The organism is Yoonia ponticola (assembly GCF_014199395.1).
GTDB lineage: Bacteria > Pseudomonadota > Alphaproteobacteria > Rhodobacterales > Rhodobacteraceae > Yoonia > Yoonia ponticola.
Map to the genome: position 1 here is coordinate 227052 of NZ_JACIJM010000001.1, position 57671 is coordinate 284722.

The following is a 57671-nucleotide window of genomic DNA, read 5'->3' on the forward strand; positions in this document are numbered from 1 at the left end:
TGCCGCTTGTTCAAATCAATCGCGCCAGCGATCCGTTGAAAAGCAACGGGTCCAGCCTGTTCATCGGACAAAGCGGCGGCAGTCTATTTGCGCCCTATCCGACCCGCCACAAAGCACCGATTGGCGGAATTTTGGGCCAATACGCATCGTCAGAAGCCCGATTATTGCAACTGATCGCATCGGCCGAAGCAGGGCCAGACGGCTACGATGCGGTGCAGCACGGGGCTTCAAAACGACCGGCAAAGCGACCAACGGACATGACTATCGGCGAGATATACGATTGGATTGTCGCGACCCCAGGCCAACCTCATGCCATAGGCCGTTATCAATTCATTCCTGATACGTTGCGCCGTTTGGTCGGGCAGGCGGGGTACACACGGCAAACGCAATTCACGCCCGCCGTGCAGGATCAACTTGCGGAAATTCTGCTAAATGACGCGGGGTTGGCCGTATTTCGGGCAGGTAGCATAAACCGTCATGCGTTTATGAACAATTTGGCAAAAATCTGGGCAGGACTGCCGACGTCCTCGGGGAAATCGTTCTACCACGGCTACGCAGGCAATCACGCCACAATGACATGGGCCCGCTACGACGCCGAGATGAGCCAGATTTACCCCGGATAATTGGCGCTTACGGCAGTGATGCAATCCGTTCCATCACGAGATCAACCGCCCATTTCGCGTCGACACTCATCGCCACGTCAACAAGGGGACGGGTGTCATCGGCAACTGTCTGACCCATTTGATCGCCACTTAGAACGACCCGCAAGCCAGATTGCTTCATCTCAAAGCGTTCGGGCGCGATGCAAGCGAGCAAAGCTGTCGAATCGTGCATCGGACATCCGTCGAACACGCCAACGGACCGGTAAAAACCGAGATAGAAGTCAGAAATATCGCGAATAAATCCACCAACCTTTGGTGATGTTTCACCCATCACAACAAAGTGTTCGGGCGCCAAAAGCGTAAGCATCGTCGCATTCAGGCCAACCATGACGGTGTGCATGTCAGTCGAGAATACAACGTCAGCCGCTGCGGGATCGTGATAAATATTCGCTTCGGCATAGGGCGAGATATTGCCAGCGCACTCAAACGCGCCGCCCATAATCACAAGGCTTTTGATGTTCTTCGCAAAATCGGGATCCAGCTTGATCGCGTCGGCAATATTAGTCAGTGGACCAATAGCACAAACGACCAGTTCGCCGGCATTTTCCTGGGCCATGCGCACCAGAAATGTGGCGGCATTTTCGTCTTCATTTTGACCTATCTCAGGAATGTCAGCGATAGCGCCAAAACCTTCATCACCGTGAACATTCGCAGACGGTTGATAATCTGTCGCACCAAAGGGAAGTGCTGCACCTTCAGCGACCGGACATTTCGTGCCAAGAAAATCAAGTAGATACCGCGCGTTACGACTGGATTGGTGGACAAACGTATTGCCAAAAATAGTGGTCAGCCCAAGCAGCTCGACATCAGGCAAAGCTGCAGCCAATGCTATCGCTAGCGCATCATCCACGCCCGGATCTGTATCAATTATTAATTTCATATCAAATGCCACCAATTGCGGAGGGGATCAAAGCCCTACCATCTTCAAATTACAAACCTGTCTGATACTTTGCGCCTGATTAACCGCCAGTTTCGGCAGCGATTTGCGCCTTGGATTTGCGACCTCGTTCGGTTTCCGACTTCAACTGCCCGCAGGCGGCCATGATATCTTCGCCGCGCGGCCGGCGTACGGGCGACGAATAGCCAGCGTCATGGATAATGTCCGCAAACTTGCGAATCCGGTTGTTAGACGACCGCTTATAAGGCGCACCGGGCCATTCGTTGAAGGGAATAAGGTTGATCTTGGCCGGAATCCCTTCGATCAGTTTAACCAAACGGTAAGCGTCTTCATCACTGTCATTCACGCCGTCCAGCATCACGTATTCAAAGGTGATACGTTCGGAATTGGATACCTTTGGATACGACCGCAGCGCCTCCAACAGATCAGCCAAAGGCCAGCGTTTGTTGATCGGAACCAGCTTGTCACGCACTTCATCAGTGGTCGCATGAAAGGAAATTGCCAGCTGACAACCGATCTCTTGAGCTGTTCGTGCGATTTCTGGCACGACACCAGACGTCGAGAGCGTAATCCGACGACGCGACAATTGAATGCCGTCAGGGTCCATCGCAATTTTCATCGCATCGCGCACGTTTTCAAAATTATAAAGCGGCTCGCCCATGCCCATTAAAACAATGTTCGACAGCAGGCGAGGGCCGTCAGTACGGGTGCCGTGATCCGGCCATTCATCCAGATCATCGCGAGCAACCAACACTTGTCCGATGATTTCGGCAGATGTCAGGTTGCGAACAAGTTTCTGTGTACCTGTATGGCAGAAGGAACAGGTTAATGTGCAGCCAACTTGGGACGACACGCAAAGTGTGCCACGATCGGTTTCGGGAATATAAACGATCTCAACTTCATGGCCGCCAGCAATGCGAACGAGATACTTGCGCGTGCCATCTTCGGACACCTGCCGCGTCACGACCTCGGGTACGGCGACGACAAAAGTCTCGGTCAGCATCGCACGGTAGTCTTTGGAAAGATTGGTCATTTCCGCGAAGTCACGGACCCCCCAATGGTAAATCCATTGCCAAATCTGGCCCACACGCATCTTCGCTTGTTTCTCAGAGGTGCCAGCTTCGATCAACGCCGTACGCATCTGATCACGCGTCATGCCAACGAGATTCGGCAAACCACCACCGACGTCTTTGCGCGGAATGGTTAACATATCAGGGGTGACGGGGGCCGTAGCGTTCATAATAGAATCTCCAACATTCACGCCCCATATAAACAATAAGCGTCGGTTTCCAATGAAAACCGACGCTTTGTTTCTGTGACGTGTGGTATATCATGTAGATTTAGCAGCAGGGACCGCCCAAATTTTCTCGAAAATTTGTACGATTTTTCGAGAAAAATCGATTACCCCGCGCAGCGACGTTCGGCTTCTTCCACTGCGGCGGTGAAGCCGAGCAGCGAAAACGAGTCGCGTGTGACCGTGCCTCGACCGGAGCGTGCAGTCAGTACAGCGCCTGATCCGCGTTTCATCGCGGCCACGATTTTTGCGTCATCTTCTGGCGTGGCCGGCCACGCCCATTCGCCTTCGGTGAACAATTCAAAGGTTGTTCCGCTGATATCCATAGACGCCGTCGAGCCGCTCGCGAAAGGATAGCCGCCTGTGAATGCAACTTGACCTTGGACTGCCGCACCGGGGCGGTAGAAGACGAACAGCAGAATGTCGCCGCGGCGCACTTCGACAGTGCTGCCATCGCGGCTGTTTACTGTTTCTTTAGGCGCGGACACGCCCCAGCATTCATTTGGGTTATCTTCGACAAACACGCTCCAATCGGTGTTTGCGGCAACCCGATTTGACGATTCCTGTGCGCCGGCCAATGTGCCCGATGCGATCAGGGCTGTTGCCGTCAGGGCGCGTGCGAAATTCTTAAACATAGTGACAGCCTCCAAGCTGTGATTGCCTCTGGATGCCCATCTGGCCGCCAGTACATCTTGGGTGTACCTTTTCGGCTAGCGGGTCGTGTTTCAACTCGATAGGCATAGGGTTAGCAAAAAATCGCCCAGTTGTGAAAGCCTAAAAGGCGACGATGCGGGGCTGTAACACGAGGGACGCAGATGGGTAAGCCAGTTGATTTGATCGAAGTTTGGCGGGGCGACCTGTTAGAATGCATGCACCAAGGCCATGCGGTCGTTTGTGACGAGGCAGGTCAGATCACGCATGCGTGGGGTGATCCCGAAACTGTGATCTATTCGCGGTCGTCATGTAAGATGATCCAAGCGTTGCCGCTTGTCGAAAGCGGTGCTGCCGATGCTTATGGTCTGACCGAAAAACAGTTGGCATTGTCTTGCGCCTCGCACAATGGGTCGGCAATTCACGTCGATGCGGTCAACGCCTGGATGAAAGACATCGGTCTAGGTGAAAGCGATTTCCGTTGTGGGCCGCAGGTGCCGGGCGACGTGGATGTGCGCGATGCGTTGATCCGTGCTGACGAAAAGCCGTGCCGGATTCATAACAATTGTTCAGGAAAACACTCCGGCTTTCTGACGCTGACACAGCACCTCAAGGCTGGTCCAGACTATACACATATCGACCATCCTGTGCAGATCGCCTGCAAAGCCGCGTTCGAAGAAACAACCCAAGAAACGTCCCCGACTTACGGTATCGACGGGTGTTCGGCCCCGAATTTCGCAGGGACGGTTCACGGCCTTGCGCGGTCGATGGCGTTTTATGCCTCGGCCCATACGCGCAGCGACACGCGCTCTAAAGCCGCTGCACGGCTGGCATCCGCGATGATGGCTTATCCTGAGATGGTCGCGGGGGAAACGCGGGCCTGTACGAATTTGATGCGAGCCATGAATGGCAAAGTTGCGGTGAAAACTGGCGCTGAAGGCGTGTTTATCGCAATTATCCCTGAAAAACGCATCGGCGTTGCCCTGAAAATCACCGACGGTGCGACCCGTGCAAGTGAAGCTGCAATTGCCGCGATCCTCGTAAAGCTGGGTGTGCTCGATGCTGCGCACCCCACGGCCAAGTCGTTGATGGCCCCCGATATTCGCAACTGGGACGGCCTTGTCATCGGTCGTATTAACCCTGTTTCTGCCCTGATCTAAGGATTCCCAATGCCGTTCACACTTGCCACTTGGAACATTAACTCTGTCCGCCTACGCGAAGAAATCGTGCTGCGCCTGATGCGTGAACAGGCCCCTGACGTGCTGTGCTTGCAGGAATGCAAAAGCCCGGTCGATAAAATTCCATTGGAGGGGTTTCAGGCGCTTGGCTACACGCACATGGTCGCGCGCGGCCAAAAAGGGTACAATGGCGTAGCAATTCTGTCGAAAATCCCGATGGAGGATGTTTCGGGTTATGATTACGCCGAACTCGGCCACGCCCGTCATGTCGCTGGCAAACTGGCGAACGGCGTGACGATCCACAACTTTTACGTGCCTGCGGGTGGTGACAAACCTGATCGCACAATCAACGAGAAATTTGGCCAAAAACTGGATTATCTGCGGGATATGCAAGCAGGATTTTTGGCTGAAAAACCCGAGCGGGCCATTCTTGTGGGCGACCTGAACATCGCACCACGCGAAGACGATGTCTGGGACCACAAAAAACTGCTCAAGGTGGTCAGCCATACGCCAATTGAGGTCGAAGCGCTTGCTGCGGTGCAAGCCGCTGGCGATTGGGTCGATGTGACGCGGGCGGATATCCCCGAAGGCAAGCTTTATAGCTGGTGGTCATATCGGTCGCCCGATTGGGACACTGCGGATAAAGGGCGCCGCCTAGATCACGTTTGGGCAACGCCGGATATTGCGGGCCTCGCATCGGGCAGCCGCGTTGTGCGTGACGTGCGCGGATGGGAAAAACCTAGCGACCACGCCCCAGTTTTTGCAACGTTCGACGTGTAGCGCGGGGCGAATTTTCGCGAAAATTCGGGTTGGGGGCCAGCCCCCAATCCCCGGGATTTAGAGAAAGCCAAAGAAACACGGCAAATGGCCTGTTTATGATTGTCGCGATTGCCCCTTGGTCTTTGCGCACAAGCCTCCATATATAGTCCAATCGATCCATAGGAGAACCCGATGCTAGAGCTTGGCACGACACCAACCGCCGCCCCCGCTGCTGATTTGATTATTGATGGCACCGATGCGACCTTTATGCAGGACGTGATTGAGGCGTCGCAAACGGTTCCGGTGATCGTGGATTTCTGGGCAACTTGGTGCGGACCATGCAAAACCCTCGGGCCTGCGATTGAAGCAGCTGTTACGGCTGCTGGCGGGCGCGTGAAACTGGTTAAAATTGATGTGGACGCGAACCCTGGCTACGCGGGCCAGTTGCGGGTTCAATCGATCCCGACAGTATTTGCGTTTCATGAAGGCCAGCCCGTTGATGGATTTCAAGGTGCATTGCCACCGTCGGAGATACAGGCATTTGTTGATAAAGTCGCGGCATTAGGCGGTGAACCGGACAATGGGCTTGCTGATGCAGTTGAAGCTGCAGAGCAAATGTTGGCGGATGGTGACGCCGCTGATGCTGCCGAAACATTCGCAGCGATCTTGCAAGAAGACCCGGCACACGGGGGCGCTTATGCGGGCTTGGTCAGGTCCCATCTTGCGCTTGGCGATGTTGATCAAGCAGAGGCCGTGCTGAACGGCGCACCTGCAGAGATTTCGACGGATGTGCAGCTAGAAGCAGCGCACGCCCAAGTGGTTCTTGCCCGCGAGGCAGAAAATGCGGGCCCCGTTGCGGAATTGGCAGAAGCTGTAGAGGCTAATCCTGACGATCATCAGGCCCGGTTTGACCTCGCTGTTGCGCAACATGCCAATGGTGATGCCGAGGCCGCAGTTGCGACCCTGTTAGAGTTATTTCGCAGGGACCGAGAATGGAATGATGGTGCTGCCCGCACGCAATTGTTCAAGTTATTTGATGCCCTGCCAGCAAACGATCCCGTCGTTCTGAACGGGCGTCGGAAATTGTCGTCTTTAATATTTGCTTGATCCGGTATTCGACCTACTTTGGTGATAATGAATAAACATGACCTTCCCGACACCATTCCGGTGTTCCCTTTGCCCGGTGCGCTTTTGCTGCCGCGATCCCGTTTGCCGTTACATTTGTTTGAACCACGTTATCTAGCAATGATGGATGATGTGTTAAAAACGGAAAATCGTTTAATCGGGATGGTGCAACCCCTTGAAGTGTCCGGAGAAATGGATGCAGCGAAACCTGTTCCGCTGCACCGGATTGGCTGCGCTGGACGCTTGACCTCGTTTTCTGAGACCGAAGACGGGCGTTACATGGTGACATTGTCAGGCGTGTCTCGGTTCCGTATTTCCGAAGAAGTCGACGGGTTCGCCCCATATCGTCGCTGTCGCGTGACGTGGGACGAGTTTGACCGAGATTTGGGGTCGACAGAAATGGACGAAGGCTTTGATCGCGCTGCGTTTTTATCGTCATTGGGGCGGTTCTTTGATGATCAGGGCCTCAAAACCGATTGGGAATCTTTGAGCGAAGCAGAGGATGAATTGTTGATCAATTCTCTGTCGATGTTGTGCCCTTTTGAACCCGAGGATAAACAGGCCTTGCTTGAGGCGCCGACGCTCAAAACCCGTAGAGAAACGTTAACCACGTTGATTGAATTCGCACTGCGCGGCGGATCAGTAGAGGAAAGAATGCAATGATGGCTGGTCAGTTTGATCCGAAAATGCTCGAGGCGTTGGTATGTCCCGAGACGCGCAACACCTTGAAATATGATGCAGACAAGCAGGAATTGATTTCAGAGAATGCTGGTCTTGCCTTTCCTATTCGCGGCGGCATCCCGGTAATGTTGGTCGACGAGGCGCGCATTTTAGCGGATTAGCCCGCGTTTACGAAATATTTCTGTTTTTAGCGTCTCTTAGGTTGAGTTGCCAAAGGGGATTCGAAATGAGAAATATGCATCCGGCTGATGAATTGGCCGTGATCCGCACCGATATACGCAAGCTTCGCGAACGCGAGGATTTCTTGTGCAAGGGGTTCGTATCGCTGCGGTTTTCGACGCAAGGTGTTGATACGCTCGCGACAACGAAAATCGTAAAAGAGCGGCGTTTGCGTCAGGAACTGCTTCCTAAAAATCTGCTCAAAGATCCGGAGTTGTGGGAGACTAAGGTCACACGTCACGTGCACCTGAACACGTTGAGGTGTGGTCGCACACCGCTACCTGCCTGCAATATGGACGCGACATATGACGTGATCGAGCAGTTCTAATTTTTCATCAATTTCGGCAGTTCACCGGTCAATCCGGCGGCCTCGCGTATAAAGCTGCGGCGCAAGGCGGGCGCTTTGTTGATCAATCCCATGCCGATATCGCGTGCCGTGCGCAGTAAAGGGTTATCGTTCGAAAACAATTTGTTGAACGTATCTGTGGCAACGGCGAGCGTCGCGGTATCGAACCTGCGCCATTGTTGATAGCGGGACAGTGGCTGGGCGCCGCCGATATCTTCGCCACGTGCGCGCGCTTCCGTTAGAACTTGGGCAAGGGCCGCCACATCACGCAATCCGGCATTCAGACCCTGACCTGCGATAGGATGCACACCGTGCGCTGCATCACCAACCAACGCGATACGATCCGCAATGAAGCGATCGGCAAGCGATAATCCAAGGGGGTAGGTAAATCGTTGCCCGACAAGTGAAATATCACCAAGGAAATCCCCGAATGCAGGTCGCAACGCATCAAGAAAACCAGCGTCATCGGCAGCCATAATCGCGGCAGCGCGTTCCGTCGTTTCTGACCAGACAATAGACGACCGATTACCCGTCAGAGGCAAAATAGCTAGCGGCCCGCCGGGCATAAAGAACTGATGCGCAATACCATTGTGCGGCTTCGCATGAGCAACAGCGCATACGATAGCGGTCTGATCATAACCCCATGCGGTCCGTTTAATCCCAGCGCGTTCAGCTGTCCCACTACGACGTCCATCGGAACCAACCAGCACGCGACCCGCGACATGTTTCCCGCTCGCCAAGGTTACATCGACACCAGCTGCGGTCACATTCTGTCCCACAACGGTTTCACCCGAAAGCTGTGTAATCAGAGGTTGATCCGCCATCGCGTCCAAAAACGCATGCCGCAGATACCTATCCTCGACCATGTAACCCATTGGGCCTTCTTCGATTTCCGCGTGATCAAAGTGCATCATCCAAGGCGAAGGCCCTTCGCCCGCGCGTCCATCTGAGACCTTGATTTCCAACATGGGTTGGGCGCTATCCACAATCGCATCCCACACGCCTATCTTGCGCAGAAGCCGCATTGAGGTCAGGGCCAGCGCATAGGATCGGCCGTCAAAATCCCGTTCTTTGCGCGTGTCTTCGGGCAGTGTATCGATGATCGTGACCGAAAACCCCGCCTTCGCTGCCGCCAACGCCAAGGCCGGTCCGTTCAATCCGCCGCCCACGATAATCAGATCATTTTCCATGCCTTTCAATATGATGCTCGTGTCGGGATTGTCCATGCGCCGTGTGGTCGCTACCGTTGCGAAAACGCAAGGGAGAACGGCGATGCAAGATTGGCTTTGGATGACGGCTGCGGACTTGGGGCGTGGTATTGCGGCTGAAGCGATTGATCCGGTTGAGCTAACCGAAACCTACCTTGCGGCCATTGATGCACACCCGATGCGCGACCGGATTTATGCGCGTGTCACACATGATCGTGCGCGTGGCGAAGCGAAAGCCGCGAGCAAACGGGTCGCGTCAGGCGCACGCCGTTCACCGCTCGACGGGGTGCCCGTGTCGTGGAAGGACCTGTTCGATACGGCGGGCACTGCGACCGAAGCGGGCACTAAACTGATGGAAGGTCGCGTGCCTGATGCCGACGCCGAGGTCTTGCAAAACGCGACCGCTGCGGGACTTGTTTGCTTGGGTAAAACCCACATGTCCGAAATCGCGTTTTCCGGGCTTGGACTAAACCCGATGACCGCTACACCACCTTGCAAGAACGACGCAGAAGCCGTGCCCGGCGGGTCGTCCAGTGGCGCGGCGGCGTCGGTTGCATTCGGGCTTGCGGCCGCTGGGATCGGGTCCGACACGGGCGGATCGGTGCGCATTCCGTCCGCTTGGAACGACCTTATTGGGCTAAAAACCAGCCATGGTTTGCTTAGCCTTCGTGGAACTGTTCCGCTGTGCCAAACCTTTGACACCGTAGGGCCGCTGTGCCGCTCTGTCGAGGATGCAAATTTGTTGTTCGCATGTCTTGGCGGGACTAAACCTGTTGATCTGACACAGACATCGCTTGATGGCATGCGCTTTGCAATTCTCGACACAATCGCGATGCAAGACCTGCGCGATACTCCGAAAGCCGCATTTGAAAGCGCGGTATCTGACCTGCAAGCGGCGGGGGCTACGATCACGTATCACACCTTCCCGATGTTGACCCAAGCCTTTGATGTCGCAGGAACCCTATATGCGGGTGATAGCTACGGTTGGTGGCGCGAAAAGGTCGAAGCCGCGCCAGAAAAGATGTTCCCGCAGATTTTGGAGCGTGTGCGCGGCGGCAAGTCGGTCTTGGCGTCCGAATACCTTGCTGGTTGGAATGTGCTGCGCGATATCCGGGCCGCTTTCCAGACCGCGTTTGCTGGATTTGATGCTGTGATTATGCCGACGGCGCCCAATTTGCCGCCAAACGCTAACCGACTTTTAACGGATGATGCTTATTACAAAACGGAAAATCTGCTTGCTTTGCGTAACACACGGATCGCTAACTTACTTGACCTGACGTCGCTGACTTTACCAACAAAAACGCCGTCCTGCGGGCTGTTACTCAACACGCCAAAGCATTGCGAGGCCCGTTTATTGCGGATCGGCACGGCGGTTGAGGCGGCGCTCGCTTAGGGCAGGACCCAAAAGACACAATTGCGATGCACCATGCCATAATTTGCCCAAGCTATTCTGGACACAACCCCAACCCTGCGGCTACGTTGGACAAAAGCGGGGCGCAATGATCCCGCGCATGAGGCAATAATGGTATACCCAGAGCGGTTTTCTTCCCTTCCGGAAGCGACGTGGCCCCGTTTGCGCGGGCTACTCGATCACCGGACGCCGGGCGGCGAGGTCATTAACATGACTATCGGCGAACCGCAGCATGATTTCCCCAGCTTTGTGGGCCCTCTGTTGACGCAGCATATGGGCGATTTCCGCAAGTATCCCAACAATAACGGGACCGTAGCGTTACTTGATGCGATCACGCAGTGGCTTGATCGACGCTATAGAGTGACGGTGAAGCCTGAAAATATCTTAACGCTAAACGGCACTCGTGAAGGTTTGTTTAACGCGGCTCTTGCGCTTGGACCCGAAACAAAAAATGGCAAACAGCCCGTCATTTTGTCGCCAAACCCGTTTTATCCGGCCTATTCTGCCGCTGCGAATGCAATTGGAGCAGAGGCAATTTTCGTTCCCGCGACTGATGAAACTGGCCACCTGCCGGATTACGCAGCCATGCCAGAGGATATCTTGGAACGGACGACGATCGCCTACATCTGCTCGCCTGCAAACCCACAAGGTGCAGTTGCCGACCCGGCATATTGGACGCAACTGATTGGTTTGGCCGAGAAATACGACTTCAAAATTTTCGCGGACGAATGCTATTCCGAGATTTACCGCGACACCCCGCCAACGGGTGCGTTGGAAATGGCGCAACGCTTGGGCTGTGATCCGGACCGCGTGATGATTTTTCATTCGCTGTCGAAACGATCAAATCTTGCAGGCCTGCGGTCTGGTTTTTGTGCTGGCGGGTTGGAAAGCATTCGCCGGATGCGTCAGTTGCGTGCCTATGCAGGTGCGCCGCAGCCAGAACCGTTGCAAGCCGTCGCTGCCGCCGCGTGGCTGGACGAGGCGCATGTGATTGAGAACCGCGCACTGTACCAACAAAAGTATAAAATTGCAGACCAGATCATGGGCGACGTGCCGGGATATATGTCTCCTGCCGCTGGATTTTTTCTGTGGCTACCAGTGCAAAACGGTGAAGAAGCAGCCGTGAAGCTGTGGGAAGAAACAGGCGTCCGCACCTTGCCGGGTGCGTATTTGGCGCGCGATTTCAACGGTGTAAATCCAGCTGATCAATTTTTACGGGTCGCCATGGTGGCCCCAACACAAGAAGTGCAGCGCGGTCTAACGGCCCTCCGCGACTGTCTCTACGACTGAGGGAATAACGATGGCATCTTATCAGGCACGCAAACGCGACCCACTTTTGGATAGCGACACGCAGGCAGTGATCGAAAAACGCAGCAAGGAATTGCTAGGTTTTGCGTTGATCGCTGTAGGATTGCTGTGCGCGGCAATGATCTGGAGCTTCTCTCCGAGTGATCCATCATGGATTTCCGCCACCGACGCGCCCGTGCAAAACTGGTTGGGCCAATCTGGTGCATCAATTGCTGCGCCGTTGATGATGATCGTGGGCAAAGGCGCTTGGATGATCCCGCTCGCATTGATCGCGTGGGGCCTGCGCTTTGCGTTGCACTACGGCCACGACCGCGCAATGGGCCGCGCCGTTTTCGTCCCAATCGCCGTGGCTGTTGGGTCGCTCTACGCCGCGACTTTGGTGCCGAGCGCAAACTGGCCGCCGAACTTTGGCCTTGGTGGCCTGTTTGGTGACACCGTGTTGGGCGTGACGTTGCAAATCCTGATCCCGCTGGGCGCACCTTTCGCGCTCAAGTTATTGTCATTGATTTTGGCTATTTGCCTGATTGCGATGACGGCGTTTACCTTAGGCTTCGTGAAAGAAGAAATCCGCACCGGCATTCGTTTCATGTTCTTGGGCGTCGTGATGGCTTACGCGCTATTGCTGCGGGCAGTGGGGCAGGGGGCCGCCGTGTCCGCGAAAGCTGCAAGCGGTGTTGGGTCCACCATTGCCGCCAAACGCGAAGCGTCGCGTGCGCATCGCGAAGCGATGGCATTAGCCGCCGCTGAAGAAGCCGAAGCCGCTGCATTGATCCCCGTTCCGATTATGCCAATCGCCGCCGGCGAGATGACAAAACGCCCGACGTCTGTGGTCCGTGCGACCACGCCGATGCCGACAGACACAGCCCGCAAAATGCCACCAATGCCGGGCAGCCATGTGGCCGAACCGCCAATGGCGGCACCTGTTGCCGCTGCCGTGGCTGAGCCGAAACTGGCCGCACCTGTCCGCGACGCGGCACCGCAACCCACTGGTTTTCTTGCCGGATTGCTGAAGCGCAATGCGCCAGAACCTGCTGTGGAAGACGCACCAGCAGCCCCAGAAGACCGTGTGTCCGCACGTATTGCCGACGCTGTACGCTCACGCAAAGGCCCTGCGCCGATTACCGAATTGGGTACGCGGATCGAGCCGTCATTAACCAAGGGTCGCGGCCCACAGCCGATGATCTTGAACACCGCCCCGCGCACATTGCCGCCCCTCCCAGAAGACGTACCGATGGTCGAGGCGGGTTTTATGGACGCGCCTGTCGATGACCCCGTGATTGAACAGTACATCGAACCCGCAGAGGCAGCGCAGCCCGTTCGTCCGGTTCTGCAACGCAACTTTGCACCTGTTCAGGACCCGATTGAGGAACCCGCGATCAAGCGCGTTGAAGTTCCTGCGCAGGAAGCCAAAAAGGTCGTACAGCACCCGTTGAAGCGCGACAGCTTGCCGTCCAAGCAAGCACTGCGCGAAAGCCAGCCCGCATTGGCGCTGGAAGAGAACAAATACGCGGGCTTCGAGATGCCGCCACTCAGCTTATTGCGCGGGCCCGAAACAATTGAACGTTATGTTTTATCCGACGAGGCGCTGGAAGAAAACGCGCGTATGCTTGAATCCGTGCTGGATGACTACGGCGTCAAAGGTGAAATCGTATCAGTCCGTCCGGGTCCGGTTGTGACGATGTACGAACTTGAACCGGCCGCCGGCCTGAAAGCGTCGCGCGTGATCGGCTTAGCCGACGATATCGCGCGGTCAATGTCTGCGCTGTCCGCGCGCGTTTCGACGATCCCCGGTCGATCTGTTATTGGCATCGAATTGCCGAACGAAAAGCGCGAAATGGTTGTGCTGCGCGAAATGCTGTCAGCGCGCGATTTTGGCGATAGCAGCATGAAGCTGCCGCTCGCGCTTGGGAAAGATATCGGTGGCGAGCCGATCATCGCGAACCTTGCGAAGATGCCACACCTCTTGATTGCGGGCACGACCGGTTCCGGTAAATCTGTCGCGATCAACACGATGATCTTGTCGTTGCTTTACAAGCTGTCGCCGGAAGATTGCCGGATGATCATGATCGATCCCAAAATGCTCGAATTGTCCGTCTATGACGGTATCCCGCACCTGCTGTCCCCCGTTGTGACTGACCCGAAAAAAGCGGTCGTTGCCCTGAAATGGGTCGTGGGCGAGATGGAAGAACGCTACCGCAAGATGTCCAAAATGGGCGTGCGGAACATCGACGGCTATAACGGTCGCGTGCGCGAGGCATTGGGCAAGGACGAAATGTTCAGCCGTACCGTGCAAACTGGTTTCGACGATGAAACTGGCGATCCGGTTTTTGAGACAGAAGAATTCAAGCCCGAAGTGCTGCCATATATCGTCGTCGTCGTCGACGAGATGGCCGACCTGATGATGGTCGCTGGTAAAGAAATCGAAGCTTGCATCCAGCGGCTTGCGCAGATGGCGCGTGCCTCGGGCATCCACTTGATCATGGCGACACAGCGTCCATCCGTGGACGTTATTACTGGAACGATCAAAGCCAACTTCCCAACGCGAATTTCTTTCCAAGTGACCTCGAAGATCGACAGTCGCACCATTCTTGGTGAAATGGGCGCGGAACAACTGCTGGGTATGGGCGATATGCTTTATATGGCTGGCGGCGGCAAAATCAGCCGTATCCACGGACCGTTCTGTTCGGATGAAGAAGTCGAAGAAATCGTGAACCATCTCAAAGGGTTCGGTCCACCAGAATATATGTCTGGCGTGATCGAAGGCCCAGAAGACGGCAAAAGCAGCGACATCGACATGGTTCTGGGGCTGGGTGACGGGTCAGATAGCGAAAATGCACTATACGACACGGCTGTGGCGATTGTGATTAAAGACCGTAAATGCTCGACCTCATACATCCAGCGCAAACTGGCGATTGGCTATAACAAAGCCGCGAGGCTTGTAGAGCAAATGGAAGACGAAGGGGTCGTATCCTCGGCGAACCATGTGGGCAAACGCGAGATTTTGGTGCCTGAACAGCACTAAGAATGAGTTGTTATGGCGAAATGAAGATAGGGCGGGGCGCGTAATGCGTCCCGTTTTTCTTTGTTTTAAAGGGTGTTACGGCAGATCAACGGCGTGTTATCGCTTATCATCTGGCGCGAAGCCATTGTTGTTCTTATGTCCTTGGGTGAAACAGTGCCCGACAACAGATAGGTAGCTTTATGAAACGACGTGATTTTCTGACCATTGGTGTCGCAGCGCTTGCCACACCTGCATTGGTGACATCAGCAAGTGCGCAACAATTGTCACTGGGCGAAGTGTCCGGATATCTGAACCAACTGGTGACGGCCCAAGGTGGTTTTACGCAGATCAATGGCGACGGTACATTGTCCACAGGCCAGATTTACATCAAACGGCCGGGTCGTATTCGGTTCGAGTATAACGCGCCTGACAATTCGCTGATGGTTGCTGGTGGCGGGCAGGTCGCGATCTTTGATCCGCGTTCGAATACGGCGCCGGACCGGTATCCGCTGAACCAGACACCGTTGAGCATTATTCTGGAAAGTAATGTCGATTTGGCGCAGCGCCGGATGGTGACGGGCCACACATCAGACGGGACCACGACGACCATCACTGCGCAAGACCCGGATCATCCGGAGTACGGCAACATCCAACTGGTGTTCACAGCGAACCCAGTTGAGCTGCGCCAGTGGGTTGTGACTGATGATACGGGTGGGCAGACCACGGTGATCTTGAACGACGTTGTGCCGGGGGCTTCGATTGGTGAAGCCAAGTTCAATATTGTGGGTGAGATGCGCAGTCGCGGGTTTGAATAACCCATCCAGACTATAGGCAATAAAAAGCCCGCGCATATGACGCGGGCTTTTTTGTTATAACTTGCCGCAGGCGTGAAGCTGGGCGTTGTAAGTGACCGCCCGCTGTTCGACTTCGCCAGCGATCCGGATCAGCCACGGTTTCGCCCGCCATGTGCCACGCATGTAACCGCTGCGCCCGTCGTGATAGGCCAAATACTGGTTGCGCGTGTCGCCCAAAGGAACACCCGTTTCGCGCACGGTCGCAGTCATATACCAGCCCATAAAGTCGGTGGCGTCATGAATGCTTTCGCGGCTGGACCTGCGCCCGCCTTCTTGGTCTTGGTATTCGTCCCAAGTACCATCCAGCGCTTGAGAATAACCCAGCGCGGAGGATTGCCGCCCAATCGGGATCACACCCAGCGCATATTGATGCGGTGGTCGGTTGTTCGAGATGAATTTACTCTCTTGGTAAATCATCGCCATAATTGTCGGTACGGGAACACCCCACTTGCGTTGGGTTGCTTTGAAGGCCCGCAAATATTCGGGTCGTTCGTTCACAATGGCACATGCGTTGTCTAGCTCGCGCGGGGCTGAACCGTATCCACCAGCGGAACAGCTGCCTAACAGAGCTAAAAGAACCATTGCGCGGAAGAAACTGCTCATTGCCTCACGCCTATCTTTTGTTTTTTTCTAACCTAGCGCAATGTGGGCAGCCTGTGAACGGTCAATTCACAGGATTTAGATCACAAATGCCAAGATAAGCGGTAAAGTGACCACAGATAACACCGTCGAGGCCACGACAAGTCCGGCGACGGGTTGCGCCTCCGCGCCGTATTTTACCGCCAACATGTAAGAGGTCACCGCCACCGGCGTGGAGATTTGCAGGATCAGAACAGCGGCCGCCACAGGTTCCAGCCCGAACCAGACCGCCGCCCACCATCCTGCTGCGGCACAGACCACGGCTTTGGCGATAGAGAGGACAATCGCGAGGTTCATTGCTTTGGTTTCAAGGCGGGCGACGGCCACGCCGAGCGTGATCAACATCATCGGGATCGCCATTTGGCCGATCAGTTCCAGCGCGTTTGTCATAAAGACGGGCGTTTCCCAGCCGTGCCATAAGAACAAGCCGCCCAATAACGTGGCGGCAACCAGCGGCTCTTGGATTACCTTGGTTAACGAGCCACCGCCAGACACCAGCCAAATCCCGATTGTAAACGACAAGATCGCCATGACAGCAAACACGACGACCGCGTAGCCAAGTCCGATCTCACCAAAGGCGAACATAGCAAGCGGTAAGCCAAGATTGCCCGTGTTGCCGAAAACCAACGGCGCGAGGAACGTCTGAATGTCGAGTTTGAACAGCTTAATAATGACCAAAAATACAATGGCAACAAGGGTGTAGGCGACTAGGCTGGCAAGAGTCAGGGCCGCCAAGGCCTCTGGGTCGATCTGGGTTTTCATCAACGCCACAAAGATCAAACAAGGGACAGCCAGCGTCATGCAAATGCGGGTTACAAATTCGACACGGTACTCGAACCCCAACTTGACCCACGCAAAGCCAACAGCGGCCAAAATGAAAACAGGGGCAGAGATATTTAGGACTGTCAGTGCAAGGTTCACAGACTGTTTCCTCTTTTTAAGGGTGTTTGCCGTGGACTTTGGCAGGGTTCCACGGCTAGTAAAAGGGTGGGGGACGATAGTTATGTTTAAGACACGTGCAAAATATCACTTGGGCCAAGTTGTCCGTCATCGCAAACATCCGTTTCGCGGTGTAGTCTTTGACGTGGACGCAATGTTCTCGAATACCGACGCGTGGTACGAAGCGATCCCGGAAGAAAGTCGCCCAGAAAAAGGGCAACCGTTCTATCATTTACTCGCTGAGAATGACCAAAGTTATTATGTAGCCTACGTGTCCGAGCAAAATCTGGTTGCCGATTATTCGGGGCAACCGGTTGAACACCCTGATCTCGACGACCTATTTGGACCGTTCGAAGATGGGCATTACCCGCTCCAAGTGCAAATGAATTAAGGGGTTCGCGTGTCTTTTGACCGCTGATACCTTCTACATGTTGTACCTTATCACGACTTGAAAAATCCCGCGTTTACACGCGCGTTTCGCGCGTCGTGAACGAAAATTTCGTGCCATGACGTGAACTTAGCAAACCCATCCTTATGGGTAGGTTTGCATTTCTAACTCGACACACGGTCAAAGGTGCCACTACGATATATAGATATTCAGTGCGTTGCTCGCTCCTGATTTTCGATCTGCTGCTAATTGAAAGATAACTATTTTGGAACTCTTTGAAACTTACGTAGACATTCTACGCGCCGCTCATCTTTTCTGTTTTGCAATGGGCATGGGGACCGCCCTTTACTTCGACTTCCGATCTTTCCAATCGCTCTCCGACCCAATCGGCAAAGTCGATATCGAAGACCTGGAACACATTCACTTCTGGATCTCCGGTGCCTTTATCGGTCTCTGGATCACCGGTATCACGCTGATTTACATCCGCACCGGATTTCAGCTTGAAGCGTTTTCACCCAAATTATGGACCAAAGTTGCGATCATGGTCGTGATGACGCTGAACTCGTTCATGGTTGGTGCATTTATCCGGCCAATGATGCGCAGCAACATGATGCGCCCGATGATCTCACTGCCGCCGCTGCAATTCGCCATCGCAACCCAAGTCGCGGTGATCTCACTGTTTTGCTGGTCGTCGGGCCTATTGCTCGGGTCAAGTGCCGCACTCAAAACGGCCCCATGGGACGTTTTGTTGGTCATTTTCCCGATCTGGTTTGTGCTGCTCACCGTTGGCGGACATCTAACAATCATGGTGGTCCGCAAGCGGGCATTGGGCCAAGCTCCAGCACCCGCCGAATAGGTTAATAGCCCAAAGCGATCCCATCTTTGCGCGGATCGCTTGCGCCTTCCAGCACACCGCTATCGTGGATCGCAATCGCTTGCGATCCGCCCATCGGACCGGGCGGCGTGACGACGACATGCCCCATATCGGATAGCTCTTGGCGCACGCTATCCGCATAAGTGCTCTCCATCCGCAACTCGCCTGCATCAGCAAAACAACGCGGTGCATCCATTGCGGCCTGCATATCCATGCCGTAGTCGCGCATGTTGCTGATAAATCGCGCATGACCCGTCGGCTGATACGCCCCACCCATCACACCAAACGGCATGTATGGCCGCCCATCGCGACACAACAGCCCCGGAATAATCGTGTGCATCGGACGTTTGCCGCCCTTTGCCTCGTTTGGGTGACCGTCTTCCAAGGTAAAGCCAGCACCACGGTTCTGAAACAGAATCCCGAACTTATCGGATGCAAGCCCCGACCCAAACCCATGGAAAATAGAGTAGATCAACGAGACGGACATCCGGTCTTTGTCCACAACAGTAATGTAAACCGTGTCTTTATGCACGGCCTCGGCACCGGGCAGTCCTGCGGGCAACGCACGGCGAGGATCAATCAACGCGGCCAATTTCTCGGCCGTTTCATGCGCCAGCATGTGCGCCAAGCGAGCCGTATGATCAGGATCAGCAATCACGCGGTTACGGGTGTCATAAGCCAGCTTCGTCGCCTCAGCCTCAATGTGCGCACGCGCGGCACCCATTGGATCCATCGCGGCCAAATCGAAATGCTTCAGAATATTCAGGATCAAAATCGCCGTCGCACCTTGGCCATTCGGTGGATGCTCGTACAGGTCCAATCCGCCATATCCGCCACTAATCGGATCGGTGTAATCGCAGGACGCGGCGGCGAAATCCTCCAAAGTGTGCGTGCCACCCATCGCGTTCAGGGACGCGACCATATCCTCGGCCACTTCGCCGTCGTAGAAACCATCACGGCCATTCATCGCGATGCGGCGCAAAACCTCTGCCTGCTGCGGCGCACTGAAAAGCTGACCTGCAACGGGCGCTTTGCCATCCAACAAATACCGATCCCGCGCGGTGCCCTGCAAATCGCCCTGCAACTGATCCCAATCAAAGGCCACACGCGGGGCCACAGGAACACCCGCTTCAGCATAGTGAATCGCAGGGGCCAGCGATGCCCGTAGCCCGAGTTTGCCGTAGTCCTTTGATAACGTGCAAAAAGCATCCACAGCACCCGGTATCGTCACAGCTTCAGGCCCGCGCAGTGGCACCGTTTTATGCCCCTGTTCACGCAAAACAGCCGCATCCAGCCCAGCAGGTGCGCGCCCTGATCCGTTCAGTGCGATCACGCGATCCTCACCCAGCGGGGTCAGCAGCACAAAGCAATCGCCGCCAATACCTGTCATCTGCGGTTCGCAAATGCCCAGCAAGACAGCGCCCGCGATTGCGGCGTCAACTGCATTGCCGCCCGCTTCTAACATCTGCACCGCGACCTTGGCCGCCAATGGGTGCGACGTCGCGCACATGCCGTTGCTTGCAAAAGCCGCCGACCGACCCGGTGTAGAAAAATCGCGCATGATGTGCCCCCTTGTTGCCGACGACCTTACGAAAATACGGGATGGCCGCAACGCAAAACCTGTGCTTTTGCTTGGGGCATTTCCGGTCTAGCCTACGCGCAACTTGAGGGAGGTTTCAAAATGGAAAACGTTGTCATCACAGGGGCCGCACGCACAGCAATGGGCGGTTTCCAAGGGGTGTTCGCAGAGGTCGCCGCACCAACGCTCGGTGCCGCAGCGATCAAAGCAGCGGTTTCACAGTCGGGCGCATCCATTGACGAAGTTCTAATGGGCTGCGTTTTGCCCGCCGGATTAGGACAAGCACCCGCTCGCCAAGCCGCATTTCTAGCTGGTCTGGCCGAAAACGTCCCCGCCACAACGCTAAATAAAATGTGCGGCTCAGGCATGAAAGCCGCGATGATGGCCTTTGATCAAATTGCGGCTGGTGGCGCGGATCACATCGTTGCTGGCGGCATGGAAAGCATGACAAACGCCCCTTATCTGCTGCCGAAAATGCGGGCTGGTGCGCGGATTGGTCATCAAGCTGTGATCGACAGCATGTTCCTAGACGGGCTCGAAGATGCCTATGACAAAGGCCGCCTGATGGGTACATTCGCCGAAGATTGCGCCGATAAATTTAAATTCTCGCGGGCGGATCAAGATGACTACGCGCTGCAATCCCTCGCGTATGCGTTGAATGCTCAAAAGAACGGCGGCTTCTTGGACGAAATCGCGCCCGTGACTTTTGATACGCGCAGCGGCGCTGTGACAATCACCGAAGACGAACAACCCGGCAAAGCACGGCCCGACAAAATTCCAATGCTCAAACCGGCCTTCCGCAAAGACGGCAGCGTCACAGCCGCCAATGCGTCCTCGATTTCCGATGGTGCAGCAGCCCTTGTGTTGTCCGCACAAAGCAAAGCAACCGGACCCATTCGCGCCACGATCAAAGGCCACGCCAGCCACGGCCAAGCCCCCGGATGGTTCACCACGGCCCCGATTCCCGCCGCGCAAAAGTTGATGCACCGTCTCGGTTGGACCACAGGTGACGTCGACCTGTGGGAAGTGAACGAAGCCTTCGCCGTGGTACCAATGGCATTCATGCACGATCTCGGAATCCCACGCGACAAAATCAACGTAAACGGCGGCGCATGTGCATTGGGCCATCCCATCGGCGCATCAGGCGCACGGATCATTGTCACGCTTCTCAATGCTCTCGAAAAACGGAACCTCAAACGCGGCATCGCAGCCATCTGCATCGGTGGCGGCGAAGGTACGGCAATCGCGATCGAACGCCCCTAACTTCTTTGGTTCTTTCTATACCCCGGGGAGGTCTGGAGGGGCTGGCCCCTCCAGCATCGCGACGCGAAACGCGGCGCAATTTCAGTCACAACAGGTAAAACCATGCACGCAGACTACGGACTTCTTTCCAAAACCATCACCTCGCTGACCGAAGGCGAAGACGACACCGTGGCGCTTATGGCGACCATCGCGTGCGAGCTTCACCACAGTGATGACCGCTTTGACTGGACTGGTTTCTACCGCGTCACAGCACCCGAAATGCTAAAAATCGGCCCCTACCAAGGGGGGCACGGCTGCCTTCAAATCCCATTTTCGCGTGGGGTTTGCGGTGCCGCTGCACGGACTGGTCAAACCCAACTGGTCGACGATGTCGACGCCTTCCCAGGCCACATCGCCTGCGCATCTTCCACCCGCTCCGAGATCGTTCTTCCCGTTAAAAATAAGGCTGGCGATGTGATTGCAGTGCTGGATATCGATAGCAATCAACCTGCCGCCTTCACGCAGGACGATGTCACCGCATTGACCGCTATTCTGGATGGTACTTTCGCACGTTAAATCACTTCGTGGAATTACCGCGTGAAATTTTTCCTTGAATTTTCACGAATCTCTGCCACGGTGCTCGGGTAATCCTAGTCCCGTGGTCCCGATGAAACACGACATCCCCATCGACGCGCGCACCCTTGGTGCCGACTTGCGTGCCCTACGCAAAGCGCGGGGAATGACGCTGATCGCCTTGGCCGAAAAGTTGGGTAAATCCGTCGGCTGGCTGAGCCAAGTCGAACGCGACAAATCCAGCCCTACGGTTGCCGACTTGCGTGCCATGGCAGCGGTCCTCGACGTGTCGGTATCCAGCCTTTTCCGCACCAGCGCCGCGCCAGGTGAAGAAGGGCTGATCGTGCGCGCCGATGCCCGTCGCCCCATCGGATCGCGGGTTGCAGGATCGACCGAACAACTGCTTTCGCCTGATCTGACCGACGATTTCGAGATGATCCATTCCGTCTTCGAACCACACGCCTACCTGCCCGAACCCGCCACTCGCCCAACCCAAGAAGTCGGCTACATCGTTTCGGGCAACTTTGATCTGTGGATCGACGGGACACTTTTCCACTTAACCGCTGGCGACAGCTTTCGCATCCGTGGTCACACATACCGCTGGGCAAATCCGCATGACGCGCCCTGCGTCGTCATCTGGGTCATCGCCCCGCCAGTTTATTAAGCCGCTTCACGAAGGAGAAACCATGTCTGATTTTCCAACAACGGCGCGTGTCGTCATTATCGGTGGCGGCGTCGTGGGCGTATCCACGCTGTACCATCTCGCGAAAGAAGGCTGGACCGATTGCGTCTTGCTTGAAAAGAACGAACTGACGGCTGGATCGACGTGGCATGCGGCGGGCAATTGCCCAAACTTTGCGCCGAACTGGGCCGTGATGAACATGCAGCGGTATTCGCTCGAAATGTACCGGACTTTGGCCGACGACGTTGACTACCCAATGAACTATCACGTCACAGGTGCGTTGCGGCTTGGCCATACCAAAGAGCGCAAACAAGAGTTCGAACAAGTCTGCGCTCAAGCCCGCGCAATGGGCCTCCCGCTTGAGATGATCGGCATCGAAGATATGAAGGACTACAACCCCTTTGTCGCGACCCACGACTTGTCAGGTGTGCTGTGGGATCCGATGGACGGCGACATTGATCCCGCTCAACTGACCCAAGCGCTCGCGAAAGGCGCACGCGATCTGGGCGCTCGGATAGAACGCTTTTGCCCTGCCACTGGTGTCACGCAAAAGCCGTCTGGCGAATGGGTCGTGCACACGGATAAAGGCGATATCACCTGTGACAAGGTCGTGAATGCGGCAGGCTACTACGCCGCGCGCGTGGGTGAATGGTTCAAGCCCTACGGCGGGCGCGACGTGCCGTTAACCGTGATGTCGCACCAATACTTCCTAACCGAAGAAATCCTCGAGATCGCCGCATGGACTAAGGAAAACGGTAAGAAAACCCCGATGATCCGCGATGTGGACAGCAGTTATTACCTGCGTCAGGACAAAAATGGCCTCAACCTTGGGCCTTACGAGCGGAATTGCAAAGCGCATTGGACGACCAAAGACGACCCGATGCCGCATGACTTCAGCTTTCAACTATATCCCGACGATCTTGAACGGCTCGAATGGTATATCGAAGACGCGATGGCGCGTGTGCCGGTCCTTGGCACGGCTGGCGTTGGCCGCAATATCAACGGCCCGATCCCCTATGCGCCCGACGGTTTGCCGATGATTGGCCCGATGCCCGGTGTCACTAACGCTTACGAGGCGCATTCATTTACCTTTGGAATTGTGCAGGGCGGCGGCGCTGGAAAAGTCATGGCTGAATGGCTGATCCATGGCGAGACTGATATCGATATGTGGGCCTGTGATCCGCGGCGTTACACCGACTATGCCGATGCAGATTACTGCGAATCCAAAGCGTTAGAAACCTATGGCCATGAATACGGGATGCACTTCCCGCGTAAAAACTGGCCCGCTGGCCGCGATAAAAAGCTGTCGCCAAACCATACGACTTTGATCGCATCCGGCGCACAGATGGGCGCCTACAATGGCTGGGAACGGGCGAATTGGTTTGCGCACGACGGCGAAGATACGACGCTAGAGGCAACCGAAACGTGGGAACGCGCAGGCCCATGGAACGCCGCCATTGAGCGCGAAGTCACCGCCGCGACCAACGACGTCGCCGTGCTCGATATGCCCGGATTTTCGCGCTACACCTTAACTGGCGTTGGGGCGGCGGAATGGCTGCGCACCCAAATCGCTGGGGCCTTGCCCAAGGTGGGCCGCATGAATTTGGGCTATTTCACCGATACCCGCGGGCGCATCGTGACCGAAGTCACGATCATCCGTTGGGCCGACGACGATTTCTGGTTGATGACCGCCGCTGTCGCGCAATGGCACGACTTTGAATTTCTGCGCGACCGACTCACGTCCGGATTAACCATAACCGACATCACCAAAGATTGGTCGACGCATATCGTATCCGGCGAAAAATCCCGCGATCTGTTGGGGCAAGTTGGCGACGCTGACCTGTCCACGGGTTGGCTCACGATTCAAGACGCCACCATCGCGGGCAAGTCCTGCAAACTGTTCCGCATTAACTTTGGCGGCGAACTTGGCTGGGAAGTTCATACCGCCTTTGACGACGCCGCTACCGTCTACAAAGCGATACGCGACGCAGGGGCCACTCCATTCGGCATGTACGCCTTGAACGCAATGCGCATCGAAAAAGGTTACCGCACTTGGAAGGGCGACCTGTCCACCGACTACACGCTGCTTGAAGGCGGAATGGAGCGTTTCATCCGTTTCGACAAACCCCAAGACTTCCCTGGCAAGGCGTCATTACTTGCGGAAAAACAAAGGGGTAGCAAAAAAATGTTCTGTACGCTGACCTTTGATACACCCGCCGCTGCGGATGCGCCTTACATGTCACCGATCATGTTCGGGGACGAAGTGGTTGGTGAGACGACATCGGGTGATTTCGGCTACCGCGTGAACAAATCCATCGCCCTCGGGATGCTGCGCGCCGACCTGAACGTGCCGGGAACCAAGGTCGAAGTCGCGTTCTACGGCGCACGCCTCACCGCCACCGTGCAAGCGGATCAGCCGCTATGGGACCCCGAAAATGCGCGGATAAAAGCTTAACAGTCGCAGCCGCTATATTTGAAATTAACCATGAAAGGGCATGACATGACCCGTGAAATCACACTTCTCGATGGCGGTATGGGCCAAGAATTGGTCCATCGCACTGGCGACAATCCGACCCCGCTGTGGGCTACCGACGTCATGTACGCGCACCCGGGTCTGGTTGGGCAAATCCACAGTGATTATTTCAATGCGGGGGCTACGGTCGCCACGACCAACACCTATGCCATTCATCGCGACCGACTTGTTGGCACCGATTTTGAAAACAATTTCGAAGCTTTGGTAAACACCGCGTTAAAAGAAGCGGTCGATGTCAAACGCGCAGGCACGCGCATCGCCGGATCGATCGGGCCGTTGATCGCATCCTATAGACCGGACATTCATCCCGACATTACGAAAGCAACGCCGCTTTATGCCGAAGTCGCACAACTGCTCGAACCTGTGGTGGATCTGATTCTCGTCGAAACCGTGGCGTCTGTCAGCCATGCACAGTCGTCGCTCGCTGGGGCGAAAACGGCGGGAAAACCTGTGTGGATAGCGTTCACTTTGGACGATGAAGACGGGACAAAGTTGCGCTCCGGCGAAAGTCTGGCGGATGCAATTGCCGTCTGCGACGACGCCGACGCGCTGCTCGCGAATTGTTCGTCACCCGAGGCCTTGGATGCCGCAATGCCCATTCTAGCGCAATGCGACAAGCCATTCGGCGGCTACGCCAACGCCTTTACCATGATCACCAAAGCATTTCTTGCAGCCAAACCCACCGTCAGCGCCCTGCAGGAACGCCGTGACATGGGCCCTGACGCCTATGCGGCGCATGTGATGAAATGGGTGGCAGATGGGGCCACAATCGTCGGTGGCTGCTGCGAAGTTGGCCCAAAACATATCAAAGCCATCGCCGACGCGCTGCGTTCCGTTGGTTACAAAATCGTCTAACACCATTATTTCGCGAAAGGATTCGTCACGATGGCAACCCCTCCCAATCAGGCCCGCGTTGTCATTATTGGCGGCGGCGTCATCGGTTGTTCGGTCGCGTACCACCTCGCGAAACTGGGTTGGAAAGACGTGGTTTTACTGGAACGCAAGCAACTGACGTCAGGGACAACATGGCATGCGGCAGGGTTAATCGCACAGCTTCGCGCGACAGCGAACATGACCAAACTCGCGAAGTACTCACAAGAACTTTACGGTAATCTCGAAGCTGAAACTGGCGTCGCGACGGGTTTCAAGCGCAATGGTTCGATCACCGTCGCCTTAACAAACGAGCGTCGCGAAGAAATCTACCGCCAAGCCGCGATGGCCCGCGCCTTTGGTGTGGACGTCGAAGAAATCAGTCCCGCGGAAGTGAAGCAACGCTACGAACACCTCAACATCGAAGGCGTGACAGCGGGCGTCTATCTGCCGTTGGACGGGCAGGGTGATCCAGCCAATATCGCGCTCGCGCTCGCCAAAGGCGCACGGCAAAACGGCGCACAAGTCATTGAGCGGACTCTCGTGACAGGCGTGAAAAAAGACGGACGGCGTATCACTGGCGTCGTTTGGGAGCAGGGCGACCAAACGGGACACATCGCCTGCGATATGGTCGTGAATTGCGGTGGGATGTGGGGGCATCAAGTGGGCAAAATGTTGGGCACAAATGTTCCGCTGCACGCCTGCGAACACTTCTACATCGTCACCGAAAACATCCCGAACTTGACACAAATGCCGGTGCTCCGCGTGCCGGACGAGTGCGCGTATTACAAAGAAGACGCGGGTAAAATCTTGCTCGGCGCGTTTGAACCAAACGCCAAACCGTGGGCAATGGACGGCATCCCGCATGACTTTGAATTCGACCAACTGCCCGAAGATTTCGACCACTTCGAACCGATCTTAGAACGCGCGGTTGACCGCTTACCGATGCTCGCCGAGGCGGGGATACACACATTCTTTAACGGCCCAGAATCCTTCACGCCCGACGACGCTTATCACCTTGGTCTCGCCCCAGACATGGACAACGTCTGGGTCGCTGCGGGCTTTAATTCTATCGGCATTCAGTCAGCTGGCGGCGCGGGTATGGCGCTAGCCCAATGGATGGACACCGGCGAGAAACCGTTCGATTTGGGCGACGTCGATATCAGTCGGATGCAACCATTCCAAGGCAACAAAACCTACCTGATCGAGCGGTCCAAAGAAACACTCGGACTGCTCTACGCCGACCATTTTCCATTTCGCCAAAAAGCTACCGCACGCGGCATCCGGCGCACACCATTCCACGCGCATCTGCTTGAACGCGGTGCTGTCATGGGTGAACTCGCCGGATGGGAACGCGCCAATTGGTTCGCCCGAGATGGACAAAACCCAGCATATGAATACAGCTGGTCTCGACAAAACTTCTTTGACAACGTGCGCGATGAACACATGGCTGTCCGAGAAAACGTTGGTATGTATGACATGTCTTCCTTCGGTAAAATCCGTGTCGAAGGCCGAGACGCCATGGCGTTTATGAATTACATCGGGGGTGGCAACTTTGACGTGCCAGTCGGCAAAATTGTCTACACACAGTTCCTAAATTCCAAAGCAGGGATCGAGGCGGACGTGACCGTTACCCGCATCGAACCAGACTGCTTTTTGGTCGTTACACCAGCCGCCACACGCCTTGCAGACCAAACATGGATGCGCCGCAACACAGGCAATTTTAACGTCGTGATCACCGACGTGACTGCGGGCGAAGGCATCCTTGCAATCATGGGGCCACGCGCACGTGACGTATTACAATCCGTGTCGCCCAATGATTTCACAAACGAAACCAACCCATTCGGCACAGCGCAAGAAATCGAAATCGGCATGGGCACCGCCCGCGTCCATCGCGTGACCTACGTCGGTGAATTGGGGTGGGAGGTCTATGTGCCTGCGGATCAATGTGGCCACGTGTTCGAAACCATCGCGGCTGCTGGGCGTGATTTCAATCTAAAACTGTGCGGAATGCACATGATGGACACGTGCCGCATGGAAAAAGGGTTTCGTCATTTTGGCCATGACATCACATCAGAAGACCACGTTCTTGAAGCCGGTCTCGGCTTTGCGGTTAAGACGGAGAAGCCTGATTTCATTGGCCGCGACGCAGTTCTACGAAAACGTGAAACAGGTCTGAAACAGCGGCTTGTGCAGTTCAAACTCACCGACCCTAAACCACTTCTCTACCATAACGAACCGATCTTGCGCGATGGAAAAACCTGCGGTTACCTTTCATCGGGAGGTTACGGGCATCATGTCGGCGCGGCAATCGGGATGGGATACGTACCATGCGTCGAGCCGGGCGAAACCGTAGCAGATATGCTCGCCAGTGACTACGAAATTGATGTGATGGGCCGTAAAGTCAAAGCCGAAGTACAGTTGAAGCCGTTCTATGATCCTACAGGAGCACGTGCCAAAGCCTGATAAAAGCATTATTCGACAATGTTCATCGTCAGTTCCAGTGTCAGTTGATTGGTGTGATTTGTCCTGACGACAGTGCCGCCAAGCTGGCTTGCAAAATCGTCGAGTAGCGACGTGCAAAAATCGCCTTCGACGTGGTTTTCGCGATCATCAATGCTGCTTGTCGTCTCGGTCCAACTCAAGAAAACCTCATCGGACGTTTTGGGCGTGACTGCGAGTTCGATACTGTTCCGACCTGCCGATAGTGCCTCGCGTCGTGCGGCACTGTTGGCGATTTCGGACAGAAACATCGCAAGTGGTAAGATTTTGTCCGGATGGATCGCGATGTCTGGATTGCACTCAATCACCAAATGGGGGGGGGCTCTCGGGTCATCGACCAACAAAGAGGCAAGCGAGGCGTCGAGGATTTGGCGAATGCTGATTGGCTCGCCTGCTGCTGCATGCGTCAACATCGAATGCACCGTTGAAAATGCGTCGATTTGCGACCGTAACGTAGCTGCAAAGTCACGTTGGCTCTCGGCAGTGCTTTCGCCCAAATCGATCAGCCGACGAACAAGAGCAAAGGTGTTTTCAGCCTGTTTGTTGATCGCATCTGCGCGAATCTTCTGGTGCGTGACGTCCCATATAACACCGACCATGTACAATGGTGTGCCGTCCTCTGAGCGTTCGGTGACCTGTCCACGTGCGCCAAGCCACAAAAGTGGACAAGTGTCATCGATGCGGCGCCTGCGAAATTCGACGTCGTAAGATTTGTTTTCGCCTGTCCAGGCATGGTTAACAGCCGCGTGAACGTGACTGCTATCTGCAGGGTCCACAACTTCGTAAAAAGTTGTCATGTCCCAAGGTTGGCGATCATAATCCAAGCCCAGCAGGTTGGCCAGAAAACGGTCGCCCACGACTTCACCACTCGGGATGTTTAACGACCAACTGCCCATGCGACCCGCGTCTAGGGCGAGCAACGCGCGCGTTGGGGCGCTGAAACTCTCGTAAAGCGCAAGGCGTGCCTTTTCTGGCCGTGTTGGCACGGTAGTCATTGAGCGACCTCGTTCGTGACACCGCAGTGCGTGGGGATGCGTAAGGTGGCGATAGTTAATTATTGATCTCATGAACTGGTGATAAAGTGGATGTTTTCAGCATATGATATATTCCATGAACAGGTGGTTAACGTGTGCCGACATTTTTGCAAAATTGAGAAATATCCAACAAAAAAAGGCGCAACCAAAGCTGCGCCTTTTCGAAATCACAGTGCAGATCGCTTATTCGGCTAGCGGTCCGAGCGCGTTCAATCCTTTAAGAATATCAATGGCATAGGCCAGTTGATAATCGTCTTCGCGTAGTTGTGCAGCCGTTTCTGCACGCGCACGGTCCACTTCAATCTGTTCGATTTCATCGTCTGTTAGGCTGTCATTATTCAAAGATCCTCGCAGGTCTGCTTCAGACCGAAGCGGACGCGACTCTTCCTCGGCATCAGGATCAACTGGCTTTGGACGCGGCTGTTCGACGATAATATCTGGCGAAATGCCCAACGCCTGAATTGACCGACCTGATGGCGTATAATAACGCGCCGTGGTCAGGCGCATCGCCCCTTCGCCACGCAATGGAACCACGGTCTGGACCGACCCTTTTCCGAACGATTTTGTACCAACAACAATCGCACGACGGTGATCTTGCAACGCCCCCGCGACAATTTCAGATGCTGAGGCAGAACCGCCGTTGATCAACACAACGATAGGTTTTCCTTCCGCCAAATCACCCGGTTGCGCGTTGTAACGATCCCCGTCAGCAGGGTCGCGGCCACGGGTCGACACGATTTCGCCGGCCTCTAGGAACGCATCCGAGACATAGATCGCTTGGTTCAGCAAACCGCCTGGATTATTGCGCAAATCGAGCACAAAACCGTCGATGTTATCGATGCCGCCAGCTTCTTCGACTTGTTCTTTCAGGCCTTCTTGCAGGTTCGGGAACGTCTGATCGTTGAACGTCGTGACGCGCAGAACAACTGCGTTGCCTTCCGTCCGGTGACGCACAGCAGTCAATTTGATCGTGTCGCGCACAATCGATACGTCAAACGGTTCGATCTCACCTTCGCGAACCAATGTAATGATGATTTCGGACCCAACAGGACCGCGCATCAATTCAACCGCATCATCCAGCGTCAGGCCCAGCACGGATTCCCCGTCAACAGCGGTGATAAAGTCACCCGCGAGCACACCCGCCGCATCAGCAGGCGTACCGTCCATCGGGGACACGACCTTCACAAATCCTTCTTCCTGCGTGACCTCAATCCCGAGGCCACCAAATTCACCGCGCGTCTGAACGCGCATCGCTGCGGCATCTTCGGCGGATAGATAGGATGAGTGTGGATCAAGAGACGTCAACATTCCGTTAATCGCGGCCTCGATCAGGTCCTTTTCTTCAACATCTTCGACATATCCGGCACGGATGCGTTCAAAAATGTCGCCAAACAGGTCAAGCTGTTCGTACACTGACGCATTGGCTTCGGCCTCTTGGGCGATCAACGGTCCGGCGATTTGCGTCGTCGCGATCAGTCCCATCAGGCTACCGCCCACCGCGGCGATCATCAGCTTTTTCATAGGTTTTCCCGTTGTTATCTTATTCTATCGCGAACCAAGTCGCTGGATTAACCGGAGTTTGCCCGTCTCTGACCTCAAGATAAAGGGTCTGTGACTGTGTTCCGGCATTTGATTGGCTAATTCCGGTCGATTCCGCATCACTTTGTGGCGATGAACCGCCCAGCAGACCCAATGGGGCGCCCGATCCGATGATCTCGCCGACTTCGCCGTACACTTCGGCAAGTCCCGCAAAGATGAACATGACATCGGCGGTCGGCTCGATAATCACGACATTTCCGTAGTCTAGCAGCGGCCCGCGAAACAGGATGGTCGCGGGCGTAGGGCTCGTGACAATCGCACGTGGACGGGTCGCAATAATGACACCGGGGCGCGCAACACCAGCAGCATCCGCCGCATTATACCCACGCAAAATCTGGCCCTGTACGGGGATCGGCAACGCGCCTTTTGCGGCCAGCGCGTCGGTGTTTTCTGGACCGGGCAAAGTCGCCTGTTCCAACCCTTGGGCAAAGCTATCCAACGTGTCGGTACTCGCAAGCAAAAGCGCAGTCTGCTCTTGATCCTCAACAAAACGCTGCGGCAAATCCGTGCGTTCTTGGATCGCTAAACTCAGCGCCGTCCGCGCATTCTGGGCGCCATGTAACCCCAGCGATAGCGTCTCTTCCGCCGTTTCCTGCAAGACCTGTAACACTGCGATTTCCTGCAATTGCGTCTTCAACGCGTCCGCCTCGGCATGCAATGCGGGCGTGACTTCGGCCACAATCATACCGGATCGCGCCGTGCCTGTCGGGCCTGTTGGATGCAGCAATAATAGCGGGGCAGGGGCGCGACTGATTGATTGCAGCACCCCCAACAATTTACCGATTTCGGCAGATTTTGCGTCCAGCGATGCCTCTAACGTTTGTTGTCTGATCGCCACGCGACGCAATCCATCGCGCATCGCGATCAAGCCGTCTTCGTAGCCTTTCACGGCTTCGGTCAAGGCGGCAACGCGGTTGCGCCCTCCCGTGGCGTCGGACAGTGCAAGCCCCGCGCGGGTCAATTGTTCCGCCGCAGCCAAGGCCGCTGATGCCGGATCATCTTGCGCAGAAACAGGCCCCGCGAGGGCCAGCAAAATCGCCAAGATGCGGATCATTTGTTAATCAAGCTCCGACCCGTCATCTCATCCGGCAAAGCAAGTTCCATCAAATCTAGGATCGTCGGGGCTAAATCTGCCAACCGCCCGTCGCGCAACGTAGCACCAGCAGGGCCACCAACCAATGCTACCGGCACGGGGTTGAGCGTATGGGCAGTGTGCGGACCGCCGGTTTCGGGATCAATCATCGTTTCACAATTTCCGTGATCAGCTGTCACAATCATCGCACCGCCCGCAGCCTCAAGTGCCGTTAAAACGAGACCCAAACCGCGATCCACGGCTTCGCAAGCTGCAACGGCGGCCGCTATATCGCCCGTGTGGCCGACCATATCGGGGTTGGCAAAGTTGGTCACGATCATGTCGTAGCCATCGTTGATTGCGCCCACAAACGCGGCAGTGACTTCGCCTGACGACATCTCTGGTTGCAAATCATAGGTGGCGACTTTAGGCGATTTCGGCATGAAGCGATCTTCACCCTCGGTTGGCACTTCGATGCCGCCGTTCAGGAAAAACGTCACATGCGGATATTTCTCGGTCTCAGCTAAGCGGAACTGCCGTTTACCATGTTTTGCGACCCATTCGCCCAAAGTATTCGGAATCACCCGCTTTGGAAATACCGTCGCAAACCACGCAGTATGCCGATCAGAATATTCCACCATGCCCAGTTTCGCAGTTAATTCAGGCATAACACGCGGGAACCCGTCAAAGTCTGGATCAGCAATCGCGGCCAAGATTTCGCGGGCCCGATCGGACCGGAAGTTCAGGCAAAACAGCCCGTCACCATTAGCAAATCCGGCGTAATCACCGATCACAGTGGCAGGGATGAATTCGTCCGTTTGACCCGCAGTATATGCTTGATCAATCGCAGTTTTGGGATCAGCCGCCGCCGCACCTTTACCAAGCGCCATCGCATCATACGCCGCCTGTACACGCTCCCAGCGATTATCGCGGTCCATCGCGTAATAGCGACCGATCACGGTTACAATCTTTACACTGGCAGGCAATTCGCCCTGCAATCCAGCAAGAAACACAAGCGCAGATGATGGTGCGACATCGCGACCATCAGTGATCGCGTGCAATACTGTCGGGATACCCGCATCCGCCAACGCTTTCGCAGCAGCGACGATATGTGCGACATGTCCGTGCACGCCACCGTCCGACATGACGCCGACCAAATGGGCCGTGCCGCCAGATATTTTCATCGTCGAGATAAACTGCACAATCGCGTCTTGGCTGGCAAAAGAGCCATCTTCAATCGACAGATCAATCTGGCCCAGATCCATAGCAACAACACGACCCGCGCCGATATTCGTGTGGCCCACTTCGGAATTACCCATCTGCCCGCTCGGCAAACCCGCGTCAGGTCCGTGGGTCAAAAGTTGCGCATGTGGGCCCTGCATAATCCTGTCGAAATTCGGGGTATGCGCCAAAAGAGGGGCGTTGCCCTCGCGTTCGGCCCGCAGGCCCCAACCATCCAAAATGCATAATACAACGGGTTTCGGGGCAGACATCGGCAACTCCTTGATTAGTTATGAATGGTCTAGACGATCCATCACCAAAGGAAAACAGACATCACGCGCGGTGATACGGACCATTGGATAAGATCGCGGCGGCACGATACAATTGCTCGGCCAACATCACGCGCACCAGCATATGCGGCCAGACCATTTTGCCAAAGCTTAGAGATGCATCCGCCTGCGCACGCAGCGCGGGATCAATGCCATCCGCACCACCAATCACAAACGTAATATCAGCACGGCCCTGATCGCGCCATTTACCAAGACGGGCGGCGAACGCTGGTGATGTCATAACTTCTCCGCGTTCATCCATGGTGCAAATCAGCGACCCGCTAGGAATGGCGCGTTCGAGCAAGGCAGCTTCGGCCGCCATGCCGCCACCTTTTTTATCTTCGACCTCGATTAACTTTGCTGGACCAAGCGCAAGCGCACGGCCCGTTCTGTCAAAACGGGTCAGATAATCGTCATACAAATCGCGCTCGGGCCCTTTTCGCAAACGGCCCATAGCGCAAATATGTACACGCATCAGTCGATCGCCGTTGGCGCCTCGATAGGCCCGGAACCCGGCGTCCACATTTTTTCGAGCTGGTAGAACTCGCGTACTTCAGGACGGAAAATATGAACGATCACGTCGCCCGTATCAATCAGCACCCAATCGCCAGTTTCTTTGCCCTCTACTTTGGACAAAACGCCGAACTCGGATTTGATCTTGTCAGCCAGCTTTTCAGACATCGAAGACACCTGACGGGTCGAACGACCAGACGCGATAACCATATAGTCACCCATCTCGGATTTGCCGCGCAGACTGATCTGCACGATGTCTTCGCCTTTGTCGTCGTCAAGAGATTTGAGTACGGCCGCAAGGATTGTTTCGCTATTAGCGGTTTGGAAGCCAGTCATAGTGACCGGTCCGCGGGTGGTTGCATCAGCAACCGCAGTGGAAAAAGACAGCTCATTGTCCTCCGTCGCGCGCCGTCAAAAGGAAAGAATGGCAGGTCCGGCGCGATACCTAAACCTCATCTAACAAGCACTGCGATTCATTTCAACCAATGCAAGCGGGATTTCGCGTTAATTGAAATTGGGCATATCTTCAAGGTGTTCATCGCGGTTTTGGGCGTTATCTGTACGTCACTCTGCACCAAAGGTGTAAAATTTCCGTCAACAGGCCCGCGAATCGCTGCAGATGGACCATTAAAATCAATCCAACGCACCGCGCTCGGGTTTCATAGCGTTGCCGTCCAGTACTTTGACTTCACGTTGCGGGAATGGAATTGAAATGTCGTTTTCTGCAAACGCATCCCACAGCGCCAAGTACACGTTGCCGCGAATGTTGGTCAGGCCACCCGTCGGGTCCGAAATCCAGAACCGCAGAATATAGTCAACCGAACTGTCACCAAAGCCCACAACATGGCAAACGGGCGCTTTCGATTTTAGCACACGATCCACGCTATTTGCAGCTTCAATTGCGATCCGGCGCACGTCGTGCGGGCTGTCGTGATAGGCGGTCCCAAAAAAGATGTCGAGCCGTACAAAATCGTTGGAATGCGACCAGTTCACCACTTGGCCCGTGATCAAATCTTCGTTTGGGATAAGGTATTCTTTGCCGTCGCGCGTCACCACAGACACGTACCGCGCGCCCAGCGAATTGATCCAACCGAACGTGGTGCCGAGGCTAATCACATCCCCCGGTTTCACCGATTTATCGAGCAGAATAATCACACCGGACACAAGGTTCGACACAACCTTTTGCAGGCCAAAACCAAGACCCACACCAATCGCACCCGACAAGACAGCAAGGCCGGTGAGATCAATGCCAATCGCTTTGACGCCCGCGTAGAATGCAATCCCGTAAAAGGCGATTTGCGTCATCTTGACGATCAGGACCTGCATCGACGGGCTGATATCTTCGTTTCGGCGGATACGACTGGCGGTCGATGTGGTGAGTATCCGCGCGCCAGCGATTAAGATGCCAAGAATTACAATAGCCTGCACTAGCAACAGCAGGGACAGCCGCACAGACCCGATGCTAAATCCAGCGCTATCCAACAGGGTTTCCGCCTCGTCGACCAGATCAAGAATCTCAAGCGTCGCGTATATCCACGCCCCATACCGGACGAGTTTGCGCAGAAACGGGCTTTTGATCAGGCGCGTGACAAAAACAATAGACAGCCAAACAAATGCAAAAGTAGCGATTATCGTCAGTAGATAACTGCGGCTTGGCCACGTCCATTCGCGCATCGCAAATACCGTCAGCCACAGCAAGGCCACGAAAAAGATCGGACGTAGGCGGCGATGGATCACAACTAGAATGCGAATACGCCATTTCGGCCAGTTCTCGCGGCTTGCCATCCATGCCCGAATGCGCGGGCCAAAGATCGCCCGCATGACATGCGCAACCCCGAACAGGCCGACTGCTATCGCTATCTGATACAGGTTCCACGTCCGAAACAGGCTGTTAAACAGCATCTCAGCTTGGATCAGCAGGCTTTGCCCCACATCGATAATCTGATCGACCTCTAGGTCTCTGGGTTCGATTGGGGCGCTGGGTTGAGGGGCAGTCGATATGCCCCCAGGGCGACTAAAGTCTGTATGTCCGGCCATTTTGTCCTGTTTACCTGCGGTGTTGAACATTTGCACGCTGCAGCACTTTGATCAAGCACGTGAAACCTGAAATCGCGCCGGCCCTATCCGCACAGGACCTTGCGACGCGGGCCGTGCCAGTATATCTACGCCTGCATGAAACAGATTTTCGACATGGATGATCGTGCACGTTTGCCTTGGCGGTTCCACGGTGCCGACCGCACGATCCTATCCAAAGGCTAAACCGCCTTTCGTTTCCGCACGCGCTATAAATCATCACATAATTACGGGAGAGGACCACATGTCCCCCAAAACGCTCTATGATAAAATCTGGGATGCTCACATCGCCGACGAGGCTGACGACGGCACCTGTTTGCTCTACATTGACCGTCACCTCGTTCACGAAGTGACATCACCGCAAGCTTTTGAAGGGCTGCGTTTGGCAGGTCGCAAGGTGCGTCGTCCAGATCAAACGATCGCTGTTCCTGATCACAATGTGCCAACTACGCTTGATCGCGCGAACGCCGCGACCATGACCGAAGACAGCCGGATTCAAGTCGAAGCGCTTGACAAAAACGCCAAGGATTTTGGCCTGCACTACTATCCTGTATCGGACGTCCGTCAGGGTGTTGTGCATATTGTTGGACCTGAACAGGGCTGGACCCTTCCGGGCATGACGGTTGTATGCGGCGACAGCCACACCGCCACGCACGGCGCTTTTGGGTCGCTCGCGCATGGTATCGGGACATCCGAGGTTGAGCACGTTCTGGCGACGCAAACGCTGATTCAGAAGAAATCAAAGAACATGAAGGTGGAAATCACCGGCAAACTTGCGCCCGGTGTGACTGCTAAAGACGTGACCATGGCCGTGATCGGCCAAACGGGCACAGCTGGCGGAACTGGCTACGTGATCGAATATTGCGGTGAAGCCATCGAAAGCCTGTCCATGGAAGGCCGCATGACCGTCTGCAACATGGCGATTGAGGGCGGCGCACGCGCAGGCCTGATCGCACCGGACCAGACGACATTTGACTACTGCATGGGTCGCCCACACGCACCAAAAGGCGCGGAATGGGAAGCGGCGATGGCGTATTGGAAGACGCTCTTTACTGATGAAGGCGCGCATTTCGACAAAGTCCTGACCATTAAAGGTGAAGACATCGCGCCGCTGGTCACTTGGGGTACATCTCCCGAAGACGTGCTTGCCATTACCGATGTTGTGCCATCGCCCGACAGCTTCGAAGGCGGCAAAGTCGGGGCTGTGAAGCGCTCTATCGAGTATATGGGCCTGACGGCGGGGCAGAAATTGTCCGACATCGAAATCGACACCGTCTTCATCGGATCTTGCACCAACGGACGGATCGAAGATTTCCGTGCGGCGGCAGCGATCCTCAAAGGCAAAAAGATCAAAGAGGGAATGCGCGCAATGGTCGTGCCCGGCTCTGGTCTGGTCCGTGCGCAAGCCGAAGAAGAAGGCATCGCGCAAATCTTTATCGATGCGGGCTTTGAATGGCGTCTTGCGGGCTGTTCCATGTGCCTTGCCATGAACCCCGATCAGCTGAAGCCAGGCGAGCGTTGCGCGGCAACTTCCAACCGCAACTTTGAAGGCCGCCAAGGCCGCGGCGGTCGCACACACTTGATGTCACCAGCAATGGCGGCAGCAGCAGCGATCACAGGGAAACTGACAGACGTAAGGGATTTGATGTAATGGAAAAGTTCAACCAACTGACCGGCATCGCCGCACCGATGGATTTGGTGAATATCGACACCGATATGATCATTCCAAAGCAGTTTTTGAAAACAATCAAGCGTTCTGGCCTAGGCGTGAACCTGTTTGACGAGATGCGCTATAATCTGGACGGCACAGAAATCGAAGATTTCGTGCTGAACCAACCTGCGTACCGCGAGGCGTCTATCCTTGTGGCTGGCGACAACTTTGGCTGCGGGTCATCACGCGAACACGCGCCTTGGGCCATCGCCGACTTTGGTATCCGCTGCGTGATCTCGACCAGCTTTGCTGACATCTTTTACAGCAACTGCTTCAAGAACGGCATCCTGCCGATTGTTCTGCCCGAAGATCAGCGCGACGCACTGATGAAAGACGCAGAAAAAGGGGCCAATGCGCGGATTGAAATCGATCTCGAAGCACAAACAGTCACGTCGTCCGATGGCGAAGTGTTCAGCTTTGAAGTTGACGCGTTCAAAAAGCATTGCTTGCAAAATGGTCTCGACGATATTGGCCTGACCATGGAAAAAGTAACGGCAATCGATACGTTCGAAGCAACAGCAGGTGCGGCCCGTCCTTGGGTCTAAAATCCATTTTGGGTTAACCCAATTGTGGCACACTAACGAAAGCCCGGTACATTGTGCCGGGCTTTTGTGTGTCGAATTGGCGTTTTTAGCGCCGTCCGATCTTCAAATGGTCGTTTTGCAGCCGCACAGAATCAGCACTTTTAAGGGGTTTGCGATTCGAGCGACTGCCCAAAAGGGCGTTTCAATTGTGGCAATCTAGCGGCAAGTCACTCAATTGACACATTTCCGGTCGGCGAACTAACAGCCATGTTGCGGCGTTTTCGTGACTATTCGGATTCAGTCTAAGTTGCTGATTAACCATTTATTAACTTTTCTGAGGTCATACTCTAAGGCGAGTTGTACAACGACATTTCCCGCCCAATTGCCATCAAATACAGGGGCCGCCTCGTGTTTTCCCGGCATTGGGGGCTACATTGCTGAACCACTTGTGTCGCAAAACCGCCGCAGTTCTATCGTCTAAAACTTTTCAAGTATTGATGGGAAAAACAAAAGTGGGCAGAAACGTGGCAGCAATGAGGCAACCCGCGCCTAAGTCGTGGGATCAAAACGGAACAGGTGAACGGCAAAGTATCGTTCCCGGCCGCACTGAAGGTGAATTCGCAGTGTATGCACGACTGCCAGGAGCGTTTGCGCGTGGGCTAATTGTGATCTTATTGATCATACTGCCCTCGTCGCTTTTACCGTCATCAGCGGGTGACTCACGTGCTGTCGTGATGCTCGTGGCGTTGTTTGCCGCGATTTTCACAATTGCCGAATATTCCTCGCAAAGCCCCAGCTTGATCGAATTTCGCGACGCACCGCCCTACAACCGCGTGCGTTTTATCGGCGTGTTTGTGTCCGTGGCCGCGATGTCCATTATTCTCGGCGGGGGCAACGGGTCGTCGCCATCGACCTTCGTGCTGTTCTTCGACGTGATCGGCGAACGCATTGGCAACTCGATAGATTTCCCCTATTCGCCAGTCCGCCTGATGCTCGTGATGATGCCCTACGACACGTCTCCAGCGGTGATTGATTCGCTTCGCACCGCCGCAGGGCTAAGCTATTTTGTGTCGTTGGTGTCTCTGGTTGTCTTCATTGGTTTGCTGCGGTCGCGCATCTGGCCGCGTCGCTCTAAGACCTTTAATGTATGGATTAACTTGCCGACGTTCGACCCAACAATCGGTGGCGATGTTGTCGATCGGCTCAATCGCGACAGCGTTGTTAACCTAATCTTAGGAACCTTGCTGCCATTTATGATCCCAGCGATGCTCAAGGCGGCTTGGACCATTATCGATCCAATCAGTTTTGACGATCCGCAGACATTGATTTGGATTGTAGTGATATGGGCGTTCCTGCCAGCCAGTTTGTTGATGCGTGGTGTTGCACTTGCTCGTGTAGCAGGGATGATCCACATGCAACGCAAGAAAGCGTACGCCGCCGCCGCCGCCGAAGGCATGCTGCCGGTCTAATTACCTTTTTTATCTCGGTTTTCTGGGGCGCATTTGCGCTATCCGACAGCATTCGGGTCGCGACTTACGCAGCCTCGCTTAGTCGGAGTGGACCCGGCCTGTTACTGCGGGATCTGCAAAGAGGCGAAGATCCAGAACTACTGGCCGTATTAGCTATCATCGCACACAACGCGCCTGATCTGCTGCTTTTGACTGACATTGACTACGATTACGACGCGCTGGCGCTATCCGCGCTGGCCGAAGCATTAGACTATCCGCAGCACTTTGCGCTGCGTCCGAATACTGGACTACAAACCGACTTTGATCTCGACGGAGACGGTCGGTTCGGCGACGCACGTGACGCACAGGGCTACGGGCGTTTCTCCGGCGACGGTGGTATGGCGATCCTATCGCAGTTTGCGATTGATGCGACACAGGTCACAGACCTATCCGACGTGTTCTGGCGGGACGTGCCCAACGCCGTCCTACCAACCACCATGACGTCAGAGATAGCAGCCATTCAGCGCCTATCAACCAGCGGCCATTGGATCGTTCCTATCGATACGCGGATTGGTCCTGTGACATTGCTCGCATTCGCCGCGACACCACCGGTTTTCGACGGACCAGAGGATCGCAACGGCTTGCGAAACCGTGATGAATTGATGATCTGGCAGCACGTCCTCGACGGTAAATACGGGGCGGCACCGTCTAATTTTGTGCTGCTAGGCAACGCGAATCTCGACCCCTTAGGGGGCGAGGGGTACAGCACCGCCATGGCAGAGGTATTGCGTGACCCGCGCCTGACTGATCCGCACACGGGAAAACCCACCGCTAACTGGCCAGAAGATGGCCCGGGAAACCTGCGGGTCAGCTACGTACTTCCCGCGGCCAACTTCACCGTCCGAGACGCAGGCGTATTCTGGCCTGCACCCGACGACCCAGATGCAACATTACTTGGCGACGACGGCTTAGCCGCTGGCGTGCATCACCTCGTTTGGGTGGATATCGACAGCACAACGTGACCCCAGAACATGTCAATTCGCATCCAAGCAACAACGGGCCTCACGCCCTTGGTATCTTGAACATTTCGCACGGGCGCGATACCCCGCGTGCAACGGAATTTTAGCCAAGGACGCACCTCATGTCGAACCCATCTCTCTTGATCTTGCCCGGCGACGGCATCGGCCCCGAAGTTATGACGCAAGTAAAGCGTATCATTGATTGGTACGGCGAAAAGCGCGACCTGGCTTTTGACGTGTCCGAAGATCTTGTTGGTGGCGCAGCTTACGACAAACACGGCGTTCCATTGTCCGACGAAACAATGGCCAAAGCCCAAGAAGTGGACGCTGTTCTGCTCGGCGCTGTCGGCGGTCCGGCTTACGACAACCTCGACTTCTCTGTGAAACCAGAGCGCGGTTTGCTGCGTTTACGCAAAGAAATGGACCTTTTCGCCAACTTGCGTCCAGCGCAGTGCTTTGACGCGCTGGCGGATTTTTCGTCTTTGAAAAAGGAGCTTGTTGCGGGTCTCGACATCATGATCGTGCGCGAATTGACGTCCGGCATCTACTTTGGCGAACCGCGCGGGATCCACATCGAAGACAACATGCGCGTCGGCGTAAACACACAGCGCTACACAGAAGCCGAGATAGAACGCGGCGCGCGCGCAGCCTTTGAATTGGCGATGAAACGCGACAAAAAACTCTGTTCGATGGAAAAAGCGAACGTCATGGAATCCGGCATCCTGTGGCGCGACGTTGTGACCGAAGTCCACGCGGACTACCCAGAAGTCGAATTGTCTCACATGTACGCCGACAACGGTGCGATGCAATTGGTGCGCGCGCCAAAGCAGTTCGACGTGATCTACACCGACAACCTGTTCGGCGACATTCTGTCCGATTGCGCGGCGATGCTGACTGGCTCGCTTGGCATGTTGCCATCCGCGTCGTTGGGTCTGCCAATGGCAAACGGGCGTCCGAAGGCGATGTACGAACCGGTTCACGGCTCTGCGCCGGACATCACGGGCCAAGGCAAAGCAAACCCAATCGCGTGTATCTTGTCGTTCGCGATGGCGCTGCGTTATTCGTTTGACCAAGGCGAAGAGGCAGGCCGCCTCGAAGCCGCTATCGAAAAAGTACTGGCAGATGGCGCACGCACCGGCGATTTGATGGGCCCAGAAGGCGGCACGCCTTTGTCCACGATCGAGATGGGCGATGTGATTTTGGCCGCACTCGACGCGTCACTCTAAGCAAACGCTATAACGTTACGCAAAGGGCTGCCCAAACGGGTGGCCCTTTTTCTATGCGCCCTTGACCAAACGTGAACCTTTTTGCACTACGTTGTGGTAGCGGTAACAAAGGATTGGATCATGACGCCTAATGCAAAAGGTGCGCTGTTTGCGCTTGGTGCCTTCGCGATCTTCTCAAGCCATGATGTGATCATCAAAATCTTGGGCGGGTTTTATTCCCCGATCCAGATCGTGTTCTTTTCGGTTCTGCTGTCATTTCCGCTCGCCACTGTCATGCTGATGAGCGACGCGCGGGCCGGAACCTTGATCCCGAAACATCCGTGGTGGCTCGCCTTGCGAACAGGGGCCGCCGTCGCAACGGGCGTCTGTGCATTCTATGCGTTTTCCGTACTACCATTGGCCCAAGTCTACGCGATCATCTTTGCCTCCCCGCTGATGATCACCGTGCTCGCGATCCCCGTTTTGGGTGAAAAAGTCCGCCTGCGGCGCTGGGTTGCCGTCCTCGTAGGACTCGTCGGCGTGATCGTCGTACTGCGCCCCGGTTCAACAGAGCTCACACTCGGCCACGCGGCAGCCCTCATCACGGCCATGGGCGGTGCAATCACCGCAATCGTTGTGCGTAAAATCGGGTCAGAAGAACGGCCCGTCGTGATGTTACTCTATCCAATGGTGGTGAACTTTATCGTCATGGCAATGCTATTGCCACTCGTCTACGTCCCAATGCCGATCGGACATCTGGGAATGCTCGGTGGGGTAGCGGCCTTTGCATGGTTTGCGCAACGCATGATCATCACCGCCTATCAAAACGGCGAGGCGGCGATCATCGCGCCGATGCAATATTCGCAAATCATCTGGGCCAGCGTCTACGGCTTTGCTTTCTTTGGCGAGGTGATCGACATGAACACGGCTATCGGTGCGGGCATCATCATCGCGTCGGGTCTCTATATCGTGCTGCGCGAAAGCAGGGCGGGCAATTCGCAGAACACGCCAGTCTTACGCAGCAGGTCACGGGTCGAAACCGGAACAACGCCGCGCATGTCATTAATTATGCGCGCAACCGGACGCACGCCACCACGTCGGTAAGCCGCGACATTTGCGCCGTCTTCACCCAGCGACGCGCAACACAATCTTCCCGATATGTGCACTGCTTTCCATCCGCGCGTGCGCACTCGTGGCGTCGTCCAGCGCGAATTCCTGATCCATCACGGGGGCGATTTTCCCTGCCGCCAGCAGCGGCCAGACCTTCGCGCGCAAATCCGCCGCGATCCGTGCCTTGGCCAAATCCGACTGTGGACGCAGAGTAGATCCGGTCATCGTCAACCGCCGCGTCATCAGTTGTACCATGTTCAACTCGGCCTTCATGCCTTGCAGGAATGCGATTTGGACTAGGCGTCCATCATCGGCCAAGGCCTTAAGATTCCGCTGCATATAAGACCCGCCAACCATGTCCAAAATCACATCAGCGCCGCCTTCAGCACGGATCACATCAACAAAATCAGCATCCCGATAGTTGATCGCCTGTTCAGCCCCCAAGGTCACACAGGCCGCGCATTTCTCATCCGATCCGGCCGTTGCAAACACCCGCGCCCCAAACGCTTTTGCCAATTGGATCGCTGTCGTGCCGATCCCCGACGATCCGCCATGCACTAAAAAACGCTCGCCAGCTTGCAAACCGCCACGCTGAAACACATTCGACCAAACGGTGAAAAATGTCTCTGGCAGACAAGCCGCCTGTTTCAAGCTCATGCCGTCCGGCACAGGCAGGCAATGTGCGGCAGGCGTCACAGCAAATTCGGCGTAGCCACCACCGGGCAATAGCGCACACACCTGATCGCCAACCGCCCAATCGGTGACGCCCGCGCCCATCGCTACAACCTCACCCGCGCATTCCAAACCGGGCAGGGGGCTCGCCTCTTTCGGCGGGTTGTAGAGCCCCGCACGTTGCAGCGCATCGGGGCGATTCACACCCGCGTAGGCCACCTTAATCAACACTTCATCATAAGCAGGCACAGGCACGTCAGCCATATCTGGCGTCAGCACCTCAGGGCCACCATGCTGTGCGATTTTGACAACGCGGGCTTGCTTGGGAATGCTCATATCAGTTCCTTTGAAATTTTATTTCGGATTGCGCCACATGCCGGGCAGATCATCGCGCGGCGTCGTGCGCGGCGCTTTAATCCCCGCCGTCAATCGGTCCAAAAGCCCGGTCAGCGGCTTCAGTGGTGGGCTGTTACGTACCGCGGATTTGGTCCGCTCAAACTGCATCACATTATCAATGCGGCGATCAATGAAATCATGCGTGGCCGTGCCGCCTTCGCTATCGTCGCCTAGCCAGAACAACACAACAGACCCGTAAACGGCGGACAATGTCGCGCGTTTCGTGTACCAGTTCACATCGCCCGATGTGTCGCCTAGGGCCGTCCAAATCGCGTCGGCAGTGCCCCAAATCAGCTTGGCCCCAACAGGTGCCAAATGCGGCATTGCGAACATCGTGGTGCCACGGCGCACGACCTCTTTGTCGTCGACCACGGCAAGGCGCAGGCGCACTGCTTCGGCAACCTTGTCGCGAAACCGCATGCCGTCTAGATCAGCCGCCGCCAAGGCATCAACCATCGCCGCGTCGCCCATCTGATGAAATGCAATCGCCAAATCGGTGCCGCCGCGCGGACATAGCGTGCGGGCATATCCGGCGTCAATGTCGGCATCGGCAATCGCAGCTTTGAACGTCTCAACACCCCAACCATCAAAGGCAACGTGCGGCACTGCGGCATTAACCAATGTCACGAGCGTGGGATCAATAGATTTAGGCATCTGCGTCTCCTTTTGGACCTTTGACAAATGTGGGTCGCACTGCTATATGCCCACTTCCTGCAACTTATTGCAAATCCAACTTAGAGAGGTGGTGAAAACCACATGCAGGTTAGTGTTCGTGATAACAACGTCGATCAGGCGCTCCGTGCTCTGAAGAAAAAACTTCAGCGCGAAGGTGTGTTTCGTGAGATGAAGCTCAAGCAACATTTCGAAAAGCCATCCGTGCGTAAAGCACGCGAAAAGGCCGAAGCAATCCGCCGTCAGCGCAAGTTGGCTCGGAAAAAGCTCCAGCGCGAAGGTATGCTGTAAGCAAACCCAATCGACGTAACGATCTTAGAACCCCCGTAGTTTTCTGCGGGGGTTTTTGCTTTTTCGTTAACAAATCCTGACGTTACCGTGCGGGCGAATGAATTAAAATTCCGCTCAACGCCCGCTGTACATAATACGTTTCGCGCGCGAAACATCGCACGTCCGGCTTCATTTCGCCAAAACAACTCCGGGGGTTTGGGGGCTGGCCCCCAATATCGGCTTGTTTGGGGGCTGGCCACCAATGTCGCGACGCTTACAGTCGTCGCAATCTTTACTTCTTAAACGGTGCCATCCCAGCCCGCGCCAATTCATCGGCGCGTTCGTTTTCAGGATGACCTGCGTGGCCCTTGACCCATTCCCACGTCACTTGATGCCGCGCTTGTGCCGAATCAAGCCGTTTCCACAGTTCGACATTCTTCACAGGTTTTTTCGCTGCATTCACCCAGCCGCGTTTTTTCCAGCCGTGAATCCACGAGGTGATTCCGTCTTTCACGTAAGAGCTATCAGTCACGACCGTTACAACCGTTGCACGTTCCAACGCCTCTAACGCCGAAATCGCGGCCATCAATTCCATCTGGTTGTTCGTCGTTAACAACTGACCGCCGTTTAATGCGCGTTCTTTCAGAATCGTGTCGCCGTCTTTTGCGATCAGGATCGCACCCCAGCCACCGGGGCCGGGATTTCCGGAACAAGCACCGTCGGTGTAGGCAAAAAGATCGGGCATATCAGTCCTTTCGGGCACGGATCACGACCCAAGGGTCAACGCTTCCCGCTAGCCCGACACCTTCACCTTCGTCAACCGCGAGAATGGAAAAACCGGCATCGTTGAGCAGGCCTGATAGTTCGGGAATCGTCACGTAGGTATACATGCGGCCAATGCCGTCGCGCGTCTCTGCGGTGCCGGTTTTCATGCCGATGCTTAGGACGCCTTGGGGGACCAATGCAGTAGCAACGGCGTCCAAGTGGCGGGGCAAATCGGTGCGCGGTGCGTGCAGCAGCGAAAAATTCGCCCAGACGCCTGCGTATTCACCCACCATGTTGACCTCGTCGAAGGTCATGACGCGGGCGTTGATGTCGTAGGTTTCATTGGCGAGCATCACCATACCTGCCGAGGCGTCTATCGGGTCTGGCCGAAAGTAGGCATCGCGCAGATGTGCTGACGATGTGGCGGGGCCGCAGCCTAGATCGAGCACCCGCCCGCCGTCAGGTAACAGCCGCATGAATGCGACGAGTTGCGGGTCGGGGGCTTGGTTGTTTAGTAGTTTGGCGTAGTCGGCCGCTTTGGTATCGTAGACCGAGATTGTTTCGCGATCGACCATGTATATTGACCTCTTGGCAGGTTTTAAGCGGTTTCGCGCAGGACGCGGGGGACTTTAAATTCGACGTTCTCGACTGCCGTTTCGACCATTTCGACGGTCACGTCATAGCGGTTTTTAAAAGCATCAATCACTTCGTTAATTAAAACTTCAGGCGCTGATGCTCCTGCGGTGATTCCCATTGATGTGATTCCATCCAATGCGCGCCAGTCGATGTCCGTCGCCCGTTGCACAAGCTGCGCATAGTCGCAGCCAGCGCGTGCGCCGACTTCGACCAAGCGGCGTGAATTAGATGAATTTGGCGCACCGACCACAAGCATCGCGTCGCATTTGGGTGCCATGGCTTTCACGGCTTCTTGGCGGTTGGTGGTGGCGTAGCAGATGTCTTCTTTGTGGGGGCCGATGATCGCGGGAAAGCGGGCGTGCAGCGCTGCCACAATGTCTTTGGTGTCATCCACGGACAGGGTGGTCTGCGTCACAAAAGCCAGCTTTTGTGGGTCGCGTGGTGTCACGGTGGCGACGTCTGCGACGGTCTCGACCAACAGCACTTCGCCGTCGGGCAGTTGGCCCATGGTGCCGACTGTTTCGGGGTGGCCCTCGTGGCCGATCATGATCATCTGCAAACCGTTGTCCGCGTGACGCTGGGCCTCGATGTGGACCTTGGAGACAAGCGGGCAGGTGGCATCAACATAGATCATTTCGCGTTTAGCGGCGGCGGCGGGCACGGCTTTGGGTACGCCATGCGCGGAAAAGATCACGGGCCGATCATCAGGGCATTCATGTAATTCTTCGACAAAAACAGCGCCTTTGTCGCGCAAACCGTCAACGACGAATTTGTTATGCACGATTTCGTGGCGCACATAGACGGGCGCGCCCCATTTTTCCAAAGCCATTTCAACAATCTTAATGGCGCGATCGACGCCAGCACAGAACCCGCGTGGGGCTGCAAGGTAGAGGGTGAGGGGGGGCTTGGTCATGGCTGTCTCCGGTCTGGTAGGACAGAGTTATGCGCTTGTCAGGCTCGCGTCCAGTCAACGCGGTGTTGCGCAGCCAAGCGGGCGGCTGCGCAATGAGTTGTTAAGGCGAAATGAAGCCTGTTACGCGTCAACCGTATCGGTAGACGTCTCTTCGACCCGTGGTTCACGGGTTGGCCGACCGATGACGTCGCGCAATTCATCCAATTCGATGAAGTTATCGCACTGGCGGCGCAATTCGTCTGCAATCATCGGGGGCTGGCTGCGGATCGTGGAAACCACGGAAACACGCACACCTTTGCGTTGCAGTGCTTCGACGAGCGGGCGGAAATCGCCATCGCCGGAGAACAGAACAACGTGATCAACGTGTGGTGCGAGTTCCATGGCATCGACCGTGAGTTCGATATCCATGTTCCCTTTGACCTTACGGCGGCCCATGCTGTCGGTATATTCTTTGGCTGGTTTGGTAACCATCGAGAAGCCGTTATAATTCAGCCAATCGACCAATGGCCGAATCGGTGAGTACTCATCGTTTTCCAACAACGCAGTGTAGTAGAACGCCCGAAGCAATTTGCCGCGACGCATAAATTCCGTGCGAAGCAATTTGTAATCGATGTCAAAACCAAGGGACTTGGCGGCTGCGTAGAGGTTGGAACCATCGATGAAGAGCGCAAGACGCTCGTCACGATAAAACATGAAATAGTCCTTTCAAAATACAAAGCTTGCACATTCCGTGAGTGTGAGTGGTAATTGCGTCCAAGCTATCTAACAAAGTAAGGGTAATGCTGTGGTCTCGCAAGTCCAGCGCCGGACGGGTTTTCATCACGACGTCGTGCTTGCCTTGGGCGCGAATCAAACGTCAAACCTTGGAAAACCAGAGGAAATCGTCATTTTTGCCATCCAGAACCTATCCGATAGGTTAGGTGCGCCTATCCGTAAAAGTTCTTTGTACCAAACACCCGCGTTTCCGGTAGGCGCGGGTCCTGATTTTGTAAATGCAGCGGTTGCGTTTCAGACGGACAAGGCCGCTGCCGACGTTTTGGCCATATGTCATGAGATCGAAGAACTGGCGGGCCGTACCCGCGAGGTGCGCTGGGGGCCGCGGACCTTAGACATTGATTTGATTGCATTTGGTGATCAAATCCTGCCAGATTTGGCGGTTCACCAACACTGGCGTGACCTACCAATTGAGGATCAAACCACGCAAACGCCAGCAGAATTGATCGTTCCGCACCCGCGCGTGCAGGACCGTGCGTTTGTCTTGATCCCGATGATGGATGTGGCCCCGCACTGGCGTCACCCCGTTCTGGGGCTTACGACGGCTGAAATGCTGGATGCGCGGTCTCTTGCCGAAAAAGCTGAAATTCACCGGCTGGATGCAGCGTGAATCTGCTTGTCAATTCTAATTCGACCGCCTATGGACGGGACTTCCTAGGAATCCACTTGTTGATTGGAGTACGCTCATGGCTCGCGTAACCGTAGAAGATTGCGTCGATAAAGTCCCGAACCGGTTCGAACTGGTGATGTTGGCAGCACATCGTGCCCGCGAAATCGCAGCTGGTTCCCCGATCACTGTGGGACGTGACAACGACAAAAACCCTGTCGTTTCGTTGCGCGAGATCGCCGACGAAACACAGACCGCTGATGATCTGCGCGAGCGCATGATTGAAGCGAACCAGACACAGATCGAAGTTGATGAGCCGGAAGAGGACAGCATGTCCTTGCTCATGGGCGCCGAGGCAGACAAACCTGCTGAGGACGATATGTCTGAAGAGAAACTGCTGCGTGCTCTTATGGAAGCGCAGGGTCAACGCTAAAGCGGGACCAACGAATAAAGGCGCAGGACGAGATGACGACTGCTGACGATCTGATCGCTCTGGTCCGCGCCTACAACCCTCGTTCGAATGAACAGCTTTTGCGCGACGCTTATGCGTTTGGCGACGAAATGCACGAGGGTCAGTTCCGCCATTCCGGCGAAAAGTATTTCACACATCCAGTGGCCGTCGCGGTGATCCTTGCTGAACAGCAGATGGATGACGCGACGCTTGTAACGGCATTGCTACACGACACGATTGAGGACACGAAGGCGTCGTTTTCTGAGGTCGAAAAACGGTTTACCCGGGAGATTGCAGAGCTGGTGGATGGGGTCACGAAGCTGACGAACCTGCAGCTGAATTCGCGTGAAACCAAGCAGGCCGAGAATTTCCGCAAGTTATTTATGGCCACGTCCCGCGATTTGCGGGTGACGTTGGTCAAGCTGGCCGACCGGCTGCATAACATGCGCACGATCAAGTCGATGCGCCCCGACAAGCAGGCCCAAAAGGCCCGCGAAACCATGGAAATCTTTGCCCCGCTTGCTGGTCGCATGGGGATGCAGTGGATGCGCGAAGAATTGGAAGACCTCGCGTTTCGTGTGCTGAACCCTGAGGGGCGCAATTCGATTATTCGCCGTTTCATCACGTTGCAGCGTGAGACGGGCGATGTGGTTCAAAAAATCACCGCCGATATGCGTGTCGAGTTGGAAAAGGCCGGGATCACCGCAGAGGTCATGGGCCGCGCGAAGAAGCCCTATTCGATCTGGCGCAAGATGCAGGAAAAAGACCTGACGTTCTCGCGTTTGTCTGACATTTATGGCTTCCGCGTTTTGACGGCGACTGAGGCGGATTGCTACCGCGTTTTAGGGATTATCCACCAACGCTGGCGGGCGGTGCCGGGGCGGTTCAAGGACTACATCAGCCAGCCGAAAACCAACGGATACCGGTCCATTCACACCACGGTTTCGGGTCGTGACGGCAAACGCGTTGAGGTCCAGATCCGCACGCGCGAGATGCACGAAGTGGCGGAAACGGGCGTGGCTGCACATTGGTCATATCGCAATGGCGAACGCGTCGAGAACCGCTTTGCCGTTGATCCGGTTGAGTGGATCAACAAGCTGACAGAACGTCTGGATCAAGAACAGGGCCACGAGGAATTTCTCGAAGCGGTAAAGCTTGAGATGTATCAGGACCAAGTGTTCTGTTTCACGCCCAAGGGCGACGTCATCAAACTGCCGCGCGGCGCGACGCCAATTGATTTCGCATATGCGATCCACACGCGAATCGGCTCTGCGATTGTGGGGGCAAAGGTTGATGGGTTGCGGGTGCCGCTGTGGACGCGCCTGAAAAACGGCCAATCGGTCGAGGCGATCACGGCTGAAGGGCAGACACCGCAAGCGACTTGGATCGATATTGCCGTGACGGGCCGCGCGAAAACGGCGATCAGGCGGGCGCTAAAAGAAGAAGATCGTGATCGCTTTATCAAGCTTGGTAGCGAATTGGCCCGTGTGGCGTTTGAAAATGTGGGTAAAAAATCCACGGATAAGGCGCTGGCGACGGCGGCCAAGGCGCTTGCCATTGATGGCGTAAACGAATTGCTGGCCCAGTTGGGCAGTGCAGAGATCACGGGCCGCTACGTTGTGGCTGCGATTTATCCAAAGCTGATCGAAAAAGACGGCGAAAAGATTGCGGCGAACAGGGCAGTTGTGGGCCTTGCGCCGAACCAGCAACATCAACGCGCACGCTGTTGTCAGCCAGTGCCGGGCGAGCGGATCATGGGGATCACGTATCGCGGCGAAGGCGTGATTGTGCACGCGATGGATTGCGACGCGCTGGTTGATTTCGAAGAACAACCCGAGCGCTGGATCGATCTGCAATGGCAAGACGGCGTGCATGACGCTGTCCATTCCGTGACGTTTGATCTAACGATTACGAACGATGCCGGCGTTTTGGGTCGGATCTGCACACTGATCGGTGAGCAGACTGCGAATATTTCGGACCTTAAATTTATCGAAAGAAAGCCTGATTATTACCGTCTTATGATTGATATTGATGTGCGTGACGCAGAACATTTTCATAGGGTTCAAACGGCCCTTGAAGCTGATAGCAACGTGTCGTCAATTGCCCGACATCGTGATCCGGGTCTGGCGAATGCAGGACGCAGCGGGACCTGAGAGGACGCAAGTTGGTTTTTAAGCGCAGGGATAGACGTCCAGTCTGGCAAGTGATTGCCGACTTTTTCTATCCACGCGGTGGATGGACGCGCGCTGCCCATTACGTAAAGCACCGCGTGCGCCGATTGCCTGACACACCCGAAAAGATTTCGCGCGGCGTTTGGGCTGGTGTTTTTACCGCGTTTACCCCGTTTTACGGCCTGCATTTCGTGGTGGCGTTTCTGCTGGCACGGCTGATGCGTGGTAACGTTTTGGCCGCCCTGATGGGGACGTTCTTTGGCAACCCGCTAACCTATGTGCCGATTGGCGTCGCCGCGTTAAGCACTGGACATTGGTTGCTTGGCACACGTCCGGTAGATGGCGTTCATACGTCGATTGGTGCGAAATTCGGGCGCGCCTTTAACGAGTTATGGCACAACGTCGTCGCGATTTTCACGCCTGCGCGGGCGGATTGGCACGGGCTTGGCATTTTCTACAACGAAGTGTTTTACCCCTATTTGATCGGCGGGCTGATTCCCGGCGTGATTTCTGCGACGCTGTGTTACTATTTGTCTGTGCCCTTGATTTCTGCCTACCAAAAACGCCGCCAAAAGGTGCTGCGTGCAAAATTGGCATCGTTACAAAAGAAAACTGGGCAAATGGGTGACGACGGGCCAACGTCGCAATAAATCTGGTGAGCAAAGGATGGGCGTGATGACGGCTTCGAAACTTCGGCTTGGTGTGAATATTGATCACGTGGCAACCGTGCGTAATGCGCGTGGTGGTGCGACGCCCGATCCGGTGCGGGCCGCGTTGATCGCGCAAGAGGCGGGTGCCGATGGGATCACCGCGCACCTGCGCGAAGATCGGCGGCATATCCGTGACGCTGACATGACCGCGATTGCACAGGCGATTGATATTCCATTGAACTTCGAGATGGGTGCGACGGCAGAGATGCAAAAAATTGCACTCGCCACGAAACCCCATGCCGTGTGTTTGGTGCCTGAACGCCGCGAAGAACGCACGACCGAAGGTGGGCTGGATGTGGCGGGCGACGAGGCACGCTTGGCTGCGTTTATCGTCCCGTTCAAGGAAATCGGTACGCGGATTTCAATGTTTATCGGGCCGGATGAGGCGCAAGTCGCCGCCTCTGCGCGCATCGGTGCTGACATTATCGAGCTGCATTGCGGGCTGTATTGCGACCTGCATGACGCGGGCCGTTTCGAGGAACGTGATATTGAGTTGGCCAAGCTGACGGCGATGGCGACCTATGCCCACGGCTTGGGATTAGAGGTTCACGCGGGACATGGTTTATCGTTTGATAACGTCGCGCCGATTGCCGTGCTGTCCGAAGTTGTCGAATTGAACATTGGTCATTTCATCATCGGCGAGGCGATTTTCACGGGCCTTGGCCCTGCGATCAAAGAAATGCGGCGCGTGATGGATGCGGCGCGTGCGGGTAGCGCGTGATCCGCTAACGGAGGTAAAGTTCATGAAATCGGTCATATGCCTGTCATTTTTCGCGCTTTGCGCTACGCCGCTTGCCGCCCAAACCGTGAGCGATTGCGACTGGCTGGCCAGCGCGTGGAACCTGATCGAGCCTTGGGAAAAGCACACCAAGACGTTTTCGGACGGCGCCGTGCGGCTTGCGTTACTGGACACGGTCGAACCGGGGGCGGCACCGTTGCATCTGTTGGTGTTGTCGCCGCCATATAACGAGCTGGGCGAACGGCAGTGCAAAACAATTGGTGTCGCGGCGGGCATCGGGTTCGGTGGAATCAACTGGGACGCGCTGGCGGCGGATTACGATCCGGCCGTGGGGCTGGTTTTCGAGGTGCCTGTCAGCCGCAATGATCCGAATACCGGCACATTTCCAACCAGCCTTTTGTCATTCACGCTGAACCAAGCCACGGGCGAAATCGATCCGGTGCTCTTGGCGGTCGACGAATGATACTTGGGATTGGGACCGATCTGGCGAATATCGAACGGATTCAAGGAACGCTGGATCGTTTTGGCGACAGGTTCAAAAACCGCGTTTTCACCGATACGGAACAAGCAAAGGCAGAGAGGCGACGCGATACTGCCGGGACTTATGCAAAACGTTGGGCTGCAAAAGAAGCGTGCTCAAAGGCGCTCGGCACGGGCCTTGCCATGGGAATCGCGTGGAAGGATATGTCGGTCACGAACCTGCCGACGGGCCAGCCTGTGATGCATGTGACAGGGTGGGCCAAGGACCGCTTGGATCAGATGACGCCAGCGGGGCATGTGGCAATTATTCACGTTACATTAACCGACGATCACCCTTGGGCGCAGGCCTTTGTCGTGATCGAGGCCAACCCCCTTTGAAATAAAGGCTGTTTTGTGCCGCAAGCGGGCCTGCATCGCTTGACACAAGGCCCCACCGGACGCATGTAGCCATGCAACCAACCAAAGGATCACCCCCATGTCCGAAGAAGCCGGATTTTTCGCCAGCGTCAAAGAGACTGTGAAAACAGTTGTCTACGCATTGCTGATTGCGGGCCTGTTTCGGACCATCTTTTTTCAGCCGTTCTGGATCCCGTCAGGGTCGATGAAAGACACCCTGCTGATCGGGGATTTCCTGTTTGTGAACAAAATGGCTTACGGCTATTCCTACGCATCCTGCCCGTCGATCCGGATTCCTGCGATTGGCGTCGACATTGGCGCGGACGATTTCTGCGGGGCATTTGAGGGTTCAAACGAGCGTCTGTTTGGCTCTGATCCCGAACGCGGCGACGTTGTTGTGTTCCGTCATCCTGTGACGGGTGCCGACTATATCAAACGATTGATCGGCGAACCGGGCGACCGGATTCAGATGATTGATGGCGTGTTGCAGATTAATGACGAGGCTGTTGTTCTTGAAGACGGCGACGTCTTTGAAGAAGTGATGGAATACCAAGGTCCACAAGGGCTGCGCCCGCGCTGCGAAAACGGCGCTGTTGGTCAAGGTGCAATCTGCGAAAAGTCACGTCAGTACGAAACGCTGCCCGGCGGCACGCGCCATTCGATCCTGAATATCGACGATCAATTCTCGGACAACACGGGTGTGTTTACTGTCCCAGAAGATCATTTCTTTTTCATGGGTGATAACCGTGATAACTCGACTGACAGCCGTGTTGCGCAAGAAGCACGTGGCGTTGGATTTGTGCCGCGCTCGGATATCGTTGGTCGTGCGGATCGGGTGATGTTCTCGTCTGCTGGTCGGTCAATGTTGGCATTCTGGACGTGGCGGAGTGACCGTTTCTTTAAGGCGATTGAATGAAGCTATCTGCGGAACTTGCTGCATTTTCGAAACGGATCGGCCATAATTTTGGTGATACGTCGCTTCTGATACGCGCGGTGACACATTCTTCGATGATGTCTGCGCATCGCGACGACAACCAACGGCTGGAATTCTTGGGCGATCGGGTGCTTGGTCTTGTGATGTCCGACGCCTTGCTCAAGGCGGACACTGGTGCCTCTGAAGGGCTGCTTGCCCCGCGCTACAACGCATTGGTACGCCGCGAAGCCTGCGCTGATGTGGCCCGCGAGATCGACCTAGGGGCTGTGCTGAAACTCGGTCGCTCTGAGATGAAATCAGGCGGGCGCCGCAAAGAGGCGTTGCTGGCCGATGCCATGGAAGCGGTGATCGCTGCCGTGTTCTTGGACGCAGGTTTTGAAGTGGCGCAAAAGATGGTCGTGGCCCTGTGGGGCGCACGGATCCACAATGTCGCCGACGACGCCCGCGACGCGAAAACCGCACTGCAAGAATGGGCGCAAGCCCGTGCAGAGCCACCACCCGCTTATGTCGAGGTCGCGCGCACCGGCCCCGATCACCAACCTATTTTCACGATCGAGGCCCGGCTGTTCTCTGGTGCCACAGAAAAAGCCACTGCCGGATCAAAACGCCAAGCTGAACAGGCTGCGGCGACCGCATTATTGAAGAAAGTCAGTTCATGACAACACCAACCAAAGCCGGATTTGTGGCGCTGATCGGCGAACCAAACGCAGGTAAATCCACGCTTTTGAACCGCATGGTCGGCGCAAAGGTATCCATCGTCACCCACAAAGTGCAAACCACACGCGCACGTATCCGCGGCATCGCCATCGCTGGCGAATCTGGTGAATCGCAGCTGGTTTTTGTGGACACGCCAGGCTTGTTCAAACCACGCCGCCGCTTGGACCGTGCCATGGTCGCTGCTGCATGGAGCGGGGCAGGGGACGCCGATATCGTGGTTCTGATGATCGAAGCACATCGCGGTATTTCCGAAGGCGTCAAAGCGATTTTGGAGAAATTGAACGAGCGGACAGGCAAGGCGAAGGTCGCGCTTGCGATCAACAAGATCGATAAAGTTAAAACCGAAGCATTGTTGGCGCTGACCAGCGAAATGAACGAACGTTTCGCATTTGCGGAAACCTTCATGATTTCTGCGGAACGTGGACACGGCACCAAGGCGTTGAAAACGTGGTTGGCCGAGCAGGTTCCATCCGGCCCTTGGCTGTACCCCGAAGACCAGATCGCGGATTCGCCAATGCGCAATATCGCAGCAGAGATCACACGCGAGAAACTGACGCTGCGGTTGCACCAAGAATTGCCATACGAGCTGACAGTCGAGACCGAAAATTGGGAAGAACGCCCTGATGGTTCTGCCCGCATTGATCAGATCGTCTACGTGGCACGCGATGGCCACAAAGGTATCGTGCTTGGCAAAAAAGGCGAGACAGCCAAGGCTGTGAACACCGCCGCGCGGCTAGAACTCGAAGAATTCCTCGGACGTCGTGTCCACCTGTTTGTGCAAATCAAAGTGCGCAAAAACTGGTTGGAAGAAAAAGAGCGCTACTCTGAAATGGGTCTCGAATTTAAAGACGGCAATAAATGAGATTAAGGGCTGACATCTGGGTGTCGGCCTATCTCACACGGCTGCGGCTGTCTGAAATCCCCGCGTTTGTAGTCCAAAAAGGCGACGCAACTGCGGGTGCCTTGCTGATCAAGTTGAACACGTTGAACGGGCAGGCGTGCTGCTATCAACGCAGCTTTGACTTGATGACGGGCGACCGGAAATGGGTTGTCCTGACCGAAGGTGCGGACTGCGATGTCGAGGCATCAGTCGCCAAACAATGCAGCTTTGATCCAGACCTTTGGGTGATCGAGGTCGAAGATAAACTGGGGCGTCACCTGTTGGATGAACCCGGGTTAGAATGAGTTGTTAAGGCGAAATGAAGGGAGCCGTGCCGGGTTTCTTTGACTTCTTCTAAATCCCCGCCGGAGGCTCACACGGTTTCTTCCCTTTTCAACGCTTATGATTACCACCAGATTAACCACATGATCACTTGGACCGACGAAGCCGCATTGCTGGCCACCCGCCCCTTTGGGGAAACTTCGGTGATCATCGAGGTATTCTCCGAATTGCACGGTCGTCATGCTGGCGTCGTGCGTGGCGGAATCAGTCGCAAGGTTGCTCCGATATTGCAACCGGGTGCGCAACTGGCAGTGACGTGGAAGGCGCGGTTAGATCAACATCTGGGGTCGTTTACGGTGGAACCTGTGCGCAGTCGTGCGGCTGCTGCGATGGGTGATCGATTGTCGCTTGCTGGCTTGAATGCCGTGTGTGGGATGTTGGCGATGGTGCTGCCAGAACGGGAGGCACATGCGCCATTGTATCGCCGCACAATTGGATTGCTTGATCTGCTGGGACAAGTTGACGTTTGGCCATTGGCTTATTTGCGGTGGGAGCAAGCATTGCTTGAAGAGATGGGGTTCGGCATGGACCTGTCCGCTTGTGCGGTGCGTGGCGTGAACGAGGACTTGGCCTTTGTGTCGCCCAAATCGGGTAAAGCTGTCAGTCGTGATGCAGCGGGCGAATGGGCGGATCGATTGCTGCTATTGCCACCCGTGTTAGCGGGCAAGGGCGATGCGTCGGCGTCTGAGATCGTCAAAGCCTTGGTGACGACCGGATATTTTATCGAGCATCGATTGATCAAAGGGCTCGGTGACCGCCCCATGCCAGCCGCGCGCGCCCGATTGTTAGAGGCGATTGGCCGGTATGGGACGTGATGCCAAGCTGCATTAACCCAATAGGCGGCGGGCGATGACTTGGGCTTGGATTTCTGC

Annotated in this window: 59 protein-coding genes (2 of these 59 cut by a window edge); 38 read left to right on the top strand and 21 right to left on the bottom strand. The window is 55.5% G+C overall.

Going from position 1 to position 57671, the window contains the following annotated elements; genetic code table 11:
• Positions 1-623, top strand: the 3' portion of a protein-coding gene (locus FHS72_RS01110) for a lysozyme family protein (RefSeq protein WP_183524272.1). Its footprint begins 100 nt before the window's first position; only the last 623 of its 723 coding nucleotides appear in the window; its start codon lies off the left edge, out of view; its stop codon occupies positions 621-623.
• A 7-nt stretch (positions 624-630) separates the two neighbouring features.
• Here the strand turns inward: FHS72_RS01110 and FHS72_RS01115 are convergent, their stop codons facing one another.
• The 3 genes from FHS72_RS01115 to FHS72_RS01125 all read right to left on the bottom strand — a co-directional run bounded on the left by FHS72_RS01115 (position 631) and on the right by FHS72_RS01125 (position 3489).
• On the bottom strand, positions 631-1542 hold the full coding sequence (locus FHS72_RS01115; RefSeq protein ID WP_183524275.1) for a nucleoside hydrolase: 912 nt from the start codon (positions 1540-1542) through the stop codon (positions 631-633).
• 79 nt (positions 1543-1621) lie between these two features.
• The gene (gene rlmN, locus FHS72_RS01120) at positions 1622-2800 is read right to left on the bottom strand and encodes a dual-specificity RNA methyltransferase RlmN (RefSeq protein ID WP_183524278.1); all 1179 of its coding nucleotides are present in this window, start codon (positions 2798-2800) and stop codon (positions 1622-1624) included.
• A 161-nt stretch (positions 2801-2961) separates the two neighbouring features.
• Positions 2962-3489 (bottom strand): invasion associated locus B family protein, encoded by a 528-nt coding sequence (locus FHS72_RS01125; protein WP_183524281.1) that lies wholly within the window; start codon positions 3487-3489, stop codon positions 2962-2964.
• A gap of 180 nt (positions 3490-3669) precedes the next feature.
• Here FHS72_RS01125 and FHS72_RS01130 point away from each other — a divergent pair, with 180 nt between their 5' ends.
• The 6 genes from FHS72_RS01130 to FHS72_RS01155 all read left to right on the top strand — a co-directional run bounded on the left by FHS72_RS01130 (position 3670) and on the right by FHS72_RS01155 (position 7795).
• The gene (locus FHS72_RS01130; protein ID WP_183524284.1) at positions 3670-4665 is read left to right on the top strand and encodes an asparaginase; all 996 of its coding nucleotides are present in this window, start codon (positions 3670-3672) and stop codon (positions 4663-4665) included.
• Positions 4666-4674: 9 nt separating this feature from the next.
• Positions 4675-5463 (top strand): exodeoxyribonuclease III, encoded by a 789-nt coding sequence (locus FHS72_RS01135; RefSeq protein WP_183524287.1) that lies wholly within the window; start codon positions 4675-4677, stop codon positions 5461-5463.
• A gap of 171 nt (positions 5464-5634) precedes the next feature.
• Complete coding sequence (locus FHS72_RS01140; RefSeq protein WP_183524289.1) at positions 5635-6549, top strand: thioredoxin family protein; 915 nt, start codon at positions 5635-5637, stop codon at positions 6547-6549.
• A 27-nt stretch (positions 6550-6576) separates the two neighbouring features.
• The gene (locus tag FHS72_RS01145; RefSeq protein WP_221235302.1) at positions 6577-7230 is read left to right on the top strand and encodes an LON peptidase substrate-binding domain-containing protein; all 654 of its coding nucleotides are present in this window, start codon (positions 6577-6579) and stop codon (positions 7228-7230) included.
• The gene (locus tag FHS72_RS01150) at positions 7227-7409 is read left to right on the top strand and encodes a Trm112 family protein (RefSeq protein ID WP_183524292.1); all 183 of its coding nucleotides are present in this window, start codon (positions 7227-7229) and stop codon (positions 7407-7409) included. The genes FHS72_RS01145 and FHS72_RS01150 overlap by 4 nt, the downstream gene beginning before the upstream one ends.
• 65 nt (positions 7410-7474) lie before the next feature.
• A complete protein-coding gene (locus FHS72_RS01155; RefSeq protein ID WP_183524294.1) occupies positions 7475-7795 on the top strand; it encodes a hypothetical protein in 321 nt (106 codons plus the stop codon).
• On the opposite strand, the gene FHS72_RS01160 is transcribed toward FHS72_RS01155, so the two are convergent.
• A complete protein-coding gene (locus FHS72_RS01160; RefSeq protein WP_183524296.1) occupies positions 7792-9039 on the bottom strand; it encodes a UbiH/UbiF/VisC/COQ6 family ubiquinone biosynthesis hydroxylase in 1248 nt (415 codons plus the stop codon). The two genes, FHS72_RS01155 and FHS72_RS01160, sit on opposite strands and share 4 nt — an antisense overlap.
• Before the next feature lie 46 nt (positions 9040-9085).
• On the opposite strand from FHS72_RS01160, the gene FHS72_RS01165 reads away from it, so the two are divergent.
• From FHS72_RS01165 to FHS72_RS01180, 4 genes are all read left to right on the top strand, one after another.
• A complete protein-coding gene (locus FHS72_RS01165) occupies positions 9086-10414 on the top strand; it encodes an amidase (RefSeq protein ID WP_183524299.1) in 1329 nt (442 codons plus the stop codon).
• 129 nt (positions 10415-10543) lie between these two features.
• Entirely contained in the window at positions 10544-11722 is a 1179-nt protein-coding gene (locus FHS72_RS01170; RefSeq protein WP_183524302.1) for an aminotransferase class I/II-fold pyridoxal phosphate-dependent enzyme, read from the top strand.
• A 10-nt stretch (positions 11723-11732) separates the two neighbouring features.
• Positions 11733-14762 (top strand): DNA translocase FtsK, encoded by a 3030-nt coding sequence (locus FHS72_RS01175; protein WP_183524305.1) that lies wholly within the window; start codon positions 11733-11735, stop codon positions 14760-14762.
• A 179-nt stretch (positions 14763-14941) separates the two neighbouring features.
• Entirely contained in the window at positions 14942-15556 is a 615-nt protein-coding gene (locus FHS72_RS01180) for a LolA family protein (RefSeq protein ID WP_183524308.1), read from the top strand.
• A 54-nt stretch (positions 15557-15610) separates the two neighbouring features.
• On the opposite strand, the gene FHS72_RS01185 is transcribed toward FHS72_RS01180, so the two are convergent.
• Entirely contained in the window at positions 15611-16198 is a 588-nt protein-coding gene (locus tag FHS72_RS01185; RefSeq protein WP_183524311.1) for a transglycosylase SLT domain-containing protein, read from the bottom strand.
• Between the two features lie 75 nt (positions 16199-16273).
• A complete protein-coding gene (locus FHS72_RS01190; RefSeq protein ID WP_183524314.1) occupies positions 16274-17155 on the bottom strand; it encodes an AEC family transporter in 882 nt (293 codons plus the stop codon).
• Positions 17156-17237: 82 nt separating this feature from the next.
• On the opposite strand from FHS72_RS01190, the gene hspQ reads away from it, so the two are divergent.
• Both hspQ and FHS72_RS01200 read left to right on the top strand, forming a co-directional pair.
• Complete coding sequence (gene hspQ / locus FHS72_RS01195; RefSeq protein ID WP_183524316.1) at positions 17238-17564, top strand: heat shock protein HspQ; 327 nt, start codon at positions 17238-17240, stop codon at positions 17562-17564.
• 262 nt (positions 17565-17826) lie between these two features.
• Entirely contained in the window at positions 17827-18417 is a 591-nt protein-coding gene (locus FHS72_RS01200; protein WP_183524320.1) for a hypothetical protein, read from the top strand.
• Position 18418: 1 nt separating this feature from the next.
• Here the strand turns inward: FHS72_RS01200 and ggt are convergent, their stop codons facing one another.
• Entirely contained in the window at positions 18419-19996 is a 1578-nt protein-coding gene (ggt, locus tag FHS72_RS01205; protein ID WP_183524323.1) for a gamma-glutamyltransferase, read from the bottom strand.
• A gap of 120 nt (positions 19997-20116) precedes the next feature.
• Here ggt and FHS72_RS01210 point away from each other — a divergent pair, with 120 nt between their 5' ends.
• The 6 genes from FHS72_RS01210 to FHS72_RS01235 all read left to right on the top strand — a co-directional run bounded on the left by FHS72_RS01210 (position 20117) and on the right by FHS72_RS01235 (position 28380).
• A complete protein-coding gene (locus tag FHS72_RS01210) occupies positions 20117-21277 on the top strand; it encodes an acetyl-CoA C-acyltransferase (protein ID WP_183524326.1) in 1161 nt (386 codons plus the stop codon).
• Positions 21278-21379: 102 nt separating this feature from the next.
• A complete protein-coding gene (locus FHS72_RS01215; protein ID WP_183524329.1) occupies positions 21380-21832 on the top strand; it encodes a GAF domain-containing protein in 453 nt (150 codons plus the stop codon).
• A 91-nt stretch (positions 21833-21923) separates the two neighbouring features.
• Positions 21924-22493 carry a helix-turn-helix domain-containing protein gene (locus FHS72_RS01220; protein ID WP_183524332.1) on the top strand — a complete coding sequence of 190 codons (570 nt, stop codon included), beginning with the start codon at positions 21924-21926 and terminating at the stop codon, positions 22491-22493.
• A 22-nt stretch (positions 22494-22515) separates the two neighbouring features.
• Positions 22516-24966: a GcvT family protein gene (locus FHS72_RS01225; protein ID WP_183524335.1), complete on the top strand. Its 2451-nt coding sequence runs from the start codon at positions 22516-22518 to the stop codon at positions 24964-24966.
• A 45-nt stretch (positions 24967-25011) separates the two neighbouring features.
• Positions 25012-25899, top strand: a complete 888-nt coding sequence (locus FHS72_RS01230) for a homocysteine S-methyltransferase family protein (protein WP_183524338.1) — start codon at positions 25012-25014, stop codon at positions 25897-25899.
• Between the two features lie 30 nt (positions 25900-25929).
• Positions 25930-28380, top strand: coding sequence for a GcvT family protein (locus FHS72_RS01235; protein ID WP_183524341.1), 2451 nt, complete (start codon positions 25930-25932; stop codon positions 28378-28380).
• Positions 28381-28388: 8 nt separating this feature from the next.
• Here the strand turns inward: FHS72_RS01235 and FHS72_RS01240 are convergent, their stop codons facing one another.
• The 7 genes from FHS72_RS01240 to FHS72_RS01270 all read right to left on the bottom strand — a co-directional run bounded on the left by FHS72_RS01240 (position 28389) and on the right by FHS72_RS01270 (position 36155).
• On the bottom strand, positions 28389-29411 hold the full coding sequence (locus FHS72_RS01240) for a PAS domain-containing protein (protein WP_183524344.1): 1023 nt from the start codon (positions 29409-29411) through the stop codon (positions 28389-28391).
• A 222-nt stretch (positions 29412-29633) separates the two neighbouring features.
• Positions 29634-30971: a S41 family peptidase gene (locus tag FHS72_RS01245; RefSeq protein ID WP_183524347.1), complete on the bottom strand. Its 1338-nt coding sequence runs from the start codon at positions 30969-30971 to the stop codon at positions 29634-29636.
• A gap of 19 nt (positions 30972-30990) precedes the next feature.
• Positions 30991-32103 carry a murein hydrolase activator EnvC family protein gene (locus tag FHS72_RS01250; RefSeq protein ID WP_183524350.1) on the bottom strand — a complete coding sequence of 371 codons (1113 nt, stop codon included), beginning with the start codon at positions 32101-32103 and terminating at the stop codon, positions 30991-30993.
• Positions 32100-33614 carry a 2,3-bisphosphoglycerate-independent phosphoglycerate mutase gene (gene gpmI / locus FHS72_RS01255; protein WP_183524353.1) on the bottom strand — a complete coding sequence of 505 codons (1515 nt, stop codon included), beginning with the start codon at positions 33612-33614 and terminating at the stop codon, positions 32100-32102. Before gpmI ends, FHS72_RS01250 begins: the two co-directional genes overlap by 4 nt.
• A 61-nt stretch (positions 33615-33675) precedes the next feature.
• Positions 33676-34146, bottom strand: a complete 471-nt coding sequence (gene rlmH, locus FHS72_RS01260) for a 23S rRNA (pseudouridine(1915)-N(3))-methyltransferase RlmH (RefSeq protein ID WP_183524355.1) — start codon at positions 34144-34146, stop codon at positions 33676-33678.
• Positions 34146-34520 carry a ribosome silencing factor gene (gene rsfS, locus FHS72_RS01265; RefSeq protein WP_183524358.1) on the bottom strand — a complete coding sequence of 125 codons (375 nt, stop codon included), beginning with the start codon at positions 34518-34520 and terminating at the stop codon, positions 34146-34148. The genes rlmH and rsfS overlap by 1 nt, the downstream gene beginning before the upstream one ends.
• A gap of 297 nt (positions 34521-34817) precedes the next feature.
• The gene (locus tag FHS72_RS01270) at positions 34818-36155 is read right to left on the bottom strand and encodes a mechanosensitive ion channel family protein (protein WP_425511101.1); all 1338 of its coding nucleotides are present in this window, start codon (positions 36153-36155) and stop codon (positions 34818-34820) included.
• Positions 36156-36501: 346 nt separating this feature from the next.
• On the opposite strand from FHS72_RS01270, the gene leuC reads away from it, so the two are divergent.
• From leuC to FHS72_RS01300, 6 genes are all read left to right on the top strand, one after another.
• The gene (leuC, locus tag FHS72_RS01275; RefSeq protein WP_183524364.1) at positions 36502-37908 is read left to right on the top strand and encodes a 3-isopropylmalate dehydratase large subunit; all 1407 of its coding nucleotides are present in this window, start codon (positions 36502-36504) and stop codon (positions 37906-37908) included.
• Entirely contained in the window at positions 37908-38513 is a 606-nt protein-coding gene (gene leuD, locus FHS72_RS01280) for a 3-isopropylmalate dehydratase small subunit (protein ID WP_183524367.1), read from the top strand. Before leuC ends, leuD begins: the two co-directional genes overlap by 1 nt.
• Before the next feature lie 644 nt (positions 38514-39157).
• A complete protein-coding gene (locus FHS72_RS01285; RefSeq protein ID WP_343042623.1) occupies positions 39158-39961 on the top strand; it encodes a hypothetical protein in 804 nt (267 codons plus the stop codon).
• A 113-nt stretch (positions 39962-40074) separates the two neighbouring features.
• A complete protein-coding gene (locus FHS72_RS01290; protein ID WP_343042643.1) occupies positions 40075-40962 on the top strand; it encodes an endonuclease/exonuclease/phosphatase family protein in 888 nt (295 codons plus the stop codon).
• A gap of 119 nt (positions 40963-41081) precedes the next feature.
• A complete protein-coding gene (gene leuB, locus FHS72_RS01295; protein ID WP_183524370.1) occupies positions 41082-42185 on the top strand; it encodes a 3-isopropylmalate dehydrogenase in 1104 nt (367 codons plus the stop codon).
• A 120-nt stretch (positions 42186-42305) separates the two neighbouring features.
• Positions 42306-43268 (top strand): DMT family transporter, encoded by a 963-nt coding sequence (locus FHS72_RS01300; protein ID WP_183524373.1) that lies wholly within the window; start codon positions 42306-42308, stop codon positions 43266-43268.
• 21 nt (positions 43269-43289) lie between these two features.
• On the opposite strand, the gene FHS72_RS01305 is transcribed toward FHS72_RS01300, so the two are convergent.
• A complete protein-coding gene (locus FHS72_RS01305) occupies positions 43290-44282 on the bottom strand; it encodes an NAD(P)H-quinone oxidoreductase (protein ID WP_221235303.1) in 993 nt (330 codons plus the stop codon).
• Positions 44283-44300: 18 nt separating this feature from the next.
• The gene (locus FHS72_RS01310; RefSeq protein WP_183524377.1) at positions 44301-44996 is read right to left on the bottom strand and encodes a COQ9 family protein; all 696 of its coding nucleotides are present in this window, start codon (positions 44994-44996) and stop codon (positions 44301-44303) included.
• Between the two features lie 102 nt (positions 44997-45098).
• On the opposite strand from FHS72_RS01310, the gene rpsU reads away from it, so the two are divergent.
• Positions 45099-45305 carry a 30S ribosomal protein S21 gene (gene rpsU / locus FHS72_RS01315; RefSeq protein WP_100367708.1) on the top strand — a complete coding sequence of 69 codons (207 nt, stop codon included), beginning with the start codon at positions 45099-45101 and terminating at the stop codon, positions 45303-45305.
• 271 nt (positions 45306-45576) lie between these two features.
• Here rpsU and rnhA read toward each other — a convergent pair whose 3' ends face one another.
• The 4 genes from rnhA to FHS72_RS01335 all read right to left on the bottom strand — a co-directional run bounded on the left by rnhA (position 45577) and on the right by FHS72_RS01335 (position 48291).
• A complete protein-coding gene (gene rnhA / locus FHS72_RS01320) occupies positions 45577-46029 on the bottom strand; it encodes a ribonuclease HI (protein WP_183524380.1) in 453 nt (150 codons plus the stop codon).
• Position 46030: 1 nt separating this feature from the next.
• Entirely contained in the window at positions 46031-46624 is a 594-nt protein-coding gene (locus FHS72_RS01325) for a class I SAM-dependent DNA methyltransferase (protein ID WP_183524383.1), read from the bottom strand.
• A 23-nt stretch (positions 46625-46647) separates the two neighbouring features.
• A complete protein-coding gene (gene ispH / locus FHS72_RS01330; RefSeq protein ID WP_183524386.1) occupies positions 46648-47598 on the bottom strand; it encodes a 4-hydroxy-3-methylbut-2-enyl diphosphate reductase in 951 nt (316 codons plus the stop codon).
• A gap of 120 nt (positions 47599-47718) precedes the next feature.
• The gene (locus FHS72_RS01335; protein WP_183524389.1) at positions 47719-48291 is read right to left on the bottom strand and encodes a LabA-like NYN domain-containing protein; all 573 of its coding nucleotides are present in this window, start codon (positions 48289-48291) and stop codon (positions 47719-47721) included.
• 91 nt (positions 48292-48382) lie between these two features.
• Here FHS72_RS01335 and folK point away from each other — a divergent pair, with 91 nt between their 5' ends.
• The 12 genes from folK to recO all read left to right on the top strand — a co-directional run bounded on the left by folK (position 48383) and on the right by recO (position 57614).
• A complete protein-coding gene (gene folK, locus FHS72_RS01340; RefSeq protein ID WP_183524392.1) occupies positions 48383-48982 on the top strand; it encodes a 2-amino-4-hydroxy-6-hydroxymethyldihydropteridine diphosphokinase in 600 nt (199 codons plus the stop codon).
• Between the two features lie 76 nt (positions 48983-49058).
• Positions 49059-49412: a DNA-directed RNA polymerase subunit omega gene (gene rpoZ, locus FHS72_RS01345; RefSeq protein WP_183524396.1), complete on the top strand. Its 354-nt coding sequence runs from the start codon at positions 49059-49061 to the stop codon at positions 49410-49412.
• Positions 49413-49444: 32 nt separating this feature from the next.
• Positions 49445-51583, top strand: a complete 2139-nt coding sequence (locus FHS72_RS01350) for a RelA/SpoT family protein (protein ID WP_183524399.1) — start codon at positions 49445-49447, stop codon at positions 51581-51583.
• 11 nt (positions 51584-51594) lie between these two features.
• Positions 51595-52251: a DUF2062 domain-containing protein gene (locus FHS72_RS01355; RefSeq protein ID WP_183524402.1), complete on the top strand. Its 657-nt coding sequence runs from the start codon at positions 51595-51597 to the stop codon at positions 52249-52251.
• A 25-nt stretch (positions 52252-52276) separates the two neighbouring features.
• The gene (locus tag FHS72_RS01360; RefSeq protein ID WP_183524405.1) at positions 52277-53032 is read left to right on the top strand and encodes a pyridoxine 5'-phosphate synthase; all 756 of its coding nucleotides are present in this window, start codon (positions 52277-52279) and stop codon (positions 53030-53032) included.
• A gap of 22 nt (positions 53033-53054) precedes the next feature.
• Positions 53055-53513 carry a hypothetical protein gene (locus tag FHS72_RS01365; RefSeq protein WP_183524409.1) on the top strand — a complete coding sequence of 153 codons (459 nt, stop codon included), beginning with the start codon at positions 53055-53057 and terminating at the stop codon, positions 53511-53513.
• Positions 53510-53908, top strand: coding sequence for a holo-ACP synthase (acpS, locus tag FHS72_RS01370; protein WP_183524412.1), 399 nt, complete (start codon positions 53510-53512; stop codon positions 53906-53908). The genes FHS72_RS01365 and acpS overlap by 4 nt, the downstream gene beginning before the upstream one ends.
• A 97-nt stretch (positions 53909-54005) precedes the next feature.
• A complete protein-coding gene (lepB, locus tag FHS72_RS01375) occupies positions 54006-54842 on the top strand; it encodes a signal peptidase I (protein ID WP_183524415.1) in 837 nt (278 codons plus the stop codon).
• Entirely contained in the window at positions 54839-55519 is a 681-nt protein-coding gene (rnc, locus tag FHS72_RS01380; RefSeq protein ID WP_183524418.1) for a ribonuclease III, read from the top strand. The genes lepB and rnc overlap by 4 nt, the downstream gene beginning before the upstream one ends.
• Entirely contained in the window at positions 55516-56439 is a 924-nt protein-coding gene (gene era, locus FHS72_RS01385; RefSeq protein WP_183524421.1) for a GTPase Era, read from the top strand. The genes rnc and era overlap by 4 nt, the downstream gene beginning before the upstream one ends.
• Complete coding sequence (locus tag FHS72_RS01390; protein ID WP_183524424.1) at positions 56436-56762, top strand: DUF1491 family protein; 327 nt, start codon at positions 56436-56438, stop codon at positions 56760-56762. Before era ends, FHS72_RS01390 begins: the two co-directional genes overlap by 4 nt.
• 120 nt (positions 56763-56882) lie before the next feature.
• Entirely contained in the window at positions 56883-57614 is a 732-nt protein-coding gene (gene recO, locus FHS72_RS01395) for a DNA repair protein RecO (RefSeq protein ID WP_183524427.1), read from the top strand.
• A 12-nt stretch (positions 57615-57626) separates the two neighbouring features.
• On the opposite strand, the gene FHS72_RS01400 is transcribed toward recO, so the two are convergent.
• Positions 57627-57671, bottom strand: partial view of an acyl-CoA dehydrogenase family protein gene (locus FHS72_RS01400; protein ID WP_183524430.1) — the 3' portion only. 1641 nt of this gene lie beyond the right edge of the window; only the last 45 of its 1686 coding nucleotides appear in the window; its start codon lies off the right edge, out of view; the stop codon is at positions 57627-57629.

Coding starts and splice junctions, on each gene's coding strand:
- gpmI (WP_183524353.1), bottom strand. CDS start 33,614: ATGTCTGCCCCGAAACCCGTTGTATTATGCATTTTGGATGGTTGGGGC.
- FHS72_RS01235 (WP_183524341.1), top strand. CDS start 25,930: ATGGCAACCCCTCCCAATCAGGCCCGCGTTGTCATTATTGGCGGCGGC.
- FHS72_RS01125 (WP_183524281.1), bottom strand. CDS start 3,489: ATGTTTAAGAATTTCGCACGCGCCCTGACGGCAACAGCCCTGATCGCA.
- FHS72_RS01180 (WP_183524308.1), top strand. CDS start 14,942: ATGAAACGACGTGATTTTCTGACCATTGGTGTCGCAGCGCTTGCCACA.
- FHS72_RS01310 (WP_183524377.1), bottom strand. CDS start 44,996: ATGCCTAAATCTATTGATCCCACGCTCGTGACATTGGTTAATGCCGCA.
- FHS72_RS01135 (WP_183524287.1), top strand. CDS start 4,675: ATGCCGTTCACACTTGCCACTTGGAACATTAACTCTGTCCGCCTACGC.
- recO (WP_183524427.1), top strand. CDS start 56,883: ATGATCACTTGGACCGACGAAGCCGCATTGCTGGCCACCCGCCCCTTT.
- FHS72_RS01155 (WP_183524294.1), top strand. CDS start 7,475: ATGAGAAATATGCATCCGGCTGATGAATTGGCCGTGATCCGCACCGAT.
- FHS72_RS01360 (WP_183524405.1), top strand. CDS start 52,277: ATGACGGCTTCGAAACTTCGGCTTGGTGTGAATATTGATCACGTGGCA.
- FHS72_RS01170 (WP_183524302.1), top strand. CDS start 10,544: ATGGTATACCCAGAGCGGTTTTCTTCCCTTCCGGAAGCGACGTGGCCC.
- FHS72_RS01165 (WP_183524299.1), top strand. CDS start 9,086: ATGCAAGATTGGCTTTGGATGACGGCTGCGGACTTGGGGCGTGGTATT.
- FHS72_RS01220 (WP_183524332.1), top strand. CDS start 21,924: ATGAAACACGACATCCCCATCGACGCGCGCACCCTTGGTGCCGACTTG.
- FHS72_RS01115 (WP_183524275.1), bottom strand. CDS start 1,542: ATGAAATTAATAATTGATACAGATCCGGGCGTGGATGATGCGCTAGCG.
- acpS (WP_183524412.1), top strand. CDS start 53,510: ATGATACTTGGGATTGGGACCGATCTGGCGAATATCGAACGGATTCAA.
- hspQ (WP_183524316.1), top strand. CDS start 17,238: ATGTTTAAGACACGTGCAAAATATCACTTGGGCCAAGTTGTCCGTCAT.
- rlmN (WP_183524278.1), bottom strand. CDS start 2,800: ATGAACGCTACGGCCCCCGTCACCCCTGATATGTTAACCATTCCGCGC.
- FHS72_RS01325 (WP_183524383.1), bottom strand. CDS start 46,624: ATGGTCGATCGCGAAACAATCTCGGTCTACGATACCAAAGCGGCCGAC.
- FHS72_RS01335 (WP_183524389.1), bottom strand. CDS start 48,291: ATGTTTTATCGTGACGAGCGTCTTGCGCTCTTCATCGATGGTTCCAAC.
- FHS72_RS01160 (WP_183524296.1), bottom strand. CDS start 9,039: ATGGACAATCCCGACACGAGCATCATATTGAAAGGCATGGAAAATGAT.
- FHS72_RS01185 (WP_183524311.1), bottom strand. CDS start 16,198: ATGAGCAGTTTCTTCCGCGCAATGGTTCTTTTAGCTCTGTTAGGCAGC.
- FHS72_RS01250 (WP_183524350.1), bottom strand. CDS start 32,103: ATGATCCGCATCTTGGCGATTTTGCTGGCCCTCGCGGGGCCTGTTTCT.
- FHS72_RS01365 (WP_183524409.1), top strand. CDS start 53,055: ATGAAATCGGTCATATGCCTGTCATTTTTCGCGCTTTGCGCTACGCCG.
- FHS72_RS01350 (WP_183524399.1), top strand. CDS start 49,445: ATGACGACTGCTGACGATCTGATCGCTCTGGTCCGCGCCTACAACCCT.
- FHS72_RS01225 (WP_183524335.1), top strand. CDS start 22,516: ATGTCTGATTTTCCAACAACGGCGCGTGTCGTCATTATCGGTGGCGGC.
- ispH (WP_183524386.1), bottom strand. CDS start 47,598: ATGACCAAGCCCCCCCTCACCCTCTACCTTGCAGCCCCACGCGGGTTC.
- rpsU (WP_100367708.1), top strand. CDS start 45,099: ATGCAGGTTAGTGTTCGTGATAACAACGTCGATCAGGCGCTCCGTGCT.
- FHS72_RS01300 (WP_183524373.1), top strand. CDS start 42,306: ATGACGCCTAATGCAAAAGGTGCGCTGTTTGCGCTTGGTGCCTTCGCG.
- leuD (WP_183524367.1), top strand. CDS start 37,908: ATGGAAAAGTTCAACCAACTGACCGGCATCGCCGCACCGATGGATTTG.
- FHS72_RS01130 (WP_183524284.1), top strand. CDS start 3,670: ATGGGTAAGCCAGTTGATTTGATCGAAGTTTGGCGGGGCGACCTGTTA.
- leuB (WP_183524370.1), top strand. CDS start 41,082: ATGTCGAACCCATCTCTCTTGATCTTGCCCGGCGACGGCATCGGCCCC.
- rpoZ (WP_183524396.1), top strand. CDS start 49,059: ATGGCTCGCGTAACCGTAGAAGATTGCGTCGATAAAGTCCCGAACCGG.
- FHS72_RS01175 (WP_183524305.1), top strand. CDS start 11,733: ATGGCATCTTATCAGGCACGCAAACGCGACCCACTTTTGGATAGCGAC.
- FHS72_RS01210 (WP_183524326.1), top strand. CDS start 20,117: ATGGAAAACGTTGTCATCACAGGGGCCGCACGCACAGCAATGGGCGGT.
- FHS72_RS01390 (WP_183524424.1), top strand. CDS start 56,436: ATGAGATTAAGGGCTGACATCTGGGTGTCGGCCTATCTCACACGGCTG.
- FHS72_RS01305 (WP_221235303.1), bottom strand. CDS start 44,282: ATGAGCATTCCCAAGCAAGCCCGCGTTGTCAAAATCGCACAGCATGGT.
- FHS72_RS01240 (WP_183524344.1), bottom strand. CDS start 29,411: ATGACTACCGTGCCAACACGGCCAGAAAAGGCACGCCTTGCGCTTTAC.
- rsfS (WP_183524358.1), bottom strand. CDS start 34,520: ATGACTGGCTTCCAAACCGCTAATAGCGAAACAATCCTTGCGGCCGTA.
- FHS72_RS01245 (WP_183524347.1), bottom strand. CDS start 30,971: ATGAAAAAGCTGATGATCGCCGCGGTGGGCGGTAGCCTGATGGGACTG.
- FHS72_RS01140 (WP_183524289.1), top strand. CDS start 5,635: ATGCTAGAGCTTGGCACGACACCAACCGCCGCCCCCGCTGCTGATTTG.
- FHS72_RS01150 (WP_183524292.1), top strand. CDS start 7,227: ATGATGGCTGGTCAGTTTGATCCGAAAATGCTCGAGGCGTTGGTATGT.
- leuC (WP_183524364.1), top strand. CDS start 36,502: ATGTCCCCCAAAACGCTCTATGATAAAATCTGGGATGCTCACATCGCC.
- FHS72_RS01230 (WP_183524338.1), top strand. CDS start 25,012: ATGACCCGTGAAATCACACTTCTCGATGGCGGTATGGGCCAAGAATTG.
- lepB (WP_183524415.1), top strand. CDS start 54,006: ATGTCCGAAGAAGCCGGATTTTTCGCCAGCGTCAAAGAGACTGTGAAA.
- ggt (WP_183524323.1), bottom strand. CDS start 19,996: ATGCGCGATTTTTCTACACCGGGTCGGTCGGCGGCTTTTGCAAGCAAC.
- rlmH (WP_183524355.1), bottom strand. CDS start 34,146: ATGCGTGTACATATTTGCGCTATGGGCCGTTTGCGAAAAGGGCCCGAG.
- FHS72_RS01145 (WP_221235302.1), top strand. CDS start 6,577: ATGAATAAACATGACCTTCCCGACACCATTCCGGTGTTCCCTTTGCCC.
- rnhA (WP_183524380.1), bottom strand. CDS start 46,029: ATGCCCGATCTTTTTGCCTACACCGACGGTGCTTGTTCCGGAAATCCC.
- rnc (WP_183524418.1), top strand. CDS start 54,839: ATGAAGCTATCTGCGGAACTTGCTGCATTTTCGAAACGGATCGGCCAT.
- era (WP_183524421.1), top strand. CDS start 55,516: ATGACAACACCAACCAAAGCCGGATTTGTGGCGCTGATCGGCGAACCA.
- FHS72_RS01215 (WP_183524329.1), top strand. CDS start 21,380: ATGCACGCAGACTACGGACTTCTTTCCAAAACCATCACCTCGCTGACC.